Here is a 57671-nt window from a genome sequence, read left to right as displayed (position 1 = left end):
AGAATCATACTCTTCATGTGTCTTATAAATCTTACTTCCTAACTTATTTTCAAGTTTAATAAAATAATCTAATTTCTTTCCCTGAATATCAGTCTGAATAATATTCTGTGAATACGTCACCTGACTTATTAATAAAACAAATCCTAAAATTCTTGTTTTCATTTGCCTTCCTTACCTATATAGTTATTTGCTGTATTCCGGCTTGACCCCGAGAATCTTCCCGTCCTCTTCAAAAATCACCGTGATAATATCCCTTGGCGGATCCAGTGCATCATCAGCATACCTATATTGGATGGCAGGATATGTTGCATTGTCCAGCAACTTCTGATAACCGGATTTATACACTTCCGTTTTTCTTTCAAAACTGATGCCTCCTGATAACTTCTGGATTATATTGTCATTCACGATATCCTTCACTTTATCAGAGATGAGGCTGCTGACAGCATTCTTATCAGAAGCTTTCAAAGCAGCAACAAATTTTAAAAATGACTGGTTGTACAGATCAATTTTATCCTTACTCAGCTCGGAAGTGAGTTCAATTTTCTTGCTTTCAACAATTTTCACAGTGCCTTTCTGTTGGGAAAAGCTCAGCTGAAAAGCCAAAACGGCCAGTGCCAGGATTATTTTTTTCATATCGGATGTAATGATGGTTGACAGCAAGATACGAAGAATTATATTACCGATAAAAATTTCATAGTATCCACATTATCCGCATATGTATCTAATCCCGGATTCTGTGCTTCTCCCAAGGCGACGGAATTCAGGCCCAGCTCATCTTTCGCCACGACACACTGGATATGTTCCTCATTCTCTGCAATGACTTTTTTAACATCTTCCAGGGAAGAATACCTGCTGAAATTAATCACAGACAAAGGGCTGAAAAGCTGATCATCTTCTTTCAACATGACAAAATTATTATCCCAGAATGTATCCCGGTTGAGAAGATATACCGCCCTGTTGTAATCATAGTTATTGGCATATTTATGATGATTGATGATCTCCTTAAAATGCAGGAAATTCTCAAATAACCGGTCGATTAAAAAATTCTCAGGAATAAAAAGCCTCGTCACGTTCCTGCATCCCAATCCGAAATACCGGAAAATATCGGTTGCCAGAAGCTGCAGCTCTTCATCCGTTTCATCCCCTTTCAGAACAGCCACCGATGTTCTGTTCTTTCTGATGATATGCATACTGTTTTTAAAATAATATTCCAGGTACCTGGCGGTATTGTTGCTTCCTGTGGCAATAACGGCATCAAAATTTTCCAGCCGCTCCACAAATTCAAACGGAACGTTCTCTTCTGAAAATTCATTCCATTTCTTCAGTAAGAAAGGAATCATGTACCTGTCTTTTGATGAAAGCTTGATCACCGGGATATGGTTGCTCAACACAACGGACATCACATCATGAAACCCGACCAGAGGAATATTTCCTGCCAGGATCAGCCCTACCCTCTTGGAGATCTTTGAAATGGAATATTCCCTGAGCCATCGGTTAATATTTTCTTCAGTCAGCAGATCTGTCCACTGCTGAAAAGCAAATTTCTGGTTTTCAATGGTAAACCACGGATTTTCAATGGCGGTTTTATTCATTAAAAGGTTTAAATCAGCATCAGGCTCATGATAATCTCCCTGATTTTTCGCTAAAAAGTCTTTGATATAGCCGCTAAGCCGTGTAAGTCCTAAAACTTGATTTTCAATATTCATAATTACTGCAAAATTGGGGAATATTTTGTAATTTTGTGCAAATTTAAAAAAAATTAGCGATGGCTATTAAAATAACTGATGAATGCATTAATTGCGGGGCCTGTGAGCCGGAATGCCCGAATAATGCAATTTATGAAGGAGCGGTAGACTGGAAAGCTTCAGAAGGCACTGAACTTAAAGGTACGGTCACCATGCCGTCCGGACTTACGATCAATGCAGACGCTCCGCAGGAGCCGGTAAGTGATGATGTCTATTTCATCGTTACCGATAAATGTACGGAATGCAAAGGCTTCCATGAAGAACCGCAGTGTGCCGCAGTTTGCCCTGTCGATTGCTGTGTGCCGGATGAGGACCATGTGGAATCTGAAGAAACGCTGCTGAATAAAAAAGCATTTTTACACGGAGAATAAAAACTGCCGTCTCAATCACCATGAGACGGTTTTTTGTAGATAAAAATCAGAATTCATTCATAAGAAACGATAAATGAAACTGTAACACCATAAGTTTTACAGCAAACCAAAAAATAAAAATATGAGCAAAAAGCACAACTTCAGCGCAGGACCCTGCATCTTACCCCACGAAGTATTTGAAAAATCGGCACAAGCAATTCTGGACTTCAACGGAATAGGGCTTTCCCTTCTTGAGATTTCACACCGGAGCAAGGATTTCGTAGCCGTTATGGATGAAGCCCGCGCCATTGTGAAAAGACTGATGAACCTGGGTGATGAATACGAAGTGCTGTACCTGGGAGGCGGTGCAAGCCTGCAGTTTGCCATGGTGCCTTACAACCTGATGAAAGTGGGAGGAAAAGCGGCATATACCGATACCGGAACCTGGGCCGCAGGTGCCATTAAAGAAGCTAAAAAAGTAGGGACGGTAGACGTTGTAGGTTCTTCCAAAGAAGAAAACTATAATTTCATCCCGAAAGATTACACCGTAGGTTCAGAATACGATTACTTCCACTGTACTTCAAACAACACCATTTACGGAACCCAGATGAAGTCGTTTCCTGAAGTGGACACGCTGATGGTCTGTGACATGAGTTCCGATATTTTCTCAAGACAGCTGGATTTTTCAAAATTTGACCTGATCTACGCAGGGGCACAGAAAAATATGGGGCCTGCGGGCGTTACCTTAGTGGTGATTAAAAAAGAAATCCTGGGTAAAACGGGAAGAGAGAATATGTTCTCCATCCTTGATTATTCCCAGCATATTGCCAAAGAATCCATGTACAATACACCGCCGGTTTTTCCTGTATATGCGTCTTTACTGACTTTACAATACTTAGAAAACAACGGAGGAATTGCAGCAGCCGAAGCCAGAAACGAAGCAAAAGCAAAACTCTTATACGGCGAAATCGACAGCAACCCTTTATTTGAAACGTGCTGCGTGGAAGAAGACCGTTCGTTAATGAATGTTTCATTTAAATTAACGGATGAAAGCAGGAAAGAAGAATTTGATGCGGCCTGGAAAGCTGCGGGAATCAGCGGACTGAACGGGCACAGAAGCCTGGGTGGATACCGAGCAAGCCTTTACAATGCTCTTCCTATTGAAAGCGTGCAGGTCTTGGTAGATGCCATGAGGTCTCTCAGGTAACATAACGATTATAAAAGCGGGGATTAAAGGGGGATGAACATTATTTTAAATTTTCTTAATTTGCGGAGATGATTTAGAATTTTTGAATATCCTGTTTTTTAATCTTTAAATCAAAATATACGAACCATGAAAGTTTTAGCTAACGACGGAATTTCTGCAGCGGGAGAACAGGCACTGAGGAACGCCGGAATTGAAATACTGGACAACAGGGTGGCCCAAAACCACCTGATCGGTTTCATCAACGAAAATAATGTGGATGTGCTTCTGGTAAGAAGCGCAACCAAAGTAAGGCAGGATCTTATTGATGCCTGCCCCAGCCTTAAAATCATCGGAAGAGGAGGCATCGGAATGGATAATATTGACGTAAATTATGCAATCGAAAAAGGCATCTACATCATCAATACCCCCAACGCTTCTTCAAAATCTGTGGCGGAACTTGTTTTTGCCCATTTCTTTTCCCTGGCGAGGTTCCTTCACGAATCCAACAGGCTGATGCCATTGGAAGGGGAAACACATTTCGATGCGATGAAGAAATCGTTCAGCAAGGCCTATGAGCTTTACGGGAAAACTTTAGGCGTGATCGGTTTTGGAAGCATCGGCCAGGAAGTCGTTAAAATGGGAATTTCCCTGGGAATGAAAGTGAAAGTCCTTACCCGGAAACCTAAAACAGAAGTTCTTACCTTAGATTTTTTTGACGGGCAGTCGTTGAAATTTGAGATTACTTCGGACAACGATATGGATGCTTTCCTCCGGGAATCGGACTTCATCAGCATCAATACGCCGAAAACGACAGAATATGTTATCGATACGCCGCAGTTTGAAAAAATGAAAGATGGGGTGTATATTGTGAATACGGCAAGGGGCGGCGTAATCAATGAAGTGGCACTGATTGATTTTATTGAATCTGAAAAAGTAGCCGGTGCCGCGCTGGATGTTTTCGAAAACGAGCCTAATCCGGAACTGCCGCTGCTTATGAACCCTGCACTGTCGCTTTCCCCGCACATCGGTGGAAATACCGTAGATGCACAGGAAAAGATCGGCGCCGAATTAGCCGAACAAATTATTAAGATAAAAGAAACTATACTATAACATATGCCTATTTTCAAACCATTTCGTGGAATAAGACCTCATAAAGACCATGAGAGCACTTTCCCTACCCATCCTCTTGATAACTTCACTCAGGAAGAGATAACCGGGAAAGCTCAAGTTGAAGACACTTACATCAATATGATCAAACCTTATGTTGTAAGCAAATCCAAGGATATCGACAGGAATTTAAGAAAGATCCGGTCGACTTTCGAAGAACTGATGGAGGAAAAAAAACTTGTTCAGGACAATTCTTCCTATTATCTTTATGAGCAGATCTACCCCACCAAACAGGTTTTCAGAGGACTTTTGGGTTTAGCGAGCATTGAAGATTTCTGGAGCGGCAAGATCAAAAGGCATGAAAGCACCATTCCCCAGAAAAAGGAAAAGCTGGCTCATTATCTGGAGAAAGTAAACCTGCAGGCGGAACCTGTACTGCTGACCTACCCTTCCAACTCCAAGATCGAGCTGCTAATGAACCATGAGGAAAAAAATGTTCCCATTTTCAATCATGTGGATACGAAAGGGATCAGGCATAAAATATGGAGGATAGACAACCGCCTGAAACTCCAGCAGTTTAAAGAGGTCATTGACCAGATCGATGCTTTTTATATTGCAGACGGCCACCACAGGATCGGTTCAACAGCGCTTAATGCCAAACATCACAAAGAAAAAAACAAAAGGCATAACGGGACGGAGCTTTATAATTTTGTATACAGTTTCATCGTATCCAACCAGTCAATTAAAATCCATGATTACAACAGGATTGTAACGGATCTCAACGGCTTGTCCAACGAAGTATTTTTAAAGGAACTGGAAAAATATTTCCTGATTCACGAAAAAGGGGAAACAGCCTATTTTCCCTCACAGAAATTCCATATTTCCATGTATCTGGACGGTAAATTTTACTCGCTTCACGTAAAACACGACCTCCGTTCCCAGGAAATGTCTTTGGATAACCTGGACCATCATCTTTTGGATAAATTTATATTTAAAAATATCCTGAAAATCGAAGATCCGGACAGCTCTGAAAAAATTGATTACGTAAAAGGTACTTCAAATCTTGAAGGCATAGCGCTGATTAAAGAAAAAATTGACAAAGGCGAAGGCAAGGCAGGATTCGGGATCTACCCTGTCAGTTTTAACGACATGATCAAAATCTCAGACCTAAAGCTGAGCATGCCTCCGAAATGTACATTTATAGAACCTAAATTAATAACCGCACTGTTAATGTACGACATGAAACAGTAAAAAATAATCAATTTTTCCTTACTTTTAGCACCAGAAAAGAAAGGTAAATAAAAAATGAAAAAAATATTCATTATCCTTCCACTCTTTTTGAGTGGATTTTTATTTTCTCAAAAAAAGCCCCAAAAAAGCCCTGCCAGAAAACCCGCAATGGTAAAAATGAATTATCATGAGGAGTTTAAAAAAATTTCGGATGAAATCATGACTCACGGTACGGCGTATGACAACCTCGGAGAACTGACGAAAGGCATTGGCCCGCGTTTCAGTGCCACTGTAGGTTATATGAAAGCGGCAGACTGGGCGGAAAGAAAGCTAAAAGAAACCGGTATTGAAATGATCTGGAGACAGGAAGCAAAAGCTCCGGTCTGGATAAGAGGCAAAGAATCCTTATTCATTAAAGCAGGCAGCGGAGACTGGAAGAATATCAGGATGCTGTCTTTCGGAAACTCTGAAGGAACGGGCGGGAAAGACCTGACGGGAGAAATTGTAATGATCAGCAACACTTCTGAACTTAACGCTCTTTCAATTGGGCAGCTTAAGGACAAAATTGTTTTTGTGAACCTTCCTATGGATCCTACCATCATCAATACCAGTGATTCTTATCTGGCGACGGCAAAATCAAAACTGATTTCAGCTTCCGTCATTTCCAAAACAGGTGCGAAAGCTTTAATCATAAGATCGTTAACCACAGCCTATGATGATACGCCTCATGCCAAAATGATCTATTATGAAGCTGATGACAAGGTAAAGATCCCCGCACTGTCTATCGGAGTACGGTCTGCGGATGAACTGGAAAAATTATTAAAAAAACAAAAAGTTACGGCAAAGCTCAATATGAATGCCGAATCAAAAGGATATGCCACCAATCCCAACATCATTGCTGAAATTCCGGGCAAAAAGGATTCTAAAGTCATTGTTCTGGGAGCCCAGCTGGATTCCTGGGATTTCGGGGAAGGGGCGACTGATGACGGCACCGGAGTCGTGCAGTGCATTGAAGTACTGAGAACACTGAAAGCTCTGGGCATTCAGAACAATCATACGATCCGGGTAGTATTGTACGCCAACAGCGAAAACGGCGGACAGGGCCGGGACATGTATGCCGCTTATGTAAAAAAGAAAGACGAAAAACATATTTTCGCTTTAGGCACAGATGCGGGCGGATATTCCCCGAGAGGATTTTCACTGGACATGTCTCCGCAAAGAAGGCGGCTTATTTTTCCATGGAAAGAGTATTTCCTTCCTTACGGCGTTTATGACTTTGACCAGACCTATGCCATTCAGGATATTTCTCCCCTGAAAAAACTGGATATTCCATTGGCAGAATTGGTTGTCGATACCCAAAGGTATTTTGATTACCACCATTCCGTAGAAGATACTTTTGATAAAGTAAATAAACGGGAACTTCTTCTCGGAGCAACGGCGATGGCCCAAATGATCTTTATGATTGATAAAAACTGGTAACTATGAAAAAAATAACGGGAATATTATTACTGCTAACAGGCATGGCTGCTTTCGGACAAACTAAAGAAGACTCCGTACAGTTTGCCAAGATTTCAACGGAGATATTAAATAACGGCAAAGGCTATGTTGAATTAAAGGATTTAACAAAGAACATCGGTCATCGGCTAAGCGGTTCAGAATCCTATGAAAAAGCGGTACAATGGGCCGCGAAGAAGCTCCGTGAGGCAGGAGCCGACAAAGTATGGCTTCAGGAGGTTATGGTTCCGGTCTGGGTCAGAGGGAAAGAATCTTTACAGATCAAATCCTCCGACGGCACCTGGAAAAGCCTTAAAATGCTGTCTTTAGGAAATTCTGAAGGAACGGGCGGGAAAGATATTTCCGGAGAGATTATCATGGTAAAATCAATGGAAGAATACGAAAAACTTCCGCCGGAACAGGTAAAAGATAAAATCGTTTTTTTTAATTATCCTTTTAGTCAGTCGTATGTTGAAACGTTCAGAGGGTATGGTGATGCAGCAAAGTACAGAACAACTGCAGCTTCCTTAACGGCAAAAAAAGGAGGAAAATTCGCGGTCATCCGTTCGCTTTCCTCTGCTTTCGATGATATTCCCCACACGGGCGGAATGCGCTACGATCAGGAAGGTACTAAAATTCCTGCTGTTGCTATCGGAAATACGACTGCCGATGAGCTGGCCGGTCTTTTAAAATCACAGAAAATTATCGCAAAGCTTAATTCCAGTTGTGGCATGAAGGGTGAAAAGCAGTCCCACTCTGTCATCGGCGAGATCACCGGTAAAAAAGATAAAAGTGTTATCGTGGTCGGCGGACATCTGGATTCCTGGGACGTGGGCGAAGGAGCACATGACGATGGTGCCGGGATTGTTCAGAGCATTGAAGTGCTGAGAACTTTCAAAAACCTTAAAATAGCGAATAATCATACGATCCGGGTTATTTGTTTTGCCAATGAAGAAAACGGCGTTAAAGGAGGTATTCAGTATGGAAAAACTGCCCGGGAAAACAGCGAAAAGCATCTGTTTGCCATAGAATCCGATGCCGGAGGATTTACGCCGAGAGGGATTTCACTGAATATGGATGATGTGAAAAGAAAACAGATTCAAGGCTGGGCAAACCTGTTCCTACCTTACGGGGTTTATGACTTTAAAGAAACCTATTCGGGGACCGATCTTTATCCGCTTCATGACATGGCCATTCCGACTGCCGAACTGGTTCCGGACTCACAACGGTATTTTGACATCCACCATACGGAAGAAGATACTTTTGAAAAAGTAAACCGGAGGGAATTGCTGCTTGGTGCCACGGTAATGACGCAGCTGATTTATATGATTGATAAGAACTGGTAAAAAATTATTCATATACACTTATCTGTTTTGATCAACAGCGTATTTTGTAATGGATATATAATTTTCTGAGCTAAAGTCTGTCCGTATCAGAAAATACGGGAGTTGTATACGAGCATATTCCATCGATGCCTCCATCCTCTTCGTTTCCAGTTGACATCAAACTTTTTTCCACCTTTACCATAAGGCGGCATATGAATTTTTGCATGAAGCATTGGCGGATTATTCTTTATCTTTTCAAAATAATCAGGGTCAAAGTTTGATTTCCTGTAGTATTCGATTTCGATAACGGTTTTATGCCTTCCTGCTTTAAAAACATATAAAACGATATCGTAGAGGTCAGCATATTCTTTCTTCAAAAGTTCAATTGATGAATCCAGATCCTGCAATGCTTTCTGACTGTTTATTTTATTTTTAAGTTTATGGTTTTCAAAACCGTTGCTGTCGATAAATTCATTAAAATCAGTTATAATAAAGAAACATTCCGGAGACAGCTTATTCCAGCAGCACCGGTCTGCCAGACGTAAGAGGCCGGCAAGTAAATTTAGTATTTCCGGCTTCAGATTTTCTTCAGTTATCATATTCATCAGATTGCCGAAAAATCAGTTGAGATACACTGTCTTATTCATTTTAATATCAAGGATTTTTCCGTCTCTTTTTATCATGACATCAATCGACTGCTGATCTTTTTCTATGGGGTTGATGAAATAATGACAGGCCATTTCCTGATCCAGGTTTTCCAATGAAATCCCGTTGATGCTGATGATGGAATCCCCTATTTTCAAAGGAAACTTTTCCTGACTCATCACAAAGGCAACGACCGGTTTTGCATTTACAAAACGGTAGCTGAAGCCAAAAGATTCCAGTTTGGAAGGAGTAGTTTCAATACGCTTCATATAGATCTTGCTGCTTTTCCAATCGATAATAAAAATAAAGTCTTTAAAAAATTCATTTCCTGCAAGATTTGTTTTTCCGGTTGCCATTCTCTCATTCTGAAATACCGTATTTCCCATTTTCATAGAATCTGTACGAAAAATATATCCCGTTGCCGGCTTTGCTGCTCCGAAGGCCCCGGTCGTACGGGTTCCGAAAGTCTTTACAAAATCCTGCAGCACTTTAGGATCCGGGAGATCGCCGGATATTTCCAGCCTGCCCGAAAAACCGGTATCAAAAGTGAATTTCACCTCTTTGTTCAACAGTGATGCGCTGACTATCGGAGTTTTCTGCGGCTGTGCTTGAAAGGGAATGACTATGTTATAATCCATAATATCAAAAAGTGATAGATCCTTTGCGGCTTCCAGTGAATTTTCAGAATAATTGACTTTCCAGAAAAGCTTGGCCATCTGGTTGGCACCAATGATGCCGTCGACTTTAAGGCAACCCAGCTCCGCCGAATTGAGGTTGAAAACAACAGCGCCTACCTTTTTAAAAATAAGCCGGTCAACCTTCATTTCCGGAAGTTCAGTAAAGATCTGCTCCTGTACCTTTTCATCAGAATCCTTGATTGATTTCTTATATTTTTTTTTGAGACCCAGTTCCTTATAAATAGCCTCGGAAATAACAGTAGGTGCATTGGTATCAAACAGAAAGTTATAGGTTTTACCATTAATACCTACCTTTACAAACGGCAGGTTATTTTCAAATCTCAGGTTTACTTTTTCAACAGGATGCTGAAGCTGTACCTCTCCTTTTTCAAAAAACTGGCTTCCCTGAGCGGAAACAGCAATAGCAGCTATGATAAAAAAAATGTGAAGAATTTTTTTCAATTGGGTATTTTATACGAAAATAAGATTTTTTGCAACATTTAAAAAATGAAACCCGTTTTATAATATGCTTTACCATTCCAGGCACTTCTTTCATTTCATTTCCGGCATTCATCATAAGTTCTGCCGCTCCCCATTCTTCTTTTTATATTATTTGCTGTTCAGTTCATCTAAGAAGCAATTGTAGGATATTCCAAAAGTGCAATTTAAGAAATCATAACCTGCAAAATTCTATATACTTGATTTTTAAAAATAAAAAGCCATCCTCGCAGATGGCTTCCAATATCTATTTAACTTCTAAAATTTATCCAAAACTTTCTTCGGCAGCACTTTTATAAGCTGTGATTTATATTCCTTTTCAAGAATAACAAACTTCCAGTATTTACGGTCCTTGGAAACGGCGCAGGCTTTCATATTCGCATTGATAAGATAGGCACCTTCATTGGCCAGATATTTTACATTATTTTTACCGTATTTACCGGTCAGTGCCGTAGTGATTTTCTTTTTCATATCAGCATTCATCGAGCTGACATTGCATTTAAGCTTTAAAAAGTAGCTGACCATGGAAAAATATTCGCTGCTGATCAGTTCAGGTTTGTCAACAGAGGAAATCTGTAAATTCTGCACTTCCACCTTCATAAACGGGTTATTGTAAGTCATGTTCAGGATCTGTGTCATCTGTTCTTTCGTGACAATGCTGAAAAATTTCGGATAGATACAGCTGACCGCACGGTCGATCTGTTTCGTTTTGATGCTGTTGACAAAATAGGTGAGTGATGTTCTGATGGCCGGATTATCTGCATTTGCTTTGGCCTGGGCAAAGGATAGGCATGACAACAGGACGAACAGGAGCAGAAGTGATTTGATTTTCATTATTGTTTAAATATGAGCATTCATTTAGCAAGGTTGAGGATACATTATTATCGTTCCTTTGATGATATTTGTCGTATCATTCAGGCACAATGTTACAGAATGTAATATAACTGAATAAAAAAAGCCATCCTTTCGGACAGCTTTCAGTATAACAGCAAATATGTAATTATTTTACTTTTACAAGCTCAACATCAAATACCAGCCATGCATTTGGCGGGATTACGCCTCCTGCACCGTTGGCTCCGTAACCCATTGCCGGCGGAATCAGTAAAGTGGCCGCTTCGCCTTCTTTTAACAGAAGAATCCCTTCGTCCCAACCTTTGATCACTCTTCCCATCCCGATTGGAATGTCGATCGGCTCGTTTCTTTTGAATGAAGAATCGAATTCAGTTCCGTCCACCAGTTTCCCGGCGTAATGTACTGAAACATTGTCTCCTGCTTTCGGAGCTTTTCCTTCAGCGGTTTTCGTAATTTTATAATAAAGGCCGGATTCCGTTTTCTGCATTCCCGCTTTCAGATCCTCTACCATTTTCTCCTGGTTGGCTTTGAATTCCTCTTCTTTTTTCTTTTTGTCAGCTTCTGCTTTCGCCATGGCCGCTTTGTTGTTTTCTGCAATTTTAGCTTTACCTTCGTTGAAAGTTTTTGCAGGATCGTAGTTTTTATACTCGTCACCTTTGCTGAATACAGATACTTTTTCTAAAACGATATCCGTTTTAGGCTTATCCTGAGGCCCTTTTTCTACATTGGCAATCGCATCGATCACGTCATTCCCCTGTACCACTTTCCCGAAAATCGTGTGTTTCCCGTCTAACCAAGGAGTTGCAACTTCCGTAATGAAGAACTGGGAACCGTTGGTATTAGGACCTGAATTCGCCATAGAAAGAATTCCTTTTCCTGTGTGCTGAAGGTCGTTTTTCTCGTCCTCAAATTTATATCCGGGATCTCCCATCCCCGTTCCCTGAGGATCTCCTCCCTGGATCATGAAATCTTTGATCACTCTGTGGAAAATTGTCCCGTCATAAAAAGGAACGCCTTTCGCTTTCGCTTTGTTATCAATTTTTCCTTCTGCAAGACCAACAAAATTAGCCACAGTTACAGGTGCTTTTTTATCTTCAAGTTTTACGATAAGGTTGCCTTTTGTCGTTTGAAGATTTGCATAAAGTCCGTCATTAAGACCTTCGTAAGTTTCTTTGTCTACGTTCATTTTTTTATAAATTGGTGTACAACTCATCAGCGAAATGCTTGCCGCTGCCAGAATTATATTTTTGTTAAACAATTTCATTGATTATAATGCTTTTAATTTTATGATTAACGGGATATCGTTATCTATTTTTTTCTCGTCTCCGTAGGTTCCGTATCCCAGAGCGGAAGGAACCAAAAGCGTAACTTCCTCACCATCATGGATAAAGCGCAAAGCATCTTCCACAGCCTTCAATTCATCAAAATGCCCGAACTTCGCCTCCCTTCTTTGGATGGGCTGATCATAGATTTTGGTTTCATCAAAATCATAAAGGTCATAAGAATAGGAGATCGTCGTATTGTCCTGCCGTCTCTGTCTCTGGTCAAAACCCTGCGTGTCTACCCAGTAATTGAGCTGGGTCGGGTAGAATTTAACCGGCTGCCCGCTGATCCATTCCTGAATCTGCATCCGTTCCTGGGCATTCAGATTTTTCATCCGTTCGCGGGAAACATTCAGGTCGTCCCTACTCAGTACGCCGCCAACAGGCGGATGGGTCTGCGCATTTTTACTGCAGCCCGCCATCGCCAATACCGATATGAAGAATATTTTTTTCATAAACTGTTGCGAAAATACACAATTCAGGAAACAATTACAAAACTTGAAGAACTTATTGGAAGATATTTTTGAATATCTGAGGTTTTCTAAGTGTCTTCCGACGCCTGAAAACTATGTATTTATAGAGACTTTTTACTCCAATGCGCTCCTTTATAAATAACGCAATCAGAAATCTGATCTTAAAATAAAAAAGCCGGGAACATAAAATTCCCGGCTGTATATCAATTGGAGCTTGGCATTAAACCGTTTCCATCACATGGTCAACTTTTACTCTCCATCCGAATGGATCTTCAGAAAGGTTAGTCTGCAGGTTAACCAGGTCATTTTTCAGAATAGCCGCATAGCTCTCTTCATCTGATAATCTCGGCAGTTCCAGTTTTTCACCGTTGTATCCCAGTGCCTGGAAAACAGTAGTGACTACGGCTGTCCCTACGCCCCATACCTCTTTCAGCGTACCGTTTCTCTGTGCTTCAACCACATCTTTTACTTTGATCGGCTCTACTTTTACGTCAATTCCTTTTTTGTTGGCCAGCTGGATAAAACTGTCCCGGGTCACCCCGTCCAGGATCTTCTCGGAAGTCGGCGGTGTATAAATCGTATCATTGATTCTTACGAAAACGTTCATGGTTCCGCTTTCCTCGAAATATTCGTGGGTAGCGTCATCCGTCCAGATGATCTGCTCGTATCCTTCTTCAATTGCCAACTGTGTCGGGTAGAAAGAAGCAGCATAATTTCCTGCAGCTTTGGCAGACCCTACGCCACCGCTGGCTGCTCTTGAATAGTGGTCTGAAATTTTTACGGAAACAGGTTCTGTATAATAGCTTTTTGCCGGTGTGGCAACAATGGCAAACATATATTTATTGGCAACCCTGGCTTTCAAAGCCTCCTCCGTTGCGAAAATCAGCGGTCTGATATATAAAGAATTGCCTTCTCCCTGAGGAATCCATTCTCTGTCCATATCAACCAGAGCTTTAAGTCCGCCTAAAAATATTTCTTCAGTTACTTCAGGCATCGCAAGACGCTTAGCTGATTTATTGATACGTTCAAAATTCTTTTCGGGCCTGAAAAGGAAAACCTGTCCGTCTTTGTCTTTATAGGCTTTCATACCTTCAAAACAAGCCTGTCCGTAATTTACCCCCATCATGGCAGGCGTAAATGCTAAAGGACCGTAAGGAACCAATTTTACATCTCCCCATTTCCCGTCTTCATACTCACAGATGATCATATGATCTATGAAAGTATTTCCGAAAGAAAAATTGTGCGGGTCGAATGTAGAAATTCTGGAGTTTTCAGTTTTTTGAATTATCATTTCTAAAATTTTTTATGATGTTCCACAAATTTAATATAATTTTCTAAATATAAAAATTTTAGAGTAAATTTGTAAAAAAATAGCTTGAAAAGAGAAATTAAGACCACAAATGACGGCAGTAAAACATTGTTTATCAATGACTTAAATGAAAACTACCATTCTCACCACGGGGCCCTCCAAGAAGCTGAACATGTGTTTATTAAAAATGGACTTATTCTTATTCATGATTACGAAATTAATATTTTAGAACTCGGTTTTGGAACAGGTCTGAACGTTTTGGTAACAATTAATGAATATTTAAAAACTGACAAAAATCATATCATTAACTATTTTTCCCTTGAAAAATATCCCATAAATGAATCTGAAATGAATGGTCTTGCTTATTTTGAGCTTTTTGACAACCCTGAGTTCAAAAATATTTATCAAAAAATTCATCAGGCAGATTGGGAAAAACCAGTAGAAATTATTAACGGTTTCCATCTTAAAAAAATACAGTGTGACTTTTTTGACCTGAAAAACATAGACTTACCCAAAATCAATCTGGTGTATTATGACTGTTTCGGCGCACGGGTACAGCCGGACCTTTGGGAAAAGCCTTTGTTTGAGATGGTATCGGATAAAATGGCGGTTAACGGACTGTTAACTACCTACTCATCCAAAGGAAGTGTCCGAAGAATCCTTCAGGAACTTGATTTTAAGGTAGAGAAAAAACAGGGACCGCCCGGAAAAAGGGAAATGATCAATGCGGTGAAGCTATAATTGAATGATGGAAGACGAAACTTAGGATTTTGCATTTTAAAAAATTAGGAGTAAAACTTCAATCATCCATCTTCAGGCATCCATCCATTTTTCAGCAAAAATTCCTTACATTAGCTTTACAAAATATATTATATGATAGATAAGATCAACGTCAGGGTGTATGCCTGTGCTGTAAAGGATCGAAAAGTCCTGACCTTATTTGAAGAATATGCCGGTGAACCTTTAATGAAATTTCCGGGTGGCGGACTGGAATATGGTGAAGGCGTAACGGATTGTTTACACCGTGAATTCGATGAAGAGCTGAATGTAAAAATTGAAGTTGTGGAACATCTGTATACCCAGGAAGATTTTCTGGTTTCCCGTTTCAGGGAAAATGAACAGCTGCTTACCATTTATTATATGGTCAATATTGTCAATGAAGAAGATTTCCTGATCCTTGATCCCTGTATTGAAAGAACGGAATGGGTAGAGATCAGCAGGCCTGACAATCCTTTTTCCCTGCCAGTCGATAAGATCGTCTTTGATAAACTGAAAGAAAAATTCCTGTAAACCGAAGTTTACAGGAATTTTTTATATGAATATCATTTGTAAATTTTAAAGTCCTTTGCTCCCGGATAAGGCTGCAGATATCCGGAATTCCAGTTAGACTGTAACAATGATTCCAGATACTCATCAGTTCTGTTGGCATGCGGATCATATTTATCTTTAAGGTCGATATCGGCCATTTTTCCTTTCACATTCCACCAGAAAGCACTCCATCCGCCTCGGAGCTCTTTAATGATTTCATAAACGTTTTTTCCGGTTGCCCGGTTCATCAGTTTTGCAAAGACCTGGCCTTCCGTTGTGGTAAGGTCCCTTAACTGTTTTTCATACTGATCGGCCAACATATTCTGTCTGTCTTTCACATATTTCCTCTTTGCTTTGCTGTCCAGATCGGTCATATCCTTCTGAATATCCCTATATTGCTGAAGGGCAGTGACAAATAAAGGATATACCCTATACAGCTTTTTATTAAGGAAATAGTAGTAGTTTCTGTCAAGCTGGTTATTGAATTTCGGTTTATTGACTAAAACCAGCTCATCCATCACGATTACGGTTTCCCCGTTAATCTCATATACCTTCATCTTCTGCCGTTCGTCGTAATAATACTTTTTTCCGAACTCATCCGTTTTCAGCAATTCCTGCGGGTACTGGCTCAACGGAACAGCAATCACAGAATCATTCTGACCGAAAACGCCTACTCCCAAAAAGAAAAGAAAAAGAACTATAATCTTGTTAAATTTCATTATTTTTACACCTATTATAACGAAAATTAAACGCAAAAATCATTCCTTTTTTATGAAATTTGATAAGAAATCTTTGAAATTTTTAGAAAATTATCTAAATACTTCATCTCCAACCGGCTATGAACATGAAGGTCAGAAAGTATGGATGGATTATATCAGACCGTATGTTGATGCCGTTGAAGTGGATCATTACGGAACCTGCTATGGGATCATCAACCCGGAAGCGGAATTTAAAGTTGTAATTGAGGCCCATGCCGATGAAATTTCATGGTATGTGAATTATATCACGGATGACGGTTTGATTTATGTGATCCGGAACGGAGGCTCCGACCAGACCATTGCGCCTTCAAAAGTGGTGCATATTCACGGAGAAAAAGGAATTGTAAAGGGAGTTTTCGGGTGGCCTGCCATTCATACCAGAAACAATCAGGATGAACCAACACCCAAAATTGAGAATATCTTTATCGATTGCGGAGCGGTTTCAAAAAAGGAAGTGGAAGATATGGGCATCTATGTAGGCTGCATGATCACGTATCCCGATCAGTTTTTCGAAATGAACGACCGCTATTTTGTCTGCCGGGCGCTGGACAACAGAATCGGTGGGTTTATGATTGCCGAAGTAGCCAGGCTCTTAAGTGAAAACAAAAAAACGATTCCGTTCGGGTTATACATTACCAATTCGGTTCAGGAAGAAGTAGGCTTATACGGAGCTGATATGATTGCCGATACGATCAAGCCCAATATTGCCATCGTTACGGATGTCACCCATGACACCACGACCCCGATGATCGAAAAGAAAAAAGAAGGCGACCAGAAATGCGGAAACGGACCGGTCGTATTCTTTGCACCAAGCGTACATCATGTAATTCGTGAATTGATTATTGATACCGCAAAAACCAAAAAAATCCCTTTCCAGAGAGCTGCTGCAAGCCGGGCAACGGGAACGGATACCGACGCTTTCGCCCATTCAAACGGCGGTGTACCGAGTGCCCTTATTTCCCTGCCTTTGCGCTATATGCATACGACGGTAGAGATGGTTTCCAAGGAAGATGTGGGAAATGTGATTAAACTTATTTATGAAACACTTCTGAGCATCCAGCCGGAAATGAAGTTAAAATATCACTAAAGATATGAGATGTCGGATAACAGATTTCAGATGTAAATTTTTAACGTAAATTATTAAGTCTGAAATCTGATCTCTCTGATCTTAAATCTTATAAAAAGTAAAAATGAAAACAAAGCTTATTGCTCCTTCCCTATTAGCCGCAGACTTCGGGAATCTGCAGAGAGATATTGAAATGGTTAACAATTCACAGGCCGACTGGTTGCATATTGATGTGATGGACGGCAGGTTTGTCCCCAATATCTCGTTTGGATTTCCGGTGATGAAAACCGTTCAGCAGCATGCCAGAAAGTTTATCGACGTACATCTGATGATTGTAGAACCTGATAAATATGTTGAAGAGTTCATCAATAATGGTGCAGATTTAATTTCTGTTCATTATGAAGCGTGTACGCATCTTCACAGAACGATACACCATATTCAGAGCCTGGGTGCAAAAGCAGGCGTAGTTTTAAACCCTTCTACTCCGGTGCTGATGCTGGAAGATATTATTGCCGATCTGGACTTGGTCCTGTTAATGAGTGTAAATCCAGGATTCGGAGGTCAGAAATTTATTGAAAACACCTATAAAAAGATTGCCGAAACGAAAGATTTAATTCTAAGCAACAATTCTACCGCGCTTATTGAAATTGACGGCGGTGTAAACCTTGATAATGCAGCCAAACTCTTTGACGCAGGCGCAGATGTTCTGGTTGCGGGAAATGCCGTTTTTTCTGCAGAAAGCCCGGAAAAGACTATTGAATTAATGAAAATTTAATTTCCCATTAACTCAACTTATCATCCCACATAAAAAGGCAGCTAAATGGATAGCTGCCTTACTCTTTCTGAAAATCCGAGCCTTAATGGTTATTAGTTTTGAAGGTTTTTAATGCTTAAATTCCCTGTTATAATGCTGATGTAAAGATGGGAAAAAATCGGCTACCACACATCCGTAGAAATACGGAATTTAAGAACCTGTATTTTTACGTAATCCCGTTTATATTGCATTTACCTGTACACTATACTCTTTTTAAATTCTATATGCGAGGAACACTTTAATAGGGATTCCATTTCTTAACAATCTGAACAGCAGTATCGATCATTTCCAAATCCCAGTTTTCCGTCTTAAAATAATTGAACGGATAATTTGTAATCCTTTCGGGATCTTCAGAATCAAACAAAAGTTTATTTAAATTCTTCTGGTCATTAAAGAGAAGAAGATTTTCCAGCGGATCAGCAAGAACAATGTCTTTTTTACTCCATTGATGAGGTGAAGGCTTTTTCCGTTTTGAATTATAGATAATCCCTCTTACTTTTTTATAATCAGTAAAGAAATTTAACTTATCTGATTCGCCTTCTAAGGTATGTCCTAATCTTTCAATAATAATATACTGTAAATGGTGGCAGCGTGCCATAACTTCCGGCAAGACAGAAAATAATTCCAGCGGAATCGCTTCATCATGGGTATCTCTTCGGATACGTTTATTTTTGGTATACACACTGTTTTCCCAGCTTCCGCCGGACAGATGTATTTCTTTTACTTTCTCCAATGGATAAAGATTAACAAGCTCTATAATATCCATATTAAAATTCAGAGCCTGACAGTAGAGATTGTGCAGATCCAAGATCAGGAACCCGTCAATATCTTCAATTAACCGAGATAAAAAATCACCCTGCTCCCTGACATCATTAGCAGATAAAGAAAAAGCAAGATTTTCAATTCCGATCGGAATTTCCACAACGTCCTGTAAACGGAGAAGCCGGTCTTTACCGATCTTTAAGATTTCAGAATGCAGCGGTACAGGTAATGGAACTCCTTGATGGAAGTTTTCGGTATTCATAAAACCAAAATGTTCGGTGATATGATTATAATTGCGCTTTTCAGTTTCAATTTTAAGTTGCTGAAGCCAATAATCCTGCCGTTCAGTCCACTTCGCATCAAACAATGAATAATAAACGCCATGGCCTAATAGCCTTCTGTTTTCAGAATAAAAATTAAGCAGGTCAGTAAGCCACTGGGGTTCATCAGCACCATAAGAAGTATCGAATGACCATTCCAGAATATCGATTTCATCGCTTTCCAGTAACGGGATAACTGCAGAAACAAAATCTGCATCTGCCATCATGGATAGGCCTAATAAAGGTTTATCATTCATTACCCCATTCCGCAGGCCGGACAATATCCATGGCTCCTGATAACAGTATCCTTTTTAGCGATCGGTTGGATATGATTTACTTTAGTAGTCTTGACTTTACCGGTTTTTTTCACGGTTTTCTTGGTTGTTTTTACAACAGGCTTTGTGGTCTGAGCAGTTACCGCTACTGTCAGCAGACTTGCCATAATCAATGCCGGGATTTTCATATGATAGTATTTATTAAAATGGTACAATAATTATTCCATTGATCGATTATTAAAACCTCACTGGATAATAATTAACATTAATGATAAAATTATTAATCAATTTTAAAGATATGAATAATTAACAGATATAAATAAAAAAATCCAGAATGCATCTGGATTTTTATGGTCAATAAGAAATTCTTAATTAGAAAATTTCTCTTCCTGAAAAATGGAATTGAGCTTCAATAAGTGCATTTTCATCAGAATCCGAACCGTGAACGGCATTTTCTCCGATGCTTCTTGCAAACATTTTTCTGATGGTACCTTCTGCAGCTTCTGCAGGATTGGTAGAACCGATCAAGGTTCTGAAATCTTCTACAGCATTGTCTTTTTCTAAAACTGCTGCTACGATTGGTCCTGAACTCATGAATTCAACCAATTCTCCGTAGAATGGTCTTTCTGCATGAACTTCATAGAATTTTTTCGCATCAGCTACGGTAATCTGAGTCAGTTTTAAAGCTTTGATTTTGAATCCTCCTTCTGAGATCTTTCCTAATATAGCACCGATATGTCCGTCTGCAACCGCATCAGGCTTAATCATAGTGAACGTAATGTTAGACATAAATATATATATTTTTAATGGCGCAAAAATACAAAAAAAATCCTTTCCTGTAATTTAAAATATTTTTAACACATAATAACTATTATTAACAAATGTTAACATATTATTTGGCATAATATTTGTTGCTATTATTCCGATTCTCATGTTTAATTTGAGTTTTCATGGTTATTAGTTTTTACCCAGCCTCGGCTGGGTTTTTTTATGCATATATTTCTTTAATTTTAATCAATACCTGAATACAATAATCATTGTTCATGAAAAATGTGGAGTATATTAAAATAACTTGAATAAGAATTGAAGAAGTAGAAAATCAATTTTCTTACACTACAAAGGCAGACAAAAGGTATTTTCTAATACGCAGAATAGGAGAAACAAATACATTTCATCCAGCAGGAAAATACAGATATTTCCTGTGCATCGCGTACTTATATATGGAACAGTTTCGAGTAATGTATAAATCCTTGTTTATCATTACGCTCATTTCAATCCTTATTCCGAATAATATATATTAAATACAAAGTTGAAGGTTATTTCTGCACGTTGGATTCTTCTGCTTCTTCCATCAGTTTTATATAGGTAGCATATCTCGACTGTTGAATATCGCCTGTTTCCAAAGCATCTAATACGGCACATTTCGGTTCATTGATGTGCATGCAGTTATGGAACTTGCATTCTTTTCTTTTTTTGAAAATTTCCGGGAAATAGTGCTGCACTTCTTCCTTTTGGATATCAATCATGGCAAATTCCCGTACGCCGGGCGTATCGATAACGTTTCCGCCGAAATCCCAGAAGTGCATCTGTGCAAAAGTAGTGGTGTGCTTCCCCTTCAGATGAGTGTCCGAAATTTCAGAAGTTTTCAGGTTAAGACCGGGTTGCAAAGCATTGACCAACGTAGATTTCCCGCAACCGGAATGTCCGAAAAATACAGAAGTTTTATCTTTAACAACATTCTGCAGCTGCTCCAGGTTTAATCTTGAATAGGAAGAAATTTCCAAAGAGCCATAGCCTATTTCACCATACAGGAATTGGATGTCTTTCACGATTTCAATTTCTTCTTCGTTCAGGACATCCATCTTATTGAACAGAATGACAGGTTTAATAGTATAGGCTTCACAGCACGCCAGGAACCGGTCTAAAAAACCAAGTGAAGTTTCAGGATGTTTTAAGGTGAAAATAAAACACGCCAGATCAATATTGGAGGCGATAATGTGTGCTTCTTTTGAAAGGTTTACCGATTTCCTGATCAGATAATTCCGCCGCGGTTCAATTTTTGTGATCCAGGCGACATCGTCCTGTTCAAGCTGAAATTCCACAAAATCTCCAACAGCAAGCGGATTCGTCAGTCTGGTTTTAATTAATTTAAATTTTCCGCGAATTCTTGCTTCAAAAACTTTACCGGATTCCGAATCCAAAACCTGGTACCAGCTTCCCGTTGATTTAATGACTTTTCCTTTCATATCGTAAGATCATACAAATATAAGAAATTAGGGCTTAGAAATAAGGGTAAAAACACCTTACTTCCAAGCCCTGAAATCTTCTGACGATAAGTTTACCCTTTATCTGTCAATCATGATATTATTCTGAACTTCAATAGACTCTTCGTGAATGGTTTTGAAGACCTTTTCAATAAATTCTTTGGACATTCCGGTTTCCCCGGCTTTTTGGTCGGCATACTCACGGATTACTTTCCAACGTTCAGGCTGGAAGATCGCAATATCATTCTCCTTTTTAAGCTTGCCGATTCTCTCTGAAATCTTCATCCTCTGGGAAAGAAGTTCAATCAGTTGGAAATCAATGTCAGAAATCAATGTCCGGTGTCTTCCCATATCCCCTTCGAAGCCAGCCATATCGGTACTTCTTACCTTCAGGTTACTGATTAATGTGGCCAGGACTTCCGGTGTAATCTGCTGGGCAGCATCGCTCCACGCTTCATCAGGATTGCTGTGGGTTTCGATCATGGCTCCCTGATATCCTACATTCAGGGCTTCCTGTGTGATATCTGCAAGACCCGTCCTGTTTCCACAGATATGAGAGGGATCCACCAGCATGGGAATATTCGGAAACTGACTTTTAAAATCCAGAGCAATCTGCCAGTTCGGATTGTTTCTGTATTTGGTCTTCTGGTACGTTGAGAATCCCCTGTGGATCACCCCCAGCTTTTTAATATCCTGCCCCAACAGCCTTTCCAAAGCTCCGATCCATAAAGCGAGATCGGGATTTACAGGGTTTTTAACCAAGACAGGCTTATCCGTTCCTTTCAAAGCCATGGCAATTTCCTGAACGGTAAAAGGGTTTACTGTAGAGCGTGCCCCGATCCAGAGGATATCCACATCGGCTTCCAGTGCCGCAAAGACATGATGCGCGTTGGCGACTTCCGTAGCGGTTTTGAATCCGTATTCTTCTTTTACTTTTTTCAGCCAGTTTAAACCGATAACCCCTACCCCTTCAAATCCGTTGGGTTTTGTACGGGGCTTCCAGATTCCGGCACGGAAAATCGGAACATCCGCATGGGTCTCCCTGATTCGTTTCGCCGTTTCCAGCATCTGGGATTCACTTTCTGCACTGCATGGTCCGGCGATCATCAATGGCTGTGAAAACTCATTGATCCAGTCGTTCTTTAATTCTTTTAAATCCATTATTTTTTTCTGTTTGTTTATATCCATAGCAACGGCATTATAAAAGGACTTTATAATTCTTTTCAAAAAAATGCCGTTAAAATTATTATTAAGGAGGCAGGAATGGGAAGGATCCGGTTATTCCTGTTTATTTTTTGGAAAGAAATTCAGTTAGCAATACCAAAAATACAATTGATAATGATTCCTGAAATTTCTAAAATAGGTAAACGAAATGCTAAAATAACCGCTTAAAAAATAAGCGGGTTGAAAATTGGACATCAATGGTTTTACTATATTTCCCATTATAGATCGTCTGATTTCAGCTTTTCTGTTTTATTTTGTTGTGCCGGAAATGATTTTCGGACAATTAATTATCCGACAAATATATAAAATTTATTTAATAAAGTAATTTTCCGGATAAATTTAAATAGGTTGATCTGTTGAAAACATGATCCGAAGCCCGCATATGAAGATGAAACAACGCTTATGTAATAAAGACTTTAATCCAATTCCTGAATTAAAAAGTTACGTTAAATCAAATCTCATCAAGTCATCAAGATCTTTAAGCAATGGATTTTTTTCTGCAAATTTTTCAAAAACCTTTCTTTTCGTCATCACTTCTATCTTAAGGTTTTCCATGTCTCTTTTATACAATATTTCAATAGAGAAGTTATGAACCTTTGTTTTAAAATGATTGAAAAACTCTCTGCTTACTTTATCGAATTCAGATTTGGCTGAATCTGACGGAAACATTACCGTAATCTGATGCTCATCAGACTTTATCATTTTGAATGTTTTCACTGCATTGAAAACAATGGCATTCTTTTTCTGGATCTGTTTCAGGAATAGGTTCCATTCCATCTGAAGGTCTGTTTCGGTAAAGTGGTTCTGGGGAAGATTTTCAGCTTTAACAGGCTGGGCCTCCTCATGCCGGGGCTGGTCTTCTTTACTTATAAAAGCGTTGATACTAAAGCCTGAAGAAATTGCCTGCCTGGACAAAGGCTTTGTCGTTTTTTTTAATTCCGCTTCTGCAGGGATATTCTGGATTTCCGCTGGTTTCTCCTGAATGGTTTCCGGCTTTTTCTCCTCTGGTTTTGCTATAATTTTTACTTCTCCGCTGTCATTTACTGTGGGAGATAATATTATGAACTTTTTTTTTTAGAAGCGTCTGAATGGGAAGTCAGCGAAGCCAGCTGCATCAATGCAATCTCTACCGTAAGCCTCGGGTTCTTAGAGTTTTTATAATTGATGTCTGCATGGTTGCAGATTTCAATAGCATCAATTAATTGTTGGGCATTCCAGTTCCGGGCCTGCTGGACAAATTTGGCTTTGGTCTGTTCCCCGACTTCAATTAAATCAATGGTGGAAGGATTCTGGGCCATCATCAGGTCCCTGAAATGATTCCCCAGCCCGGCAATAAAAATATGGGCATCAAAGCCTTTTTTTACGATATCGTTAAATGCAAAAAGTACATCAGGAATTTTATTTTCCTTTGCGGAATCTACAATTTTCAGATACTGGTCATAGTCCAGAATATTCAGCACTTCTGCTGCTTTTTCGAGCGTAATATTTTTTTGGGAAAAAGTAGACAGCCTGTCAAAAATTGACAGGGCATCCCTCAGGGCACCATCGGCTTTCTGGGCAATCAGATACAGCGCATCGTCCTCATACCGGATCTGTTCTTTTTGGGCAATCGTTTTCAGATGCCCCTGGATACTTTCAATGGTAATCCTTTTAAAGTCATAAATCTGGCAGCGGGATAAGATCGTAGGAATGATCTTGTGTTTTTCAGTGGTTGCCAGAATAAAGATGGCATGGGCCGGCGGTTCTTCAAGGGTTTTAAGGAAAGCATTGAAGGCAGCGGAAGAAAGCATATGGACCTCATCAATGATATACACTTTATAAGTCCCGACCTGAGGAGCAAACCGTACCTGGTCAATCAGTTCCCTGATATCGTCTACCGAGTTGTTGGAAGCTGCATCCAGTTCATAAATATTATAGGCAAAACCATCTTCTGAGACGGATCCGTCTTTTTCGTTGATCTTTCTTGCCAGGATTCTGGCGCAGGTCGTCTTCCCCACCCCTCTCGGACCGCAAAACAACAGAGCCTGGGCCAGCTGATTTTCTTCGATCGCATGTTCTAAAGTATCTGTAATATGCGATTGTCCGACAACAGTGTCAAACTCCTGTGGACGATACTTTCTTGCAGATACGATAAAATTTTCCATTGGCCAAAAGTAAGAAATATAGTTCTAATCTGAAAATGAAAAGTTTTCAAATTATCCACAAAACTTATTATTGGTCAATGGGAAAATTTTTATCTTATTTTTCTTCGTAAGCAAAATCAATAATTTCAACAATTGCTTTTTCAATTTCTTTTCTGCCTTCATCGGTTTTCAGGTCAATGCCACAGAATTTACTGGCGTTGTGTCCCGTATAAAGGTTCAGGTAATATGATCCTGAAACAAGAAGCGCAGCGATGGCACGGTACCTTGTCGACTTTTCTTTAAAATGCGGATCAATAATGTTGGTAAAAAGCATTTCTCCTACCTCTTCTCTTTCATCGGCTACTTTTTTCAGAATAGGTTTGCTTTCCGAAAGCCCCCAGAGAATAATTTTCTGAAGCTCTTTATTTCTTTTAACCTGCTCATACTGATTTAAAATTGCCATTTTTGACAATTCTTTCCCTCCGTCTGACGTATCAACCTCAATATTGCCCTGGCTCATTTTGCTCCAGTAATCCTGAGATCTTATATATTCATCTATAAGTTTCTCGGTACTTCCGAAATACTCATAAATCAGCTTTTTATCAAATCCTGCTACAGCCGCTATTTTGCTTACTTTTAATCCTGAATACCCTCTGGTTTTTAAAATTTTTCCTACTGCTGCAAGCAGCTTTTGTTTGGTTTTTTCTTTATCCCTTATTGGTCCCTGTACAACTTTTCTAGGCATTGTAAATTATTTTTTCGCAATATGCAACTTTTTATTGATATCGTCAAATGCATTGAGGGTTTTATCAAGATGTTCCCGTTCATGAGTTGCCGTTAAACTCATCCGGATCCGGGCGTTTTTTCTGGCTACGGCAGGATAAATAATAGGGTTGGCGTAAATACCTTGTTCCAGAAGCATTTTTCCTACATCACCTGTAATATGCGGATCCCCGATCTTCACCGGTACCACGGCAGAGCAGGTGGTTCCGGTATCGAGTCCCATGTCATTTAAGCCTTTTCTGAAATAGCTGATATTTTCCCACAGCTTCGTACGCCATTGCGGTTCTTCGTCGATCAGTTCAATGGCCTTGATAATACCCGTTGCAGAACCGGGAGGAGTGGTCGCAGAAAAAATCTGCTGACGTGACTGGAACCTTATAAATTCGGCCAGTTTTTCATTGGTGATTACATAGCCGCCCAGATTACCAAATGTCTTGCTGAATGTCCCGGTGATAATATCAATTTTATCAAGCAGTCCCGGATCTTCAAGGGTACCCCTTCCCGTTTTTCCTAAAATACCGACTCCATGGACATCATCCACCATTAAATAAGCATTGTATTTTTTTACAAGCTTATAAATTTCTTCTACAGGGGCAACATCTCCATCCTGAGAATAAACCCCGTCAATCACCACAAGCTTTGTGCGGTACTGATTTTCGGAAGCTTTTAGAATCTGCTCCAGGGCATTGAGGTTATTATGCGGAAAAGTTTTTCTGTTGGTCAGAATACATCCTTCATAAACACTTGCATGAACGGACATATCTAAGATGGCAATATCTTCTTTCTGCAGCAGAATCTGCAATGTGGCACTGTTGGCGGTATATCCTGTTGTAAATATGACGGCTTCATCCTTGGTCCGGCCGAAAAAAGAAGCTATTTTTTCTTCAAGGTCATTATGATAGGAATAATATCCGCCGATCAGCGGAGTGGCGGCTGTACCCGTCCCGAATTTTTCAACGCCTTCAATCGCTGCACGTTTTACTTTAGGATGCTGGGTGAATCCCAGATAATCGCTTGTGACAAAACTGATAAATTCTTTCGTTATATTTTCTGTACCCACATGCATTACTGAATGGCAGCCTGTTTTATTCTGCAGCCTGTAATGGTGGCGCCCGTTTAATTTCATATATTCCAGAAAGTCATAATAAATATCCGCACGCTCCATCATATCGAAGCCCGGAATATTCTCAAAATCCTTAAATGTTGCTGTTGAGAAGTTGATTTTCATCCTTAATTTGTTAGTTGTTAGTATAACAAATATAGAATAATTTTAAGAGAAAAACCCCTGATACACCATTATGTGTATGATTTTTTTTGTAAATTATCTTAAATACATTATATATTCATAACATAAACACACTTTATTAATTAATAATTCAAAATTATATTTCATAACCTATTGATTTATTACTTATTATACATCAAATCATTGTTTTGACAAGATTCCGTTAAATGCCTCAACAGAATTTTTTACCTTCAGTTTTTTCAGAATGTTCTGGCGGTGCCTGCTGACGGTATTAATGCTGATGGAAAGAAAGCCGGCAATTTCTTTACTGATAAAACCCTGCCCTATGTATTGCAGTATTTCCAGTTCCCTCCGGGAAAGAATATTTTCATAATTAAATTTATCCTCTGAAACCACTTCTCCCTTTACCGCATTGATAATTAAAAACTCCGGTGATGGCCCTTTATTTCGATCTGCTGCTCTGTCATACAGGCACAGGGCAAACCTCAGTTTATGGGTATAAGGGGAATAGAAGTAAAACATCCGGTGCCTGATCCATTGATAAATTTCATTTTTTCCCTGCAGCCTCATTTTTGAAACGACACAAAAATCCGAACGTTCTTCCTGTTCCGTACTTTCCAGAAGCCTAAAGAACCTGAGTTCATGAACATATTTTTTCATCCTGTCATCCGGGTGAATTTTTTTCAGAATTTCTTCTTCCCAGATAGAATTGATAACGGTAGGGTTTGCCGGAAATACCATTCCTAATTCAGAAGCTGTTTTTGAATGAAAGACGTAACTTTTATTCATCTGCATATCACTTAATACGGCTATTGAATTCTCTGTCCGAGTATAAGCCACAGCAATATTTTTATACACTTCGCAATCCATCAGACAGGTTTTATTCTGTCCCTGGCTCTTCAGAAGCGTTTTGTTCAGTGTTTCTACAATAGTCATAAAATGGTTATTTATCAGTATTGGACAACATTTGCTTTTAGTTATACATTTGCTAAAATAACAATAATTACACGCAGTGTATCTATTAGACAAGAATAATGAAAAGAATATTTTTAAGTTTCTGTGCGCTAGGCATAATCAATAAAAGCATGGCACAGACATTGGAAAAAATGACGTGGTTCAATGAACCGGAGAAATGGGAAATCAAAAATGATAAATTAACAATGTTTGTCACGCCCCAGAGCGATTACTGGAGAATTTCGCACTACGGCTTTACGGTAGATGATGCACCGTTTCTTTATACTACGTATGGAGGGGAATTTGAAGCCAAGGTAAAAATAACGGGAAATTACAAAACCCGGTTTGACCAGATGGGCCTGATGCTGAGAATAGACAAAGAAAATTATATAAAAGCAGGAGTTGAATTTGTAGACGGAAAATATAATCTGAGTACGGTAGTTACCCATGCCACCAGTGACTGGAGCGTGATTGCTTTAGATAAAACTCCTTCTTCAGTATGGATAAAAGCCGTGAGAAAGCTTGATGCAGTTGAAATATTTTATTCGTTTGACGATAAAAACTATGTGATGATGCGCAACGCGCATTTACAGGATAACTCTCCCGTAATGGTAGGTATTATGGCTGCCTGCCCGGACGGAAACGGCTTTCAGGCGATATTCGAAAATTTTAAGGTAAAGCACCTGCCCGACGAACGCCGGCTGAAATGGCTTGAAAACAACAAATAACCCATGAGAATCGTTCAATAATTATCATTTTGCCTCACCCAGCGTGGGGCTTTTTTATTTTAGGGACAATCCTATCTGATTTTAAAAATATTGAAAGCTCAGGCAATTTTTGAGAAACCCTTCAGCCATCATTCATACTCAGCTCAATCATTTCACCCGCCTTGATCCATTAGTTCTTAAATACAATCAGCAATCTGATAATACCACAAAGAATAAAACATTACACCTTGACCTATTGAAAATATATTACATTTTTATAGCATTTTAATACATATATTTATTATTTTTAATATTATTAATTATTTGGTTAGATATTTGAATTAGAAAATTTAACCGAAAACAGGCTTATCTGTTTAAAATTTACGCACCAATCATTAAAATAGTATATCATGTTAACACACTTTTCTTCACCGAAGGACTGTCTGATCAAGGTCATGCAAAAGTCCTTTTCCATTCCCGTCAATTGATCAGTAATCATTATAATAAAGTGTTTTAAACTATTTCTGAATTTTATAACTTTTACCGATCATGATTTTTGAAGATGAACATTCTGTATTACAGGATAGCCACAACCTTTCGTTTGTGAAAAACGTCATTAACTTCCACGGGGACAAATCTTTTATTCTGAATTCTTTACAAAAGATAAAGAACAATACATTGTGCAGAATAAAAAGAAAAACCATCAATAAGCTCATTAAAGATTATACCCGTCATTTGAATTATATTGAAAATGAAGACATCAATGCTAAGCCTGATAATTATGATATCTCCCCAGTATATGCCAGACAGTCATATAATAAAGTGGTAAGGGAAAACGAATACTTACAGCAGATGATGACCTTTTTAATGAATCAATAGCTTTTCCTTTCTCCGGATCTGCTGATTATTTCATTCATCGGTCCAGAGAATCATTTGATCAATATTTCCAAATATAAATTAATATAGCTTTGTCTCATCAAAGAATGATAACTTAAACAAAAACGGGTTTATGCTTTAACATTTTCGATCATCATTCGTTTTATAATTCTCATTTATTCCGCATTTTTACCCTGTTAATTGTTTCCTTAATCCTGTAATTTATGGATTAAGTCACCTGAATTTGATTAAACAGTGCATTATTTAATCTCTTATATACCACATACTTAACTTTCCATAATATGAATGACAATAAAATATGATGAAAAATCATTGATATTCAACTCACTAAATCACATACATTTTTATTTTTAATAATTGTTTAGGTAGTATTCATGCCATAAGGCATGGAATTTGTAATTAACATAATATCACAATTTACCCAATACTAACTTAACACACAAAATATTATGAACGTTGCAGATCTAAAAATAAAAAATTTAGTAGAATACAAAAATCAGATCTATAATATCACTGAAATTTTTCAGGATAATGAAAGAGACTATTTTGTGAAGATTGAAAATGACATCCACAGTTTTTCTGTTCCGGCAACAGTTATCAAGCCGATCCAGATTACTGAAGATTGGCTGGAAAAATTCGGCTTTTCCAGAACCTACAGTTCTGATCAGCGCATCAGATATGAAAGACCTGAATCTTTTATCAAATATGATATTGATCTCAGCTCAAGAAAGATTGTTGACGGATTAAAGATTTATGGAAATTCAATCAGATGCAAATACATCCATGAATTCCAGAATATCTTCTCTTGCCTGTTTGGCAAAGAACCGTCGGTAATGAGCTACGGATTAGTCGGCACCGAATCTTAATAATATATTTTCAAATAAAAACCCACAACCTGATAGGTTGTGGGTTTTTATTTGAAAATGATAGCACTACTCATTAAATTGCTTCTATTATTCAGCTAATACTTCTTCCATCATTACTACCGGATCAGCCTGTTCCTGATACTGTTCCCACTCGGCTTCAAGTTTTTTGTCAACCTTCATTTCTTCTTCAAGCTTTACGGTTTCGCGGTATTGTTTCGCTTCAGCAGCAAGGGTCCATTTACAGGTAATTCCCATTGTATCCGTATAGTTTTTAATATCATTAATGCATAATCTGAAAAATTCTTTTCTCGGATTGATCTTATTAAGCTGGTTTTTCAGGAACTTTTTGTGAAGTTGTCTTTCCAGGGCCGGAGCGTCATCGGAGTACATCATCGCATGCACATCAAATTCAAAAGGGACACTGGCATCACCAAGTTCACGGACACGGTCTAACGGCTCCAGGCGCCGGGTCATCCCGATCTTATAGATATCTTCGCCAAAAGATCCGATATTTGAAATAATATATACATTGCCTCGCCGGGTCTGCTGGGCCATGGAAATAGCCCGCTGGTTTTTCTCTTCCGTTTGTTGCAGCCTGTTCTGCAATTCGTCCAGCTGCTGCTGAAGCAACATTTTCTGTTCTTCATTGGCTTTTGCCACCTGCTGTTCTGCTTTTTCGATCAGCCTTTTTAAAGTCTGCTCTTCTTTTTCGGCATCTTTAATGGCTTTTTCAAATTCTTTCCTCGCTTTTTCTTCCTCACGGATCTGTTCCCTGATCTGTCGCTGCTCTTCCTGTTCCTGCCATTTCAGTTCCTGTGCTACTACCGCCCATTTCAGTTCTTCGAGACGGGCTTCATGGTATACGGCGGAAATTCTTGCTTTCCTGAACGCCTCACCGTTAAAATTAACCAATTGAAAAGCGTCGTCTATTTTCTGTTTAAGAATCCCGTAATTGTCTTTTTTAACTGATGCCAGGATGGTTTCCACTTTCCCGTTGTAGGCATCGATAACAAAATCAATCGCTATATTCCTCCTGTATTCATCTACATATTCACAGATTCCGGCCTGTCTGCTTACGATCATCAGCTTATTATTCTGACGGAGTTTTTTAAGGTTTTCGCCGGCTTCCTTATGGCTGAAATCCGCTGCCAGTTCATCGAGCAGGGTATACGCCGGAACAATATATTCGTTTCCATATCCCTGAATGACATTTTTCATGGCTTTTATCCGGTCGGCAATTTCATTGGCTTCCCTCAAACTGCGGTATGCATCACCTCCGATAGCTTCTGCTTTATATTCTGCCGTATCAATAATCCTCCGGGATTCCCTTACGGCATTTTCATACAGCAGTTCAACTTCCCGGATCTTCTTTTCAGCAAGTTCTTTTGTGAGTCTGCGGGATTCCTTTGCCTGCTGCTGGGCACTGTCCAGCTCCAGCTGCGCCCTTTCCTTTAATTTTACACTGTCTTTTTCAGCTTTTTTCAAAAGGTATTCGCATTCCGTCTGAACATTCAGAATATCCTGATACTTGCTTAACGCATCATTCTGATTTTTAAGCTGAAGGTTTTTCTGGTCGGTCTCCCTTTTATCGATCTGCAGATTAGACAGCTCCGTCCGCAGCCTCTGGATTTTGTCATTCAGAGATGCTTTATCAGATTGAAGACCGGATATTTCCGTTTTAAGCCGGCCGATTTCCTGATTAAGAGCGGTAATCTGTGTATCTTTCTGAGCCGCTTCTTTTTTAATTTTACCTGATCTGCCAAAGGCATACAGCATCAGGCAAAATAAAATAATAATGATTAGAATTTCCATGTTGGATTAAATTTATTCTTTAATGGTTCTGTTAATTTCGCAATATTAATGATATTGTTTCTTCTTTTTTTATGGTAACCCGTAATACAGGCCTAATCAGCTTCTTCATACTGCCACATTCCCGAAACCGTCAGAAGAGTAAGGCCCGGCTGTTTTTCCCCATAACTGAACACACACAGGTATTTTGACCGGCAGGATTGACAGGCGGTACCGAAATACAGGGTCGGAAGATCACTCACAGTCAATGCTCCGAAATGCAGCCTGCTTTTTGACGTTTCAGCAACGGCTCCGATTTTTAACAATTCTTCCCCGGATACCACTCTTCCTTCATCATACAATTGTAAAATCGGAAAGCCCGATGTATAAGAAGTAATTTCCACCGTATTTTCATGACGGCAATGACGGCAGGTATACGTAACGGCGGCATAAGGATCGGCTTCCTCGTTCCTGAAAACAGTCTTCGGAACATACGCCTGTTCTCTAATGTTTATTTTTTTTGATATGGAATACATCTGAATTGTTTATTACTGAATAACCGTTCCTGCGAGGCCGTTATATTTTCCGCTCGGGCTTTTTTTAATCGTTACTTTTATGTACCCTTCCTGGGCCAGCTTGTTCCAGGTTTTCTGGTATCCGGTCATAGGATCAACGGGAATTTTCCACATCGTCTGTTTACCGCCGCCCACTTGGCCGAACCATGGGATCACATCTGCATACTGGCCTTTGAACGTTAATAAATTATTCATAACATCGATTTCATAATAAAAGTCGTACGCATTTTCAGGCTGATTTAATGCCCGCTGGCTGAAGGTATACACATATCCATTGATAATCGGACTCGTAAAGCTACCGCCTAAGGTAGGAATGCCGGTACCGTTATAACTTCCTACAGCTCCGCTGTAGCGGTCGAATTTTTGTCCGGCCGTGAACGGAACATCATCCGCAATATTGTAGCCGCCGTTAGCCGGAGGCCATCCACCGTTTAAATTGTTTGTTTTAAAAAGGATTTCAAGGCTGCTCCATTGGCCTTTTTTATAGAATTCGAAGGCCTGATCTTTGATGGTCTGGCTTACCGTTCCGCTCGGATCATACGTTAATGCGAATTCAGCAGCATTTTGATAGAATACATTCGTAACCGGCGGTATGGTGTAGTCAATAATAATTTCATCTTCCCTTTCTGAGCTGCATGTCAGTGAAAACAAAGGAATGGTCAGAAGCAGAATATACTTCAATGCGTTTTTCATAGTTATTAATTTATTTAAAGATTATTGTTTTTTTTATATTCCGGATTTGTAGTCAGCGGTTTAAGATAAAGACTTATTAAATCCTTAATCTGCTGAGGATTTCTTATTCAAATTCCTGATTCCGGAGCTGTATATTTCTCTCTAAAGAAGAGTCCTTTCAGCACTGTGTTGATATCGTCACTTTTTCTGAATATACGGTCCATTCAACAGAAGCAATATTCCAGGTATCACGATTGACCCCTGCTCTGTTTTTATAAAGAATTCTGAAAGGATGCCACCGGCTTTTGATAAATCCGGCATTAATTTTTAAAACTGTGATGGAACATGAGGAATTCCCGTTGAGGTATGCATTGAAAGGGATTCTGCCTATGCTATCTGAAGACAGGCAGATTTCAGCGGCACAATTGCCAGGTCCGGCAACACCTACTGACGGGTGGATTGATAAATTCATGGTTTAGTTTTTATGGTTTCCCTACTCTGTTACCGGCTTTTCGGTTTTGCCGTATTGATATTAATTAATCAGTTTTGGATTTTTTAAACCGATGATGACCAAATATAATTTTACATCGGGCAAGCGGTACATCAGAGAAAGAGTTTCAGCCGATAAATTTAAAATAAAAAACAATAGGTCCGTGAATTTTTATAAATAAATTGAAAATTTCACAAAAAAGCATGGGCATAGATGCTCTTGATAACGACATTTGTGAACAAAAAACCCTCAGATCAGAAATCTGAAGGTTATATTTTCTGTTATGCGGTTAACGGATATCCAGATAATCTTTGATGATTTTCAGTACTCCGAAATTGTCATTCGTACAGGCTTCAAAACATGCAGCTTCTTTCACGGACGGATGCGCATTTTTCATCGCATAAGAGTATCTGGAGTTTTTCAGCATTTCAATATCATTCATATAATCCCCGAAAGCCATGGTCTGCTGTGGGGAAATATCCAATGCGTCCTGCAGCTTTTCCAGAGCATTGCCCTTATTGATATTTTTATTCATAATATCAAGCCAGTATTGGCCGGAAACTACAATCTCCAGGTTATATTTTTCAAACTTTTTCAACGCAGGATAAACGTTCAATTCCGATCCTTCAGGATGATAGACTGCAATTTTAAAGATGCTGTCATCAATCTCTTCCGTTAAATCCTCTTTTTTTTCATTATCCGTATAGAACTGGGATATGTAATGGATAAAATCCTCATTACCGCTGTCAAAATAGGCTTTTTTCTTGCCTGATAAAACAGCTGTGGCGCCGGGAATATCGCGGATGGCCCGGATAATTTCAGCAATATAAGTAGCTTCAAGCCGGTCTGCAAAAAGTTCTTTGTTCTTATACATCACATAGCCCCCGTTTTCTGCAATAAAAGCCATTTCGTCCTCAATATCCCCGAAATATTTGGTAATTCCCATCATCTGTCTGCCGCTCGCAGGAACAAAAAGAATATTTCTTTTTTTAAGTTCTTCATATACCATCGGAAAATCCGGACTCATCTGGTGTTTAGAGTTCAGAAAAGTTCCGTCCATATCCGTTACAATCATTCTGATGTCATCCATACAATACTTTTCGTTGTTCTTTTTCAGAACAAATATATTACATATAATTTTAATCCGGTTTCAGCTTCTTTGGATCATAGAATATAGAAAAATATTTATCAAATAGTCAATCCATAGATATTTTTCACCTGGGCCATCACAAATGTACTGTGGGTACTCCCGATGGAAGGGACGGCACCCAATATATTGAATACAAAATTCTGGTACTCTTTCATATCCTGTACATGCACTTTAAGGAGGAAATCAAAATCACCGGAAATACTGTAACATTCCGCCACCTCTTTAATTTTAAGAATTTCCTGCTCAAATTCCACGGCCAGGTAGGCATCATTGCTTTTCAGTTTTAACTGGCAGTACACAATAAGCCCGAGATTCAGCTTTTCGGCATCCAGAACAGCGGCATATTTTTTAATATAGCCTTCCTGTTCAAGACGCTTTACACGCTCAAAAACAGGAGACGGAGAAAGGTTAACTTCTTTGGCAAGCTCTTTCACGGTGAGTTTTGCATCTTTTTGCAGAAGTCTCAGCAACTGCATGTCTTTATCGTCAAGATGATTCATAGAATAATATTCTTAAGGTATGAGTTTAAAGCCAAAGTTAAAGCATAAAATTTTATATTAATCCAAATTGCCAGTTAAATTTACTTAAATTATACAATACCATCAATAAATTATTCTTTATTTGTATATTTACTCAATATAAGATCAGAGATAAAACTCTAAGGTCTTCATATAAAAATAAGGGAAATATTTTATCTTGAGACTGCTCCTTACGGGGAGCAGCCTCTTTTTAAGAATGCATCAGATAGATATTAGTCAGAATATAATTTTAGTAAAATTAGTCTTAGGAAAGCGGTTCTGCATTATTGCAGAACTGTTTTTTTTAATCCAATGACATCCTTCCGACTCTGTTTATAATTTTTACTGAGGCAACTCCGGCATACTGACCTTTTCGGGTTTTGATGATAAAGTCCGCAGAAATGCTTCGAGCTGGGAAATTTCTTCTTCTGATAATTCCAGCATTCTGACCATTCCTGATTTCTCTGAATGCAGTACCTTCCCTTCACGGAGGGTTGAACGCTTTTGTGAATGTTCAGGGTTACCGTTGCTGTAGAACCTGATCACCTCCGACAGGTCAGCCATGGATCCGTTATGGAAATATGGGCCTGTCCGTGCGACTTCCCGCAGCCCCGGAACCCGGAATTTTCCGGCATCTTCAGCCTTTTTTGTCGCCAGATACCTTCCGGGGTCCTCCCCTTTTTCGCCTAACAGAGAGGTGCCTATATTTTCAAATTTGTTATTGGAAAAATAGCCTGAATTATGGCAGTTGATGCACTGGGCTTTGGTCCGGAAAAGATGCAGCCCCATAAGTTCATCATCGGTATAGACCTCTGATTTCCCGTCAATAAACTGATCAAATTTACCGGGCACGCTTTTAACCGTTCTTTCAAAAGTGGCAATTGCTTTTGAAATCCTGTCTTTGCTGACTGCCTTATCGCCGAATGCTTTTTCGAATAACACCTCATATCCTTTTATTTTTGCTATTTTACCGGCTGCAATGTCAATATGCTCCCCCATTTCTCTTACGTCTTCTATCGGCATTTGCGACTGGTGTTCCAGAGACCCGGCACGCCCGTCCCAAAACAGTTCTTTTACATACGCTGCATTCAGGATGCTCATGGCATTTCTCGTCCCCAGTTGCCGGTCATGCCCGAAAGAAAAGGTTCTGTTGTCGCACCATCCCAGTTCCGGGTCGTGGCAGGAAGCGCAGGCGATCTGGTTGGATTTTGAAAGCCTCGGATCAAAGAAAAGCGTTTTTCCAAGCAATGCTTTTTCTGCTGAATACGGATTGTCAGCCGGAAACTGAATATCCGGCAAATGGCCGATTTCGGAAAAAGATAAAGCGGATTCCGGATCTAAAACAGGTTTCGGCCACTTTGAAGAATCGCCGGAAGAATACAGCTGTCTCAGGTGACCAATGAAATCTTTTTTCTGCTGCAGATCTTTTTTTACCGAATTATTTAAGCAGCTGTTAAAAAGCGAAATCATAAGAAATATAACAAAAATCCAGCTTAAAACATTCTTCATGAGCATCTTGAGTTTCAGCAAAAGTATGATATTTTTTGAATTTCGCCTACGATCCCCATGTAACGAGGATTATTATTGCAGAATTAATTCAAAGTGATGTAACAAAACCCCTATGCAGGCTGTCTTATAGATAAACTTAATTGTAAATGAAAACTATTTTGATCCCTATCGCTTTATTGGCGGGTATTGTAACTTTTGCACAGGAAAAGCAGGACAGCATAAAATCCAAAGAAAAAAGCATAGAAGGCGTAACGGTAACGGTAAGAAAGCCGACAGTGGAATCTAAAGTCGACAGAACCGTTTTTAATGTTGCCAACAGTGCTATCCTTGCAGGAAATACCACTTGGGATGTTTTGAGAATGACTCCTCTGGTAAGCATTGATAACAATGATGCCGTTAAAGCAGAGGGAGAATCGGTAACCGTATATATCAATGACAGGAAGTCTGTCTTTACCGGTAAGGAACTTAAGGAATACCTGAAGACCATCCCGGCTGACAACCTGATGAAGATTGAGGTCATTACCAGCCCGTCCTCAAGGTATGAAGCTACCGGGTCTGTAATCAATATTGTTTTGAAAAAGCGGGATGATGAAGGAATAAAGGGCAGCGTCACTTTTAACAACAAACAGAACACGAAAAACTCACAGTATACCAATCTGAATTTAAATTATCACAGGAAAAACTTCACCCAGACTTTCATAGGAGGTTACAGTGACAATACCTACGTTCAGAGAACTTCCAGTCTGTATACTTGGTATAAAGATAATGAGACCAATCAGATTGACAGTTATGTAATAGGCAGGAGCAAAAGCCCTTCTCTTTCCACTACTTCAGAATTTGAAATCAATACTAAAAACACGGTGGGGCTTATCCTGGAATATTATCAGGGCAATTCTACTTCGAACTCAGAAGCCAGCAGAACAGACTATAAAAATAATATTTTTGACAATTCTTCTGAGCAGAATCAAAATTCCACCGGGCTTAACCGTAATTTAGGAACCAACCTTTTTTATAAATGGTATGATAAGGAAAAGAATAAAATCCTGGATGTAAACTTAGGCGTAAACTATTACGGACAGTCTGAAGACAGCTATTTCATTAATAACATTATTTCAAGTAAAGGCCCATCCATAAAAGATCTTGGTGTTCTTACCGACACCGAAAACCGGAATTATTATCTTAAAGTAGACTATACCCAGCCTCTGGGAAAATCCGGGGCAACGTTCGAAGTCGGCGGAAAGATGAGTGTTAACAATAACGTGATTCCCAACAGCCTGTACAACAAAATAATACCTGACAATATATCTGAAAGTATGATATACGGTTTAAGTCAGAGGGATACATTTCATTATGAGGAAAATCTTAACTCATTATATGCCAATTACAGCAGAAAATTCTTTGACAAATTAGAAACCAGAATCGGGATCCGTTACGAATATATTGATTATAAAATGCGTCAGGATATCGCCGGAACTTCAAGAAAAGATGCCTACGGAGCCTTCCTGCCCAATATATTGTTAAAATATACCTTTTCTGATAAATATGATTTAAGCCTAACCTATAACAGAAATATCTGGAGACCCTGGTATGCGGAATTCAATCCTTTTATGACCCCGAATACGGATGGGATTTACAGCCGCGGAAATATAGATCTGGAGCCCAATCCGAGTGACAGGCTGTACATGAAACTGGGAATTTTAAAGAAATACTTTCTTTCCGCACGATATTCATTTACCGACCAGGATTACTGGACCGATTATTTACAGGGAGAAATTGAAGTCCCTGGCGAAAACGGCACTACTTCCATTAAGAAAATTGCGATTACGCAACCGTCCAATTTCAGCGGAAAAGTGCATAAATACTACCTGTATGCAAATACCAACCAGACCTTCTTTAAAAATAAATTTACCGTCAATTTAGGCTTGGGATGGTATTATATTGATAATAGTGACTTTAACCAGAAAAATAAAATTGAAGCGAACAAAAACTATATCAATTATTTAAGCGCTTCTACCAATCTTTCGTATACCAATCTTTTTAATAAAAATATCAATATAAGCGCATGGGTGGAAGTTTCCAATCAGAACAACGGAAATTCCACCACCAATAAACCGAATATTTTCCATAATCTTTCTGCCACCAAGATATTCCCGAAAACCCAGATGGAAGTCAGCCTGCAGCTGATGAATATCTTCCAGAGACCGAATTACGATGCCACCACCTATAACCAGGAAGGCTATGTAAGAAGTATGTCAAAATGGGATTGGTACGGGGCATCCATTTCATTTGTGAAACGTTTCGGGAACCAGAAAGTAAAGGAGAATACCAAAACCGATGTTGAGAAAAACGAAGGAGGAGGAAAATAATTCTTAATTTTTTCAAAAGAATGCATAATGGTAACAAATGTTCAAGCAATTTCATATTAATCACAAATAAGTATTAATAATACTGCATATTACATTTTTGGCACGGATATTATAGTATTAAGTGAAATACACAATGATGAATACCCAAACCAAAATAAAGGAACTGATCCGGAAATATTTGACACGATGTATCAAGCTACAGTTTAATCTGGATGTAGATCTACAGGATGAATATACCTTGACGAAAAATATTGTATCCAAAAAGACGATTATTGCCCGGACATTTTCAGATAATATATTGTCAAAACCCGGTCTTAAATTGTTTCTGACCTCGTTGATTACAGAAATCAACAATGCAAAATGCAGCACGGAGTTTATGATCGGTAAAATAAAATCTTTACCTGAATCTGCTTAATAAGAAATAAAATACATACGACAAAACCCCGATTAATATCGGGGGTTTTTTATTTGGTTTTTAGATATATTTGGCCACCTTCGCTTCAAGATCATCCAGGTTAAATGGCTTTGCCACATAATCATCCGCCTGCGCCTCTCTGGCCAGCGCCATAATATCATTATTGGCCGTTACGTAGATCACCGGAATGTTTTTAAACTCCTCATGGCTTTTTAAAAGTTTTGTAGCCTCTACTCCACCGATTCTGGGAATCCAGTTGTCCATCAGGATAACATCCGGACGGTACTGCGCCACTCTTTCCAGAATATCATGGGAGGTCTCTGAAATTTCTACCTGAAAACCATTCTCTTCAAAAATAATTGTAATCACTTCGAGAATCGTTGCATCATCATCAAAAATCAGGATTTTCTTTTTACTCATATTATTATTTCTTATTTCTTATTTTATTTTTATTTACAGTTCATTGATCAGGCCGGCCAGTTCACCGGGATTAATGATGAGGTCATAATCGACTTCTTCCACAGCGTGCCTCGGCATGTAATCCACTTCAGCGGTTTCAGGATCCTGGATCCATACTTTACCATTGTTTTTTTTGATGTACGAAAGGCCGTTTACGCCATCTGCATTGGCACCCGATAAAAGTACCCCAATTACGGCCTCACCATAAATTTCCGCTGCAGACCTGAAGGTTACATCAATGGAAGGACGCGAATAATTCATTTTTTCAGAGCTGTCCAGCGACATGGTTTTCTTATCTTCAAACAGCAGGTGGTAATCGGCCGGCGTGATGTAAATCTTATTATTTTCTATCTCTGTTTTGTCATCTATTTCCACAACATCAATGTGGGAAAGCTGCTGCAGCAATGCCTGCAGGATATTGTTTGAATGCGCTTTCCGGTGCAGCACAAGCAGAACCGGGACAGCTATGGTGTCATTCAGTTTTTTAATCATTTCCAAAATGACCTGCAGGCTCCCGGCGGAACCTCCGATCACTACCAATTCTGCTTTCATACATTCGTGTTATGCATTCATTACCGTTAATTATGCTCCAGCTTTTTCCAGATTCTCTGATCGTCAACCTGATGGTAATTTTTATCTAATTTAGAAAATCTCAGCGTTTCTTTTGCACCCAAAGCTAAAAAACCTAAATTTTCAAGGCTGTTGTCAAACAACCGGAATACCTTTTCCTGTAAACCCCTGTCAAAATAAATCAGTACATTCCTGCAGATAATGAGCTGGAAACTGTTGAAAGAGCTGTCCGACACCAAATTATGGGTAGACAGGATGAGTTTTTGCTGCAGGCTTTTATCAAACCGCACACTGTCATAATTGGCGGTATAATAATCCGAAAAATCTTTTGTCCCGCCCGACAGCATATAGTTTTCAGAGTACAGTTTCATCTGCTGCAACGGGAATATCCCGGCTCTGGCCTTTTCAAGTACCGAAGGGTTGAGATCGGTTCCATAGATCAGCGATTTATGGTAAAGATTCGCTTCTTTCAGTAAAATCGCTATCGAATAGGCTTCTTCTCCTGTAGAACAGCCTGCCACCCAGATCCGGATCAGGGGATAGGTCCCCAGCTGCGGCAGTATCTTCTCTCTCAGGGCTCTGAAAAAATAGGGATCCCGGAACATTTCCGTGACATTCACCGTAATTTCTTCGATGAAACGCTTCAGGTATTCCGGATCGTTCAGAACGGTATACCGTAATTCTGCAAAACTGGTAAACCGGTCGATCAGGCAGATACGGTTGATCCTACGCTTAAATGACGCACGGCTGTATTCGGAAAAATCATACCCGTACCGGTCATACACCTCTTTAATAAGAGATTCCACTTCTTCGTCTTTTACTATACTCGGTTCCAGCATTTAGGACAGTTTTTCAATTGCATTCATTAACTGATCCACATTTATCGGCTTGGATACATACTCCTGTGCGCCTGCATCCAGGCATTTCTGACGGTCTTCAGGCATGGCCTGTGCCGTTACGGCAATCACCGGTACTTTATTTAGAGAAGGGGTACTTCTTATAATCCTGATCGCTTCATAACCGTCCATTTCCGGCATCATCATATCCATCAGCACAGCAGTGAACTGATGATCTTTTTTCAGGATATCAATCGCTTCCTGAGCCATAGTACAGCTTTCTGTCTGGTAGCCCCGGGATTTCAGCGTCAGCTTCAGGGCAAATATATTACGCGGATCATCATCCACAATTAAAATCTTCTTATTCATCAGTATCTGGACTGTTTAACTTTCATATAACCAAACTCTAAGCAGGGACAGCAACTGGTCTATATCCACCGGTTTGGAAATGTAATCCGAGGCGCCTGCCGTAATGCATTTTTCACGTTCTCCGATCATTGATTTTGCCGTAATGGCAATAATCGGCAATCTTGTAAACTTAGGCATTTTCCTCAGCTGTCTGATGGTTTCATAGCCGTCCATTTCAGGCATCATCATATCCATGAGGACTACATCTACATCAGGATGCTCTTTAATCTGCTCGAGGGCGTGTTTTCCGTCCATGGCAACCACCACTTCCACTTTGTATTTTTCCAGTGCTTTGGTCAGAGAAAAAATATTGCGTACATCGTCATCGGTAATCAATATCTTTTTACCGCTCAGAACTTCGGTTAAAGAACCCAGCGTTTTGCTCCTCACCGTTTCCATAGAAGTGTTTTTCTCTTCTACAAGATGTAAAAACAATCCCACTTCATCCAGGATCCTCTGATACGAATGTGCTGTTTTTACAACGATAGAATCAGCATACTGCCTGATTTTCAGTTCTTCGGACTTCGACAGGTTGCGTTCTGTAAAAATAATGATCGGCAGGTTTTCAAGTCCGTCATAGCTTTTTATGGATTCGATGATTTCATATTCATCCCCTTTGGAAGCCCCGATATCTAAAATAACGCAGTCAACATGCTCTGTGGTAAGTGCTGCTACACTGTCTTCCACATTATTCTGAACCGACAGAGAGATATTAAAATTGCTCAGGAAGTACGACAGGGCACTGGCATGCTTGGCATTTTCCTCCACAATCAATACTTTCTGCGGAGATCTCCTTAAGGCTTCCTCTATCGTTTTGAACACATCTGTCATCTGATCCAGTGCCATCGGCTTGTTGATAAAATCAACGGCTCCTTTCATCAGGCTTTCTTTTTTTACATGGAGCACAGACATCATGTGTACCGGAATATGCTTGGTTTTCGGGTTCGCTTTAAGCTGGTCCATCACCTGCCAGCCGTCCTTTACAGGAAGCTGAACATCCAGCAGTATGGCATGAGGTCGGTATTTTAAGGCTGCGGCAAGGCCGTGGTCACCTCTTACCGCTACAATTCCTTTGTATTTCTGAAGCCTGGTATATTTCAGCAGGGCTTTGGCAAAATTGATATCATCCTCAATAATTAAAATGATCTTGTCATCTTTAGTGATATGGTCCCGGTCATCTTCCACATCTTCCGGGATTTCCAGCATATTGATCCATTCATAGGATTCATCCTCCTTGCCTTCCAGAATGTTCTGGATTTCTTCCACATCTTCCCGGATATTTTCCATCAGGTCACTGTCTGTTTCCACAGAAGTAAGCTCAGCATCTCCTTTTACCGGTATGATAAGGCTGAATTCGCTTCCTTCGTCAACTTTACTTTTCAGGATCAATTCTCCGCCCAGCAATCTTGCGATTTCCCGGCTTATGGAAAGTCCCAGCCCTGTTCCCCCGAACCTTCTGCGCGTAGAACCGTCGGCCTGCTGGAAGGCTTCGAAAATAATCCTCTGCTTATCTTCCGCAATTCCGATTCCGGTATCTCTTACTGAGAAAATAATGAAATCAGGTCTTTTCGGGTCTTTTTTAATATTCAGGTTGATGCTTCCCTCTTCTGTAAACTTGATGGCATTCGACAGTAAATTTCTCAATACCTGATCGACACGGAGCCTGTCCGTTTTTATAGAATCCCCAAGATCATTTCCAATCTCAATATTCAGCTGAAGCCTTTTTTCCTGGATCACCGGATTGAATAAGCTTTTTAAATCCTTAACAATCTCACCGATCATGACATCCTGATATTCCAGTGTCATTTTCCCGGATTCTATTTTGGCAAGGTCCAGGATTTCATCAATCAGGGTCAGCAGGCTGCTTCCGGAGCTCTGTATCACTTTCGCCGATTCTATCTGGTCTTCATTCAGGTTTTCTTCCGGGTTTTCTGCCATTAAACGGGACAGAAGGAGGATTGAATTGAGCGGGGTACGAAGTTCATGTGACATATTCGCCAAAAATTCCGACTTATATTTTGTGCTGAGCGCCAGTTCTTCAACTTTTTTCTGGATCTCGTTGTTGCGCTCCGCTATCATGTGGTTTCTTTCTTCCAGCAGCCTTGAACGTTCTTCAAGTTCGGCATTGGCCTGCATCAGCTCTTCCTGCTGTACTTTTAATTCTTCTTCGGAAGCCTGTAATTTCTGGGTTTGTGCCTCCAGTTCCGTATTCAGGTTTTCAAGCTCAGCGTGCTGTACCTGAAGTTCTTCAGACTGGGCCTGGGTTTCCTCCATAAGCTGCTGTTCTTTCTCACGGCCTTTTGCCGCCCCTAAGGCAACACCGATATTCCGAGTGCATTCGATAAAATAATCAATCCTGCTTTCATCAAAATTATTAGTAGATCCCAGCTCTATGACCCCAATGATATGATTATCTGCAAAAACAGGAAGCAGTAATATGCCATAAATTTTTATCGTGCTGCTGGCAAATGTTACCACAAAATCGTCTTCGTGGAGATTATTGTAGACCTGGGTCTTTTCAGTAATGAAGGCGTGGCCCACCATTCCCTGCCCCGGTTCAAAAACTTTTTTCATATTGTTTTCCAGACCGATGGCCGCTTTCAGTTTCAGTAAACCTTCATCATAAAGATAAAGCGATCCGTTGATGCATTTCCCGTATTCAATAATCTGGTTCAATGCATTATCGGAAACTTCTTTTACCGATTTGTTTCCCATCAAGGATTCATTCAGCAAGGCAAGGCCTTTCTGCCGCCAGTCGCTTTTATTGATGGTGTCAAAAGATTTCCCTAATGATTCCGTCATGTGATTAAGTGAGCCTACGAGGTCTCCCAAATCATCCTGTGAATGGTCTACTGCTTTCTGGCTGTAGTCTCCGTTGGCCACTCTGTTGGCAATTTCCCGGATGGCACTCACACGCCTGCTGATCTCCAGATCTTTTGCCTGTAATGCTTTTTCGAGCTTATCCCTGCGGATAAGGTCTGACCTCAGTCTCACATAGAAAAAAACAGTGACCACAATAGCGGCAATGGCGGAAAATACGATAAATAAGACAGTCGTCCCGGATGAGCGGTTAAGATCCTTGTTTTTAAGGGCAAGCTGGGCTTCTTCATACTGCACAAAATCCTTAACCAGCTGCCGGCAGCGGTCCATATATACTTTGCTGGACATCACCTGGCTCTGGTTCATGACAATGCCTTTCTTTCTGTTTTCCACAAAATATTTCAGGTTGGAAATATTCATATTTACATTCCGCTCCAGCTCATTAAGACGGTTCAACTGGCTCGTATCTGTAATATCTAATGCTTTTGCGCGTTCAATGGCTTTTGGAAACTCGGATAGGCTGCGGTAATATGGCTCCAGGAAATTTTCCTTTCCGGTAAACTGATAACCCCTGCTGCCGGTTTCTGCATCCAGAAGCGAAATTAAAACATCCTTTACAGCGGTGATAGCTCTCCGGCTTTTGGAAAGGCTTTCCCGGTGCTGCATCTGGTTCTGTATGCTCCAATAAGAAGCGATGGAACTTGCAATAAGGATCACTAAAGACAACCCAACCCCGAACTGGAGGCTTCGTATGATTTTTTTCGGCATGAAATTAATTTAATGGTAAGGTAAAATAAAATGTAGATCCTTCATCAACTTTACTGGAAACACCGATATTTCCGTGGTGCTGTTTAATGATTTCGGAGCATATGAACAGGCCGATGCCCATTCCCTGGAATTGCAGTGAAGACTCTTCCACACGGTAAAATTTACGGAAAACCGCCTCCTGTTTGAAATCAGGGATGCCGATTCCGAAATCGGTAATATTCACTCTTACTTCCTGTTCTTCTTCATCTACGAAAGTGGTAACAATCACCTGATTGTTCTTAGGGGAATATTTAATGGCATTGGTAAGAAAATTGATCAGCACCTGTTCAATCCGTATGGCATCAAGCGGAATAAGAATATCCGGACGGATGCCGTCGCGCTTGATTTTTATTTTATGTTCATCATGGGTCTGGAGAATGGTATCGATGGCATTGCTGATCACGCTTTCAAGATTGGTCGGCTTTTTATTGATTTTCAGCTTCCCGTTTTCGATCTTGGAAACGTCCAGCAGATCCGTAATCAGGGTATTCAGTTTTTCGATCTGATCCTGGGCTTTGGTCACAAAACCCGCTTCCGGACTTTCCTTATCCAGTTTTAATTTTCTTTCAAGGAGCTGGACGTATGCTTTAATACTCGTCAGGGGAGTCTTCAGCTCATGGCTGGCAATGCTAAGGAATTCGTCCTTTTCTTTCTCTACTTTTTTCTGGTCGTCAATATCCGTAAAGGTGCCTACCCAGTTTTTAATGTGATCCCCTTCATACACAGGCGTCACACGAAGCAGATGATACCGGTAATCTCCGGATTCTATATTCTGTATCCGTACTTCCAGTTCCAGGGCTTTGCCTTTCTTCCTGCAGCGTTCGAATTCTTCTTCGATACTGAAATCATCAGGGTGCGTCTCAGGGAAATGTTTGTCAGAGGCAGAATAATCATGCCATTTACCGTTCACAAAATCTACCATTCCTTCTCCGTTCAGCGTAAAGGCGATTTGCGGTAAAGATTCAAGCATCAGATGGAAATGATCGATCTGTGACTTCATGGTCACCTGCGATTCCCTTCTTCCTTTTACTTCAAGCTCCAGGCTCTGCTGCGTTTTTTTCATGGCAACATTCTGTTCCTGAAGGCTATAGAAAGTCTTCACCTTTAACAAAAGAATTTCCGGGTCTACCGGCTTGGTAACGTAGTCTTTACCTCCTGAAGCATATCCTTTTGTTATAAATCTTTTATCGGTATTGACGGCTGACAAAAATATAATCGGTACTTCTTTTGTTTTACTGTATCCGGCCAGTGTTTCAGCAACTTCAAAGCCATCCATATCAGGCATCTGGACATCTAAAATGATAAGGGCGTAATCATTTTTCAATGCTTTGCCCAACGCTTCTTCACCGGAGTTCGCGGTATCCACTGAAAAATCCTTGGATTCCAATAATTTTTTCAGTGAATAAAGGTTACTCTGGTTATCATCGACAATTAAGATCATAGAAATGTAAAATCAATAATTAATTATATTTACTTCAATACCAAAAATACTTACAATATTCCGAAAAACAGCTATTTTTTGACTAATATAAGCCGCCTACCACATTTATAACGGCTCTTTTATCCTGTTGAAAAAATAGGGTTTAATAAACTTAAAAGATATTTACCTCAGTCTTTCAGCCAATTACAGATAAATCCATTGAAATTCTTTATTATTTCAGTGAAAATTTTCCCAACAGGATTACTGCGGCATAATGTTTGAATAAGAACAGACAACACTTTTTCACTTAAATATATACTTTCGATTATAAACCCCTGATTTTGTCAGGGGTTTATTTTTTCAGACAGTATCATCTGAATAGGCCGATAAAAATTAAGAATACTTGATCTCAAAAAATCAGTAAATCCAATTCTGCTGACCTTTTGAATTTTGCTGAGTAAATGCAGCAGATATACATGATCAAAGGATCTATGAAAAATTGTGGTTTAAAGTAGAGTTAAACAGCTCCATAAAGATGTGCTGCTCTATTTTAGTAAGAGTTGCTTTATGCAGTATCCATTATTCATTATCGGTCTGTATATCCTGAGGTTTCCCTTTTGAATGCACGGTATCAGATTCTTCCTGCAGGGTGCGGATGGTATCAGAAGCCGGGTCATTAACGGTTTGCATTTGGTTGTCACGATCTTTGTACTGCGTCTCGGATTTGGTACACCCTGTTACAGTAATCAGACTTAAAACGGTGGTAACGAAGATTGCTTTTTTCATATTGATTGGTCAATTTAACTATATCAAACTTACCAATCAATACGATTTTATTTTATGATGCCAGTCACAAAAGAATCAGAATTATCTTATTACTATCAGAAAAAAATCTTAAATTACTGCGTAAACATTTTATGATTATAATCATAATCGAACGGTTGTTTTTTTGATTGACCGTCACTGATAGTGGATCATAATTTGTATTGAAGAAATGCAAACCCCCAAATACGTATGTTAATATCAGAAGAACTTTTACTATCCTACGGAGCCGAGACAGAAGATTTTGTTCCCTCGCATGTTATATTTACCGAAGGCAGCAAGCCTAAATACTATTACCAGATCGTCGAAGGAAGAATCAAGCTGAATCATTATGACGACGATGGAAAGGAACTGATCCTTGCCATTCTGAATAAAGGTTTAAGCGTCTGTGAGCTTTTGTTATTTATTGACGAACAATATCCTGTGAATGCCATCGCTTTTGAACAGACCAAAGTGATAAGGCTGTCTAAAAGCAGCTTTGTCCAGTTGCTGGATGATCACCCGCAGATATCGAGGGATATCAATAAATTTTTGTCAGAGCGCCTGTACTATAAGTACATAATGCTCGAAAACAACGCTTCCCTGCGTCCTGAAGTAAGAATAAAGGGAGCCCTCAACTATCAGAAGAGTTTCAGTAATGACCAGACTCAGTTTTCTTTTGAAGTCCCTCTCACCAGGCAGCAAATAGCTTCCATAACGGCTTTAAGAGTCGAAACGGTGATCAGGACCATCAAAAAGCTGGAGAAGGATAATGTCCTTAAAATTATCAACAGGAAAATCTATATATAATACTAAACATGGATTTACCCATTGATAAGGCGCAGATTTCCGGGAATAATAACGGTATGTGAATAAATCAGTACCTCAATTTGAATTAAACAGAAGCTTTTATTTTGTTATTTTTAAGCTTCTGACTAAATTTGTAAAAATTTAAATTAATGAACTATACACTTGAGCTTAGTACACAGGAGGCCGGCTCTAATATTGTATTCAACACAATCGTATTTGATTCGTTCAAGGTTAATATAGTTGAAAGATACGGCGGGAAGATGGGTTTCAATCCAAAATTATGGGAGGCTTTGTTTAAAGTCAGAACCCTCAATAATGAAATCATTGAAAGAAGGGACGGTAACTTAAGGGTTAAAATTAAAGGAGACCAGCTGGAATCCTATCGGAAATTAACACAAGTGCTGAGTTCCTATGACTATAAAAACAGACTGATGAACAGAAAAGCGGCAGAAGAAGATTATGTGCATTTCATTCTCAGCCTGGTGATCCAGAATTATCAGCTTAACTAATCCTTATAGGCATGGTGCCTGATGATAAAAGGTACAGAAATAAGAAGAATTTACGGAATTAATATAGGGCCTGCCTATCACGGCAGTGTGCAGCAAAAGAACAACTAAACAAAATAGGTATGATAAAGACGGCTGAAACATTTCAGCCGTCTTCGTTATAATCTTAAAATACAGCCATCAGCAACAGTATGTGCTAAATATTTTAAAAGCCCAAACCACTGGCGGCATAACCTTTGAATAACTGAATGCAGCTGGTCCTGTGATCATCCTGTGACAAGGTGACACCCATATACCGGTCCTACAAAAAATTAATCTATGGATAATAAAACAGTTTTGGAAACTGCAAATGCAGCCGTTTCGGAAGGTGATCATGAAACATTCCTTTCCTATTGTACCGATGATACAAAATGGGTATTTGTAGGAGACAGAACCCTTTCAGGAAAACAGGAAATACGCCGTTATATGGCAGAAGCTTATAAAAAACCGCCGAAATTTGATATTGAATACACGATTGCAGAAGGAAATTATGTAACGGCAGTAGGCAGCATCAGTATATTAAGCGATGATGATCAGTGGAAAGCCTATGACTACTGCGATGTCTGGAGATTTAAAGACGGTAAAATGGCAGAACTGAAAGCTTTTGTTATTGAGAAGTAAATCTGTTTCCTGTGTCCATTTCAATACCCTGCTCTTAAAATGAAAAAAATAGTATCTGCCATTATCGCAGGCATTTCTGCATTTGCTGCTGTTATTTATCTCAAAGGATATGGGTATATCTTTAAAGCGGTTGCCATTAATTTAAAAAAAGGCCCGCTGGTTCCTTCCATTGATGATGAAGAGAAGTTTCCATCCCGGGCTGTCACCAATCTCCATCCTAAACCCTGGCAGAAAAGCACTACCTGTAATACCAATACCTTATCGGAAAGATTGGTACAAGAGCTTAAAAAAACACGGGCTTCGTCGCTTGTTGTTATCCGTGACAATAAACTGCTTCATGAACAGTATTGGAAAGGGCACGATTCTTCTTCACTGATGAATTCTTTTTCCATGGCTAAAGGTATCCTTTCTGTTTTAGTGGGCTGTGCCATTGATGACGGTTACTTGCAGTCTGAAGACCAGCTTCTTTCTTCGGTATTCCCATCCTATAAAGACAGCCGGTACGGCCAGTTTCTCACTTTCCGCCATCTGATGACCATGCAGGCGGGATTAGACTGGAAAGAAGAATACCACCATCCTTTTGCAGAAAATTCGAAACAATATTTCATCGATGATCTTGCGGAACAGGCATTCGGGATCGAAGTAAAAGAAATGCCGGGAGAAAAATATGAATATCAGAGTGTTGCGGCACAGCTTTTAGGGCTCGCCCTGAGAAAAGCAACCGGCCGGGAACTTTCCTCCTACCTTTCCGAAAAGCTGTGGAAGCCGCTGGGAATGGATTTTCCTGCCAAATGGAGCACCGATGAAAAAGGGATGGAAAAAGCCTTCTGCTGTATCCATGCAACGCCGCGGGATTTTGCTAAAATAGGCCAGCTTGTCATGCAGAACGGTACTTGGGAAGGAAAGCAACTCATCAGTAAAGAATACTGCGGGAAGCTGCTAACCCCTACAAAAGCGAATGACGCTTTTTGTTTTACCCTATGGGCCGATGACGAAAACGAAGTGAAGTGCCGGTTTTTCTATGGTTTTCTAGGCCAGTTTATTATTATGGTCCCGGAAAAAAATATGGTCATTGTAAAAACAGGCTTTTATAACCGGCTGGATGTAGATAAAAAACAAAGGCCTTTACAGGTAAGGCTGATGATCGAAGAGCTTACTCCCCTGCTGTAATCATAACAGTAAGTTCATTAGGGTTTCATTTGAGGCATAAACTATTGAAATGCATTTCACTGCCTGCCGGAAATTATTTTGCATTATTCTCTTTTGAAAATCTAACCCTCACAAAGAATAAAACAAACTTCCAAAATAAAATAAGCGTTTTGAAAATCAGGCTTTGAACCGATGAACGGATTCAATGCATTGCATTACACTCATGTTTATTTATAAAATATTCTTTTTATCTTTGTCTGTTATTAAGCATCAGCCGGAGCCAATGAATCCTGAGCCGCTGGTAAAGCTTAATGCGATATGAATAATTTGACAATCAATAAATCCTGCTATTAAGTTTATGAACAAAAAGAAAATATTGGTTTTTGACGACGATAAAACTCTTTTAGATGTTCTTACAATGGTGTTTTTTGATGAAGGTTATGAAGTTGAGATTTCAGAAACTTCACATGACATTATTGAACGGGTTTCAAAATTCCGCCCCGATCTTATTCTGATGGATAATTATATCCCGGAAATCGGAGGAACAGAAGCGATCAAACTTTTAAGGACTTATAAAGAATTTGATCACATTCCCGTTATCATTATAAGCGCCAGCATTAACATTGTCGCATTGAAAAATGAATCGAAAGCAAACGATTATTTAAGAAAGCCCTTTGATTTATACGAACTGGAAAAACTGATTGCCAAGTATCTTAAAGACGGTGACGGTAATGAGCCGGATGAAGTACTGCTTTAAATATAAAAGTCTGCCGGCCGGAATATATCATTAATGAAAAGCCATATATACTAACTAACAGATTTCTACTTCTGAGATACTCAAATCGAAATTCTGCACCGTCTTATTGTATTTTGTGAAATATATTCAGGCCCAATGGCTGCTATTAACCTCTCTATCAAATGATTTTACAGTAAAATGATTTCCTTAGATTATTTCTTTTGGAGATTCTATTCCATGTTGTAAATCAGACAAATCTTTTTCTTGGTTTATTAGTGTTTATGGTTTCCAGATGATGATCAATTCCTTAAGTTCCGCTGCAAAATTGCCGGTCTATTGGCAATCTCACCTAAACAAAAAGTTTACATATATTTACTGAACTGACCTTAGAAAAAGAATTTTTCTATTATTTAAAAAGCATCATCCAGACTATTACTTTATTATTATATATTTATTCACTACGAATTTCCCTGGTTGGATGAGATATGAACAAGTCCTGATCATAAAGATAAAATATATGAAAAAATTACGATGGATATTGATAACAGCTGTTACATTCACCGCATGTCATGAGCATAAAGAAAAAACGGTGAATAAAACCCCCAATCAACAGATCGTTGAACAGTATTTTAAACATTTCAATGATCATGAATGGACCAAGCTTGCAAATATGTATGCGCCAGATTCCGACTTTAAAGACCCGTCATTAGGAGACGGGATCGTAAAGCAGACAAGGCAGCAAACATCAGATAAATATTCTAAGCTCAATGAAGTCTTCCCCGATCTGCATGATAAGGTCATCCGGATCTATCCTTCCGGCCCCACACATATCATCGTAGAATTTATTTCTACCGGCACGGCTCCTGATCATTCAGCATTCACTCTTCCGGTCTGTACAATTTTTACGATCGAAAACGGATTGATCACGAAAGATTATTCCTACTTTGATAACTTTGATGAACAACAAGGTAAACGGTAAGCTCCTTTTGGAGGTCTGCTTTCTTTGTATTTGAACAAACGTGATAAGCAACTTTGAAATAAAATGAAAAAAATAATCTTTGCGGCAGTTTTGCTGATCAGCAATTCCCCGGTCCGTGCACAGGAAAAGGTGGTACTGTCCCATGCCGTCAGCATGTCAGATTTCATTGAAATAAGTTTGGAACTGGAAAACAAGCCGAACGATTATTTCCATTTAATAAGTATCGATACAATCAGTACGTTAACCGACAATGGTGAACGCTTAACAGAAAACCGGGATGTGGATAATATCTTTCGCCGGGCCAACACTTTAGTACGGTATCAAATTCCGGATAAAAAGTTCAAATACTTGCACATTAAAGGCAGTATCAATTATTTTAATGCAATTCATGACAATAAATCCTATTCTGATTTAGGAGTCTTGAAAAATCTGGCAAAAAATACCAATCTTATTGATCAGACGATAGATCAAAAAAATTCCGGAAGTTATTTCAGTCTTCTCGATGCAGATGCCGTAAAAAAAGTATTCCCTGATTTAAAATATAACCAAAGCAGCAAAAATAATCAACAAAAATTTGATTTCCAGGAATTTGATCTGATATATGCTTATAACACAGGAACAAATAAAGCGATATTTGCCATTGTGAACGGTGAAATTGAATTTGGCTATCACACGCTTACTTTAGCTGATAAAAGTACAGGCATTATTTATAAATTGGTCCAGTTGAAACGCGGGATGACCAGGTCTGAGAAAGACCAGATTAAAATAAGCTTGCTCCTTATTAACGACCGTTCTATTAAAAAAATACCTTTTGAATTTCAAAAAGTGACGATTAAAGAATAGTAATATCTGCATAAAAGAGGATTAAAAAACGCACATTAAACTATTTAAATAAAACAGCAGCTGATATTAAATTAAAGCCATATTAGATAATTTACGGCCAATAGCAAAAGGAGAATAGTATGGCTGCCTGGAAATTCCATTCTATTCATCAAGCTTAATAAAATAATCAGGGAATAATGTATACTTCTCCCCTGTAAGGCGTTTTCTTTTGGTTTCCAAAAAAAATATATGCTGACAAAAACTGTTAAACACAACAGATCAATACTTCTTTTCTGCCAATAAATTCATTCAAGATCAATGGTCTATCGGCTTTTGGCAATGAGGTTGTTATGATGACAAAAAATCAACAAACACATATAGAGTACGAACTAATGAAAGATGGGCTATATTAAAAAAATATTCTAGGCGTATTTATAAAACATCGCCGGGAATATTAGAGAGTCAAGAATTTATGCATACATTTTAATTTTGGTTTTATTACTTATGTCTAATGTGTTCCCGTTTTTTACCCGCGAAAATACATAAAACATTTCAGCCCCGATCTGAAGGCTCCGTTCATGATAAACCTGGGTCTGTTCAGGCGTACGGTCGGCCACTTTGGGATCTTCAAAAGTAATGGAAATGCGTTGATCGGCTCCTGCAATATAAGGACATTCATTATCTGCCTCTGAGCATGTCAGAATCGCAACGAAACCCTGAACGGGATTGAAAGAACTGTCATATCTTTTGGAGAAACCCAGGACGGGATGAAGGTGCTCGTCATACTTGATCGCATATACAGGATTAACCGTATCAGAAATTTTCGTAATAAAAAGCCCCTGGATATTCAAAGCTTCTACCACTTTATGGAACATTTCAGTGGCTTCTGTGCCTCCTGAATAACACGTTACATTCGGAACATTAAAATAGGCACTGGCAACCTGTGCCCACACCTGCGACAGATGGCTTCTTCTTGAATTGTGGCTACAGATAAAATTAATATCTATCGTCTTTTTATCTGCCAGCCTCCCTTGAATAAAATCAACCAATGGGGCTAATGTAGCTTTTCTGTCTTCGCTGATTTCCTGATTTCTCAGCAAATCAATTGTTTCTAATAGTTTAGGATACATCGTTTATTTTGATTTGGGGTTCATTAATTTTTAACAACATCCAGAACCTGGCGTACAGCAAGAAGTTTGATCAGCAGAAAGTCCGGATAACCCTACTTTCTGTTTTTCCCCGGGAACACCGCAGGCATCTTCAGCAAGACATGCCGTTGTCTTGTTTTTAAGAACAAAGTTTTTCCCGTTGAATTCCAAATCAAATCTGCCTATTGTTTTATTTTGGTATTCAATTTCTATTCCAACATCTTCAATTCCCAATTTTTCTTCTGCCAGTTTAATAATGCTTAAAAGCTTTGCAGGTTTCAGGCGATGTTCAACATCATCCGCATTCCACAACTGGAAGCTGACCACTTTCTCACGCCGGACTGTTCCTCCGCAGTCAATAAAATCTTTTGTTACTGTTCCTACTTCTGTTACATGGAAATGTTCAGGAACAGAAGTTCCGTTTTCCAATTGAAATTCAACATTTTTTAACGTTGGTAAAATTGCTTTGATTTCAGATAGTATCATTCTTTTTTGTTGTATTGGTTAACTGCAATATTGCGATAAACAGGAATAAAAAAATATTTAGCAGCATTTCTGATCGGTCACGGTCATAATGATTTTCGAAAAATAATCTTTCAGTATTCCGAAAGTATGTTCATTAATGCAGTAGCAGATCGACGTTCCCTCAATGTTGCCTTTTATCAGTCCGGCATTCTTAAGTTCTTTCAGATGCTGGGATACGGTAGCCTGTGCCAATGGTAATTCATTTACAATGTCTCCGCAGATACAGGCATCAACCTTTAGCAGGTATTCGATAATAGCTACTCTGGCAGGATGCCCCAGCGCCTTGGCAAGGATGGCTATTTCATTCTGTTCATCTGTAAAACGGTCGGTTTTAGTTGTACCCATAGCTCAATAGTGTATCGCAATATTACGATTAATTATCGGATTGAAAAATACTTTTATGGCATTATGTTAAAGACAAGGGTTTGTAAAGCAACGGCATCGTATTTTTATATAGCAGATTGACATAATATTTCTACATTTCTACCTAATAATGTTGATAGAATATAAACCTCATTCACGTCTCTTTTTAATCACAACAGTAGTAGCTCAATCCTATGAAAAACTGAGCAGGCCGGAGAGAAATACAGACAAAAGTCTGTTTAAGTTTTAGTGTTTTTAAAGTTTATCCTTAACCCTGTTCCCGCAGATTTTTAGATTTAAAATACACATAAAAATCTGCATGATCACCGCTTTTTACTTATTTTTACCTCACAATATTTAAATGATATATGAGAAAAATCGTGTTTGCAGGAATCGTGGCCATGGGCGGATTCCTGACAGTAAATGCACAGTGCAAAACGGTAACTGCACTTACGGAAAATTTTGATACCTGGAAAGACATTAATAAATGCTGGACCGCACAGCAGGGAAAGGCAATGCTGTACGCCAGTGATAAAAAGATCATATTTTATTCAATGAACAGCCCGGGAGAAAATATGTACCTGGTGACGCCGAAAATTAAAGCGGGAAAATATACACTTACTTTAGACATTTCAGACAACGGCGGAACAACTACACTGGAACTCTTTTCAATCAACAATACATCCGATGCCAAATCGTATGTTTCCATCGCTAAATCTTCAGAAATAACGGGAGGCAAAAAAACATTCGATATTACTTTGAAGAAAGATTCGAACGTAGGCCTTAAAGTTTTGCTGAACGGCATTCATCAGGCGGTTTATATGGATAATCTTTCTTTGAAACAGAAGAAATAATTGTTCTCACCCTTCTCCGGTGTGCTTCCGCAGGCTGTGATTAGGGATTTATTTTATTAGTTCATTATAAGTATAGTGAACTAATAAAATTTTGGAGAATCACAGAGCTTTTATTTGACATGCTGTCAGTAAGTATTTGCCAGGCCGCCGTCCAGAGGAATACCTGCTCCGGTAAGGTAAGAAGCATAGTCTGAAGCTAAAAATGCTGCCAGATGGCCGTATTCTTCAGGTTTACCCAGGCGTTTCATCGGGATCTTATCTTCTCGTGTTTTCAGGATCTCTTCTTTGGAGATATTTTTCTTTTCAGATTCAGCAGCTATCAGTTCCCGGATTCTTTCGGTATCAAAATAACCCGTTAAGACCGTGTTGACGGTTATCTGATGTGCAGCCACTTCATTTGACAAAGATTTGGCCCAGGCCAGAACGGCGGAACGTATTGAATTTGAAAGCACCAGATCCGGAATCGGTTCTTTCACCGACAGCGAGGAAACATTAATGATCCTTCCCCACTTCTTTTCAACCATCGACGGCAAAGCCAGTGCAGTGGTTTCGAAAACGGTTTTAAAAAGGAGGTCAAAGGCCGTCTGAAAATCTTCAACATTCTTATCCATTGCAGATCCCGCTTCCGGGCCATTGGTATTGTTGACCAGAATATCGATCGAATGGCTTTCAAAATAATCTGAAATAACCTTTTTATAACGTTCAAAATCAGAAAAATCGGCAACAAGGTACTGATGTTTCTGTTTCCCGTTAATCACCGGCAGCAACACGGTAAAATCTTTGAGTTTTTGTTTATTACGGGACATTACCGTTACGTTGGCACCGCACCGGGCAAGCTCAACGGCAATCCCGGCACCGATTCCCTGAGTGGCCGCTCCTACAAGAGCATTTTTATTCGTTAGGTTTATATTCATGATCTCTGCATTTTCAGTTAT

General features: G+C 39.4%; 61 protein-coding genes (1 of these 61 only partly in view). 23 read left to right on the top strand and 38 right to left on the bottom strand.

Features of this window, described 5'->3' with window-relative positions; genetic code table 11:
* The 3 genes in view from H561_RS21860 to H561_RS0100645 are tightly spaced (at most 38 nt apart) and all read right to left on the bottom strand, a layout consistent with a single transcriptional unit that may run on beyond the window.
* Positions 1 to 162, bottom strand: the start of a protein-coding gene (locus H561_RS21860) for a hypothetical protein (protein WP_034761032.1). It extends 798 nt beyond the left edge of the window; only the first 162 of its 960 coding nucleotides appear in the window; it begins with the start codon at positions 160 to 162; its stop codon lies off the left edge, out of view.
* Positions 163 to 183: 21 nt separating this feature from the next.
* Positions 184 to 633 carry a hypothetical protein gene (locus H561_RS0100650; RefSeq protein ID WP_027385239.1) on the bottom strand — a complete coding sequence of 150 codons (450 nt, stop codon included), beginning with the start codon at positions 631 to 633 and terminating at the stop codon, positions 184 to 186.
* A 38-nt stretch (positions 634 to 671) separates the two neighbouring features.
* Complete coding sequence (locus tag H561_RS0100645; RefSeq protein ID WP_027385238.1) at positions 672 to 1706, bottom strand: acyl-CoA reductase; 1035 nt, start codon at positions 1704 to 1706, stop codon at positions 672 to 674.
* A 59-nt stretch (positions 1707 to 1765) separates the two neighbouring features.
* Here H561_RS0100645 and H561_RS0100640 point away from each other — a divergent pair, with 59 nt between their 5' ends.
* The 6 genes from H561_RS0100640 to H561_RS0100615 all read left to right on the top strand — a co-directional run bounded on the left by H561_RS0100640 (position 1766) and on the right by H561_RS0100615 (position 8458).
* Entirely contained in the window at positions 1766 to 2116 is a 351-nt protein-coding gene (locus H561_RS0100640; RefSeq protein ID WP_027385237.1) for a 4Fe-4S binding protein, read from the top strand.
* A gap of 121 nt (positions 2117 to 2237) precedes the next feature.
* Complete coding sequence (gene serC / locus H561_RS0100635; protein WP_027385236.1) at positions 2238 to 3302, top strand: 3-phosphoserine/phosphohydroxythreonine transaminase; 1065 nt, start codon at positions 2238 to 2240, stop codon at positions 3300 to 3302.
* A gap of 126 nt (positions 3303 to 3428) precedes the next feature.
* Positions 3429 to 4391 (top strand): D-2-hydroxyacid dehydrogenase, encoded by a 963-nt coding sequence (locus tag H561_RS0100630; RefSeq protein WP_027385235.1) that lies wholly within the window; start codon positions 3429 to 3431, stop codon positions 4389 to 4391.
* A 3-nt stretch (positions 4392 to 4394) separates the two neighbouring features.
* Positions 4395 to 5639, top strand: a complete 1245-nt coding sequence (locus H561_RS0100625) for a DUF1015 domain-containing protein (RefSeq protein WP_027385234.1) — start codon at positions 4395 to 4397, stop codon at positions 5637 to 5639.
* A 54-nt stretch (positions 5640 to 5693) separates the two neighbouring features.
* Complete coding sequence (locus tag H561_RS0100620; protein ID WP_027385233.1) at positions 5694 to 7097, top strand: M28 family peptidase; 1404 nt, start codon at positions 5694 to 5696, stop codon at positions 7095 to 7097.
* Positions 7098 to 7099: 2 nt separating this feature from the next.
* Positions 7100 to 8458 (top strand): M28 family peptidase, encoded by a 1359-nt coding sequence (locus H561_RS0100615; protein WP_027385232.1) that lies wholly within the window; start codon positions 7100 to 7102, stop codon positions 8456 to 8458.
* 86 nt (positions 8459 to 8544) lie between these two features.
* Here the strand turns inward: H561_RS0100615 and H561_RS0100610 are convergent, their stop codons facing one another.
* From H561_RS0100610 to H561_RS0100585, 6 genes are all read right to left on the bottom strand, one after another.
* Complete coding sequence (locus tag H561_RS0100610) at positions 8545 to 9036, bottom strand: hypothetical protein (protein WP_027385231.1); 492 nt, start codon at positions 9034 to 9036, stop codon at positions 8545 to 8547.
* 21 nt (positions 9037 to 9057) lie between these two features.
* Complete coding sequence (locus H561_RS0100605; RefSeq protein ID WP_027385230.1) at positions 9058 to 10221, bottom strand: aspartyl protease family protein; 1164 nt, start codon at positions 10219 to 10221, stop codon at positions 9058 to 9060.
* A 294-nt stretch (positions 10222 to 10515) separates the two neighbouring features.
* Complete coding sequence (locus H561_RS0100600) at positions 10516 to 11091, bottom strand: hypothetical protein (RefSeq protein WP_027385229.1); 576 nt, start codon at positions 11089 to 11091, stop codon at positions 10516 to 10518.
* A gap of 166 nt (positions 11092 to 11257) precedes the next feature.
* Entirely contained in the window at positions 11258 to 12295 is a 1038-nt protein-coding gene (locus tag H561_RS0100595) for a peptidylprolyl isomerase (RefSeq protein WP_027385228.1), read from the bottom strand.
* Positions 12296 to 12376: 81 nt separating this feature from the next.
* Positions 12377 to 12886, bottom strand: a complete 510-nt coding sequence (locus tag H561_RS0100590) for an FKBP-type peptidyl-prolyl cis-trans isomerase (RefSeq protein ID WP_027385227.1) — start codon at positions 12884 to 12886, stop codon at positions 12377 to 12379.
* Between the two features lie 238 nt (positions 12887 to 13124).
* A complete protein-coding gene (locus H561_RS0100585) occupies positions 13125 to 14195 on the bottom strand; it encodes a branched-chain amino acid aminotransferase (RefSeq protein ID WP_027385226.1) in 1071 nt (356 codons plus the stop codon).
* A gap of 84 nt (positions 14196 to 14279) precedes the next feature.
* Here H561_RS0100585 and mnmD point away from each other — a divergent pair, with 84 nt between their 5' ends.
* Together mnmD and H561_RS0100575 are read left to right on the top strand one after the other, a co-directional pair.
* Positions 14280 to 14954 carry a tRNA (5-methylaminomethyl-2-thiouridine)(34)-methyltransferase MnmD gene (mnmD, locus tag H561_RS0100580; RefSeq protein WP_027385225.1) on the top strand — a complete coding sequence of 225 codons (675 nt, stop codon included), beginning with the start codon at positions 14280 to 14282 and terminating at the stop codon, positions 14952 to 14954.
* A 132-nt stretch (positions 14955 to 15086) separates the two neighbouring features.
* Positions 15087 to 15503 carry an NUDIX domain-containing protein gene (locus H561_RS0100575; RefSeq protein WP_027385224.1) on the top strand — a complete coding sequence of 139 codons (417 nt, stop codon included), beginning with the start codon at positions 15087 to 15089 and terminating at the stop codon, positions 15501 to 15503.
* Between the two features lie 32 nt (positions 15504 to 15535).
* On the opposite strand, the gene H561_RS0100570 is transcribed toward H561_RS0100575, so the two are convergent.
* Positions 15536 to 16240 (bottom strand): DUF4294 domain-containing protein, encoded by a 705-nt coding sequence (locus tag H561_RS0100570; RefSeq protein WP_027385223.1) that lies wholly within the window; start codon positions 16238 to 16240, stop codon positions 15536 to 15538.
* 52 nt (positions 16241 to 16292) lie between these two features.
* On the opposite strand from H561_RS0100570, the gene chrP reads away from it, so the two are divergent.
* Both chrP and rpe read left to right on the top strand, forming a co-directional pair.
* Positions 16293 to 17366 carry a chryseobasin maturation metalloprotease ChrP gene (gene chrP, locus H561_RS0100565; protein WP_027385222.1) on the top strand — a complete coding sequence of 358 codons (1074 nt, stop codon included), beginning with the start codon at positions 16293 to 16295 and terminating at the stop codon, positions 17364 to 17366.
* Positions 17367 to 17469: 103 nt separating this feature from the next.
* A complete protein-coding gene (gene rpe / locus H561_RS0100560) occupies positions 17470 to 18120 on the top strand; it encodes a ribulose-phosphate 3-epimerase (protein ID WP_027385221.1) in 651 nt (216 codons plus the stop codon).
* Between the two features lie 277 nt (positions 18121 to 18397).
* On the opposite strand, the gene chrH is transcribed toward rpe, so the two are convergent.
* From chrH to H561_RS0100500, 10 genes are all read right to left on the bottom strand, one after another.
* A complete protein-coding gene (gene chrH, locus H561_RS0100555; protein WP_027385220.1) occupies positions 18398 to 19498 on the bottom strand; it encodes an MNIO family chryseobactin maturase in 1101 nt (366 codons plus the stop codon).
* The gene (gene chrA / locus H561_RS0100550) at positions 19498 to 19704 is read right to left on the bottom strand and encodes an MNIO class RiPP chryseobasin precursor ChrA (protein ID WP_027385219.1); all 207 of its coding nucleotides are present in this window, start codon (positions 19702 to 19704) and stop codon (positions 19498 to 19500) included. The genes chrH and chrA overlap by 1 nt, the downstream gene beginning before the upstream one ends.
* A gap of 184 nt (positions 19705 to 19888) precedes the next feature.
* Entirely contained in the window at positions 19889 to 20305 is a 417-nt protein-coding gene (locus tag H561_RS0100545; RefSeq protein WP_034761023.1) for a nucleoside-diphosphate kinase, read from the bottom strand.
* Positions 20306 to 20832: 527 nt separating this feature from the next.
* Positions 20833 to 21762, bottom strand: coding sequence for a ribosome small subunit-dependent GTPase A (gene rsgA, locus H561_RS0100540; RefSeq protein ID WP_027385217.1), 930 nt, complete (start codon positions 21760 to 21762; stop codon positions 20833 to 20835).
* A gap of 99 nt (positions 21763 to 21861) precedes the next feature.
* Complete coding sequence (locus H561_RS0100535) at positions 21862 to 22941, bottom strand: chorismate mutase (RefSeq protein WP_027385216.1); 1080 nt, start codon at positions 22939 to 22941, stop codon at positions 21862 to 21864.
* Between the two features lie 504 nt (positions 22942 to 23445).
* Positions 23446 to 23919, bottom strand: coding sequence for a hypothetical protein (locus H561_RS0100525; RefSeq protein ID WP_051349264.1), 474 nt, complete (start codon positions 23917 to 23919; stop codon positions 23446 to 23448).
* Between the two features lie 143 nt (positions 23920 to 24062).
* Positions 24063 to 25148, bottom strand: coding sequence for a DNA polymerase III subunit gamma/tau (gene dnaX, locus H561_RS0100515; protein WP_027385214.1), 1086 nt, complete (start codon positions 25146 to 25148; stop codon positions 24063 to 24065).
* Between the two features lie 94 nt (positions 25149 to 25242).
* Positions 25243 to 25872: a TetR/AcrR family transcriptional regulator gene (locus H561_RS0100510; protein ID WP_027385213.1), complete on the bottom strand. Its 630-nt coding sequence runs from the start codon at positions 25870 to 25872 to the stop codon at positions 25243 to 25245.
* Between the two features lie 6 nt (positions 25873 to 25878).
* Positions 25879 to 27138 carry an aminotransferase class I/II-fold pyridoxal phosphate-dependent enzyme gene (locus H561_RS0100505; RefSeq protein ID WP_027385212.1) on the bottom strand — a complete coding sequence of 420 codons (1260 nt, stop codon included), beginning with the start codon at positions 27136 to 27138 and terminating at the stop codon, positions 25879 to 25881.
* Positions 27139 to 27336: 198 nt separating this feature from the next.
* Positions 27337 to 28092: a response regulator transcription factor gene (locus H561_RS0100500; protein ID WP_027385211.1), complete on the bottom strand. Its 756-nt coding sequence runs from the start codon at positions 28090 to 28092 to the stop codon at positions 27337 to 27339.
* A gap of 98 nt (positions 28093 to 28190) precedes the next feature.
* On the opposite strand from H561_RS0100500, the gene H561_RS0100495 reads away from it, so the two are divergent.
* The 3 genes from H561_RS0100495 (at position 28191) to H561_RS0100485 (ending at position 30580) form a co-directional block, all read left to right on the top strand.
* Positions 28191 to 28838: a DUF1349 domain-containing protein gene (locus H561_RS0100495; protein WP_027385210.1), complete on the top strand. Its 648-nt coding sequence runs from the start codon at positions 28191 to 28193 to the stop codon at positions 28836 to 28838.
* A gap of 528 nt (positions 28839 to 29366) precedes the next feature.
* Entirely contained in the window at positions 29367 to 29696 is a 330-nt protein-coding gene (locus tag H561_RS0100490) for a hypothetical protein (protein ID WP_027385209.1), read from the top strand.
* A 467-nt stretch (positions 29697 to 30163) separates the two neighbouring features.
* Entirely contained in the window at positions 30164 to 30580 is a 417-nt protein-coding gene (locus H561_RS0100485; RefSeq protein ID WP_027385208.1) for a hypothetical protein, read from the top strand.
* Positions 30581 to 30667: 87 nt separating this feature from the next.
* Here H561_RS0100485 and H561_RS21855 read toward each other — a convergent pair whose 3' ends face one another.
* The 7 genes from H561_RS21855 to H561_RS0100450 all read right to left on the bottom strand — a co-directional run bounded on the left by H561_RS21855 (position 30668) and on the right by H561_RS0100450 (position 37243).
* Positions 30668 to 32392, bottom strand: a complete 1725-nt coding sequence (locus H561_RS21855; RefSeq protein WP_228372199.1) for a DUF4041 domain-containing protein — start codon at positions 32390 to 32392, stop codon at positions 30668 to 30670.
* 92 nt (positions 32393 to 32484) lie between these two features.
* The gene (locus tag H561_RS0100475; RefSeq protein WP_027385207.1) at positions 32485 to 32904 is read right to left on the bottom strand and encodes a hypothetical protein; all 420 of its coding nucleotides are present in this window, start codon (positions 32902 to 32904) and stop codon (positions 32485 to 32487) included.
* 12 nt (positions 32905 to 32916) lie between these two features.
* On the bottom strand, positions 32917 to 33636 hold the full coding sequence (locus H561_RS0100470; protein ID WP_027385206.1) for a glycohydrolase toxin TNT-related protein: 720 nt from the start codon (positions 33634 to 33636) through the stop codon (positions 32917 to 32919).
* 157 nt (positions 33637 to 33793) lie between these two features.
* The gene (locus tag H561_RS0100465) at positions 33794 to 34087 is read right to left on the bottom strand and encodes a hypothetical protein (protein WP_027385205.1); all 294 of its coding nucleotides are present in this window, start codon (positions 34085 to 34087) and stop codon (positions 33794 to 33796) included.
* 307 nt (positions 34088 to 34394) lie between these two features.
* Entirely contained in the window at positions 34395 to 35195 is an 801-nt protein-coding gene (locus H561_RS0100460; RefSeq protein ID WP_027385204.1) for a Cof-type HAD-IIB family hydrolase, read from the bottom strand.
* Between the two features lie 98 nt (positions 35196 to 35293).
* A complete protein-coding gene (locus H561_RS0100455) occupies positions 35294 to 35755 on the bottom strand; it encodes an Lrp/AsnC family transcriptional regulator (protein ID WP_027385203.1) in 462 nt (153 codons plus the stop codon).
* 360 nt (positions 35756 to 36115) lie between these two features.
* Complete coding sequence (locus H561_RS0100450) at positions 36116 to 37243, bottom strand: cytochrome-c peroxidase (RefSeq protein WP_228372198.1); 1128 nt, start codon at positions 37241 to 37243, stop codon at positions 36116 to 36118.
* A 185-nt stretch (positions 37244 to 37428) separates the two neighbouring features.
* On the opposite strand from H561_RS0100450, the gene H561_RS0100445 reads away from it, so the two are divergent.
* Positions 37429 to 39648 carry an outer membrane beta-barrel family protein gene (locus H561_RS0100445; protein ID WP_027385201.1) on the top strand — a complete coding sequence of 740 codons (2220 nt, stop codon included), beginning with the start codon at positions 37429 to 37431 and terminating at the stop codon, positions 39646 to 39648.
* 133 nt (positions 39649 to 39781) lie between these two features.
* Positions 39782 to 40063, top strand: a complete 282-nt coding sequence (locus H561_RS0100440) for a hypothetical protein (protein ID WP_027385200.1) — start codon at positions 39782 to 39784, stop codon at positions 40061 to 40063.
* A gap of 60 nt (positions 40064 to 40123) precedes the next feature.
* On the opposite strand, the gene H561_RS0100435 is transcribed toward H561_RS0100440, so the two are convergent.
* The 7 genes from H561_RS0100435 to H561_RS0100405 form a co-directional block, all read right to left on the bottom strand.
* Entirely contained in the window at positions 40124 to 40483 is a 360-nt protein-coding gene (locus H561_RS0100435) for a response regulator (RefSeq protein WP_027385199.1), read from the bottom strand.
* Between the two features lie 33 nt (positions 40484 to 40516).
* Positions 40517 to 41074 carry a chemotaxis protein CheB gene (locus tag H561_RS0100430; protein ID WP_027385198.1) on the bottom strand — a complete coding sequence of 186 codons (558 nt, stop codon included), beginning with the start codon at positions 41072 to 41074 and terminating at the stop codon, positions 40517 to 40519.
* 26 nt (positions 41075 to 41100) lie between these two features.
* The gene (locus H561_RS0100425) at positions 41101 to 41931 is read right to left on the bottom strand and encodes a CheR family methyltransferase (RefSeq protein WP_027385197.1); all 831 of its coding nucleotides are present in this window, start codon (positions 41929 to 41931) and stop codon (positions 41101 to 41103) included.
* Entirely contained in the window at positions 41932 to 42297 is a 366-nt protein-coding gene (locus tag H561_RS0100420) for a response regulator (RefSeq protein WP_027385196.1), read from the bottom strand.
* Positions 42298 to 42312: 15 nt separating this feature from the next.
* Positions 42313 to 45924 carry a response regulator gene (locus H561_RS0100415; protein ID WP_027385195.1) on the bottom strand — a complete coding sequence of 1204 codons (3612 nt, stop codon included), beginning with the start codon at positions 45922 to 45924 and terminating at the stop codon, positions 42313 to 42315.
* Between the two features lie 4 nt (positions 45925 to 45928).
* Positions 45929 to 47404 carry a hybrid sensor histidine kinase/response regulator gene (locus H561_RS0100410; RefSeq protein WP_027385194.1) on the bottom strand — a complete coding sequence of 492 codons (1476 nt, stop codon included), beginning with the start codon at positions 47402 to 47404 and terminating at the stop codon, positions 45929 to 45931.
* Between the two features lie 558 nt (positions 47405 to 47962).
* A complete protein-coding gene (locus tag H561_RS0100405) occupies positions 47963 to 48169 on the bottom strand; it encodes a hypothetical protein (RefSeq protein ID WP_027385193.1) in 207 nt (68 codons plus the stop codon).
* Between the two features lie 228 nt (positions 48170 to 48397).
* On the opposite strand from H561_RS0100405, the gene H561_RS0100400 reads away from it, so the two are divergent.
* The 7 genes from H561_RS0100400 to H561_RS0100370 all read left to right on the top strand — a co-directional run bounded on the left by H561_RS0100400 (position 48398) and on the right by H561_RS0100370 (position 53867).
* Positions 48398 to 48994 carry a Crp/Fnr family transcriptional regulator gene (locus H561_RS0100400; protein WP_027385192.1) on the top strand — a complete coding sequence of 199 codons (597 nt, stop codon included), beginning with the start codon at positions 48398 to 48400 and terminating at the stop codon, positions 48992 to 48994.
* Between the two features lie 149 nt (positions 48995 to 49143).
* The gene (locus tag H561_RS0100395) at positions 49144 to 49503 is read left to right on the top strand and encodes a hypothetical protein (protein ID WP_027385191.1); all 360 of its coding nucleotides are present in this window, start codon (positions 49144 to 49146) and stop codon (positions 49501 to 49503) included.
* A 315-nt stretch (positions 49504 to 49818) separates the two neighbouring features.
* Positions 49819 to 50160 (top strand): nuclear transport factor 2 family protein, encoded by a 342-nt coding sequence (locus H561_RS0100390; RefSeq protein WP_027385190.1) that lies wholly within the window; start codon positions 49819 to 49821, stop codon positions 50158 to 50160.
* A gap of 39 nt (positions 50161 to 50199) precedes the next feature.
* Positions 50200 to 51330, top strand: coding sequence for a serine hydrolase domain-containing protein (locus H561_RS0100385; protein ID WP_034761016.1), 1131 nt, complete (start codon positions 50200 to 50202; stop codon positions 51328 to 51330).
* Between the two features lie 337 nt (positions 51331 to 51667).
* A complete protein-coding gene (locus H561_RS21850; protein ID WP_051349263.1) occupies positions 51668 to 52066 on the top strand; it encodes a response regulator in 399 nt (132 codons plus the stop codon).
* 496 nt (positions 52067 to 52562) lie between these two features.
* Positions 52563 to 53024 (top strand): nuclear transport factor 2 family protein, encoded by a 462-nt coding sequence (locus H561_RS0100375; RefSeq protein ID WP_027385188.1) that lies wholly within the window; start codon positions 52563 to 52565, stop codon positions 53022 to 53024.
* Positions 53025 to 53087: 63 nt separating this feature from the next.
* Positions 53088 to 53867, top strand: a complete 780-nt coding sequence (locus H561_RS0100370; RefSeq protein ID WP_027385187.1) for a hypothetical protein — start codon at positions 53088 to 53090, stop codon at positions 53865 to 53867.
* A gap of 449 nt (positions 53868 to 54316) precedes the next feature.
* Here H561_RS0100370 and H561_RS21845 read toward each other — a convergent pair whose 3' ends face one another.
* Genes H561_RS21845 through H561_RS0100355 form a run of 3 tightly spaced genes read right to left on the bottom strand, consistent with a single transcriptional unit; the run spans position 54317 to position 55864 of the window.
* Complete coding sequence (locus H561_RS21845; RefSeq protein ID WP_051349262.1) at positions 54317 to 54976, bottom strand: low molecular weight phosphatase family protein; 660 nt, start codon at positions 54974 to 54976, stop codon at positions 54317 to 54319.
* A gap of 30 nt (positions 54977 to 55006) precedes the next feature.
* Complete coding sequence (locus tag H561_RS0100360; RefSeq protein ID WP_027385186.1) at positions 55007 to 55480, bottom strand: DUF6428 family protein; 474 nt, start codon at positions 55478 to 55480, stop codon at positions 55007 to 55009.
* Positions 55481 to 55537: 57 nt separating this feature from the next.
* The gene (locus H561_RS0100355) at positions 55538 to 55864 is read right to left on the bottom strand and encodes an ArsR/SmtB family transcription factor (RefSeq protein ID WP_027385185.1); all 327 of its coding nucleotides are present in this window, start codon (positions 55862 to 55864) and stop codon (positions 55538 to 55540) included.
* Positions 55865 to 56250: 386 nt separating this feature from the next.
* Here H561_RS0100355 and H561_RS0100350 point away from each other — a divergent pair, with 386 nt between their 5' ends.
* Positions 56251 to 56736, top strand: a complete 486-nt coding sequence (locus tag H561_RS0100350) for a hypothetical protein (RefSeq protein WP_027385184.1) — start codon at positions 56251 to 56253, stop codon at positions 56734 to 56736.
* Between the two features lie 125 nt (positions 56737 to 56861).
* Here H561_RS0100350 and H561_RS0100345 read toward each other — a convergent pair whose 3' ends face one another.
* The gene (locus tag H561_RS0100345) at positions 56862 to 57650 is read right to left on the bottom strand and encodes an SDR family oxidoreductase (RefSeq protein ID WP_027385183.1); all 789 of its coding nucleotides are present in this window, start codon (positions 57648 to 57650) and stop codon (positions 56862 to 56864) included.
* Between the last annotated feature and the right edge of the window lie 21 nt (positions 57651 to 57671).

It is taken from the genome of Chryseobacterium gregarium DSM 19109 (assembly GCF_000430845.1).
Taxonomy (GTDB): Bacteria; Bacteroidota; Bacteroidia; order Flavobacteriales; family Weeksellaceae; genus Chryseobacterium; species Chryseobacterium gregarium.
Note: the sequence above shows the minus strand (reverse complement) of the source record. Positions and strands in the feature narration are given on the sequence as shown.

Bases quoted from the DNA above. Each gene is read 5' to 3' on its own strand.
- H561_RS0100650 (WP_027385239.1), bottom strand. From the start codon at position 633: ATGAAAAAAATAATCCTGGCACTGGCCGTTTTGGCTTTTCAGCTGAGC.
- H561_RS0100645 (WP_027385238.1), bottom strand. From the start codon at position 1,706: ATGAATATTGAAAATCAAGTTTTAGGACTTACACGGCTTAGCGGCTAT.
- H561_RS0100640 (WP_027385237.1), top strand. From the start codon at position 1,766: ATGGCTATTAAAATAACTGATGAATGCATTAATTGCGGGGCCTGTGAG.
- serC (WP_027385236.1), top strand. From the start codon at position 2,238: ATGAGCAAAAAGCACAACTTCAGCGCAGGACCCTGCATCTTACCCCAC.
- H561_RS0100630 (WP_027385235.1), top strand. From the start codon at position 3,429: ATGAAAGTTTTAGCTAACGACGGAATTTCTGCAGCGGGAGAACAGGCA.
- H561_RS0100625 (WP_027385234.1), top strand. From the start codon at position 4,395: ATGCCTATTTTCAAACCATTTCGTGGAATAAGACCTCATAAAGACCAT.
- H561_RS0100620 (WP_027385233.1), top strand. From the start codon at position 5,694: ATGAAAAAAATATTCATTATCCTTCCACTCTTTTTGAGTGGATTTTTA.
- H561_RS0100615 (WP_027385232.1), top strand. From the start codon at position 7,100: ATGAAAAAAATAACGGGAATATTATTACTGCTAACAGGCATGGCTGCT.
- H561_RS0100610 (WP_027385231.1), bottom strand. From the start codon at position 9,036: ATGATAACTGAAGAAAATCTGAAGCCGGAAATACTAAATTTACTTGCC.
- H561_RS0100600 (WP_027385229.1), bottom strand. From the start codon at position 11,091: ATGAAAATCAAATCACTTCTGCTCCTGTTCGTCCTGTTGTCATGCCTA.
- H561_RS0100595 (WP_027385228.1), bottom strand. From the start codon at position 12,295: ATGAACGTAGACAAAGAAACTTACGAAGGTCTTAATGACGGACTTTAT.
- H561_RS0100590 (WP_027385227.1), bottom strand. From the start codon at position 12,886: ATGAAAAAAATATTCTTCATATCGGTATTGGCGATGGCGGGCTGCAGT.
- H561_RS0100585 (WP_027385226.1), bottom strand. From the start codon at position 14,195: ATGATAATTCAAAAAACTGAAAACTCCAGAATTTCTACATTCGACCCG.
- H561_RS0100575 (WP_027385224.1), top strand. From the start codon at position 15,087: ATGATAGATAAGATCAACGTCAGGGTGTATGCCTGTGCTGTAAAGGAT.
- H561_RS0100570 (WP_027385223.1), bottom strand. From the start codon at position 16,240: ATGAAATTTAACAAGATTATAGTTCTTTTTCTTTTCTTTTTGGGAGTA.
- chrP (WP_027385222.1), top strand. From the start codon at position 16,293: ATGAAATTTGATAAGAAATCTTTGAAATTTTTAGAAAATTATCTAAAT.
- rpe (WP_027385221.1), top strand. From the start codon at position 17,470: ATGAAAACAAAGCTTATTGCTCCTTCCCTATTAGCCGCAGACTTCGGG.
- chrH (WP_027385220.1), bottom strand. From the start codon at position 19,498: ATGAATGATAAACCTTTATTAGGCCTATCCATGATGGCAGATGCAGAT.
- chrA (WP_027385219.1), bottom strand. From the start codon at position 19,704: ATGAAAATCCCGGCATTGATTATGGCAAGTCTGCTGACAGTAGCGGTA.
- H561_RS0100545 (WP_034761023.1), bottom strand. From the start codon at position 20,305: ATGTCTAACATTACGTTCACTATGATTAAGCCTGATGCGGTTGCAGAC.
- rsgA (WP_027385217.1), bottom strand. From the start codon at position 21,762: ATGAAAGGAAAAGTCATTAAATCAACGGGAAGCTGGTACCAGGTTTTG.
- H561_RS0100535 (WP_027385216.1), bottom strand. From the start codon at position 22,941: ATGGATTTAAAAGAATTAAAGAACGACTGGATCAATGAGTTTTCACAG.
- dnaX (WP_027385214.1), bottom strand. From the start codon at position 25,148: ATGGAAAATTTTATCGTATCTGCAAGAAAGTATCGTCCACAGGAGTTT.
- H561_RS0100510 (WP_027385213.1), bottom strand. From the start codon at position 25,872: ATGCCTAGAAAAGTTGTACAGGGACCAATAAGGGATAAAGAAAAAACC.
- H561_RS0100505 (WP_027385212.1), bottom strand. From the start codon at position 27,138: ATGAAAATCAACTTCTCAACAGCAACATTTAAGGATTTTGAGAATATT.
- H561_RS0100500 (WP_027385211.1), bottom strand. From the start codon at position 28,092: ATGACTATTGTAGAAACACTGAACAAAACGCTTCTGAAGAGCCAGGGA.
- H561_RS0100495 (WP_027385210.1), top strand. From the start codon at position 28,191: ATGAAAAGAATATTTTTAAGTTTCTGTGCGCTAGGCATAATCAATAAA.
- H561_RS0100490 (WP_027385209.1), top strand. From the start codon at position 29,367: ATGATTTTTGAAGATGAACATTCTGTATTACAGGATAGCCACAACCTT.
- H561_RS0100485 (WP_027385208.1), top strand. From the start codon at position 30,164: ATGAACGTTGCAGATCTAAAAATAAAAAATTTAGTAGAATACAAAAAT.
- H561_RS21855 (WP_228372199.1), bottom strand. From the start codon at position 32,392: ATGGAAATTCTAATCATTATTATTTTATTTTGCCTGATGCTGTATGCC.
- H561_RS0100475 (WP_027385207.1), bottom strand. From the start codon at position 32,904: ATGTATTCCATATCAAAAAAAATAAACATTAGAGAACAGGCGTATGTT.
- H561_RS0100470 (WP_027385206.1), bottom strand. From the start codon at position 33,636: ATGAAAAACGCATTGAAGTATATTCTGCTTCTGACCATTCCTTTGTTT.
- H561_RS0100465 (WP_027385205.1), bottom strand. From the start codon at position 34,087: ATGAATTTATCAATCCACCCGTCAGTAGGTGTTGCCGGACCTGGCAAT.
- H561_RS0100460 (WP_027385204.1), bottom strand. From the start codon at position 35,195: ATGGATGACATCAGAATGATTGTAACGGATATGGACGGAACTTTTCTG.
- H561_RS0100455 (WP_027385203.1), bottom strand. From the start codon at position 35,755: ATGAATCATCTTGACGATAAAGACATGCAGTTGCTGAGACTTCTGCAA.
- H561_RS0100450 (WP_228372198.1), bottom strand. From the start codon at position 37,243: ATGATTTCGCTTTTTAACAGCTGCTTAAATAATTCGGTAAAAAAAGAT.
- H561_RS0100445 (WP_027385201.1), top strand. From the start codon at position 37,429: ATGAAAACTATTTTGATCCCTATCGCTTTATTGGCGGGTATTGTAACT.
- H561_RS0100440 (WP_027385200.1), top strand. From the start codon at position 39,782: ATGATGAATACCCAAACCAAAATAAAGGAACTGATCCGGAAATATTTG.
- H561_RS0100435 (WP_027385199.1), bottom strand. From the start codon at position 40,483: ATGAGTAAAAAGAAAATCCTGATTTTTGATGATGATGCAACGATTCTC.
- H561_RS0100430 (WP_027385198.1), bottom strand. From the start codon at position 41,074: ATGAAAGCAGAATTGGTAGTGATCGGAGGTTCCGCCGGGAGCCTGCAG.
- H561_RS0100425 (WP_027385197.1), bottom strand. From the start codon at position 41,931: ATGCTGGAACCGAGTATAGTAAAAGACGAAGAAGTGGAATCTCTTATT.
- H561_RS0100420 (WP_027385196.1), bottom strand. From the start codon at position 42,297: ATGAATAAGAAGATTTTAATTGTGGATGATGATCCGCGTAATATATTT.
- H561_RS0100415 (WP_027385195.1), bottom strand. From the start codon at position 45,924: ATGCCGAAAAAAATCATACGAAGCCTCCAGTTCGGGGTTGGGTTGTCT.
- H561_RS0100410 (WP_027385194.1), bottom strand. From the start codon at position 47,404: ATGATCTTAATTGTCGATGATAACCAGAGTAACCTTTATTCACTGAAA.
- H561_RS0100405 (WP_027385193.1), bottom strand. From the start codon at position 48,169: ATGAAAAAAGCAATCTTCGTTACCACCGTTTTAAGTCTGATTACTGTA.
- H561_RS0100400 (WP_027385192.1), top strand. From the start codon at position 48,398: ATGTTAATATCAGAAGAACTTTTACTATCCTACGGAGCCGAGACAGAA.
- H561_RS0100395 (WP_027385191.1), top strand. From the start codon at position 49,144: ATGAACTATACACTTGAGCTTAGTACACAGGAGGCCGGCTCTAATATT.
- H561_RS0100390 (WP_027385190.1), top strand. From the start codon at position 49,819: ATGGATAATAAAACAGTTTTGGAAACTGCAAATGCAGCCGTTTCGGAA.
- H561_RS0100385 (WP_034761016.1), top strand. From the start codon at position 50,200: ATGAAAAAAATAGTATCTGCCATTATCGCAGGCATTTCTGCATTTGCT.
- H561_RS21850 (WP_051349263.1), top strand. From the start codon at position 51,668: ATGAACAAAAAGAAAATATTGGTTTTTGACGACGATAAAACTCTTTTA.
- H561_RS0100375 (WP_027385188.1), top strand. From the start codon at position 52,563: ATGAAAAAATTACGATGGATATTGATAACAGCTGTTACATTCACCGCA.
- H561_RS0100370 (WP_027385187.1), top strand. From the start codon at position 53,088: ATGAAAAAAATAATCTTTGCGGCAGTTTTGCTGATCAGCAATTCCCCG.
- H561_RS21845 (WP_051349262.1), bottom strand. From the start codon at position 54,976: ATGTATCCTAAACTATTAGAAACAATTGATTTGCTGAGAAATCAGGAA.
- H561_RS0100360 (WP_027385186.1), bottom strand. From the start codon at position 55,480: ATGATACTATCTGAAATCAAAGCAATTTTACCAACGTTAAAAAATGTT.
- H561_RS0100355 (WP_027385185.1), bottom strand. From the start codon at position 55,864: ATGGGTACAACTAAAACCGACCGTTTTACAGATGAACAGAATGAAATA.
- H561_RS0100350 (WP_027385184.1), top strand. From the start codon at position 56,251: ATGAGAAAAATCGTGTTTGCAGGAATCGTGGCCATGGGCGGATTCCTG.
- H561_RS0100345 (WP_027385183.1), bottom strand. From the start codon at position 57,650: ATGAATATAAACCTAACGAATAAAAATGCTCTTGTAGGAGCGGCCACT.